A 54,452-nucleotide genomic window follows, 5' to 3' on the forward strand; every position below is an offset into this window, starting at 1 on the left:
GACCCGGGCCCGCCCCGCCCCTCCCCGCCCCGGACGGCTCCCCCCGGCGTGCCCGCGACGGCTCGCCGCACCCTTGAAAGGTTCCCCCATGCCCTCCTCCCACCACCCCCCTGGACCCCGGACCGGCCCGGCCCGCTGGGTCCGCGGCCTCGGTTCCGCCGCCGCCGGACTGTGCGTGGCCGCGAGCGTGCTCTTCGCCGCGCCGACCGCGCACGCCGCCCCACAGGCGCCCCAGGCCCAGCCCGCCGAACCGGCGGCCGACACCGACTGCCGCCCCGACGGCCTCCACCAGACCCCGGGCGTGGACGTCCCCTACTGCGACGTCTACGACGCCGACGGGCGCGAGCAGCTGCCCAACGGCCTCGACCGGCGTGTGATCGGCTACTTCACGAGCTGGCGCAACGGCGCCAACGACCAGCCGACCTACCTCGTCGACGACATCCCCTGGGACCGGATCTCGCACATCAACTACGCCTTCGGGCACGTCGACGGCGACAACCGGCTCTCGGTCGGCCCGGACGGACCGGACAACCCGGCGACCGGCATGACCTGGGACCGCCCCGGCCTGGAGCCCGATCCCGAGTTCCCCTACGACGGCCACTTCAACCAGCTCAACAAGTTCAAGAAGGACCACCCCGGGGTCCGCACCCTGGTGGCCGTGGGCGGCTGGGCCGAGACGGGCGGCTACTTCGACCCTGACGGCGAGCGGGTGGACTCCGGCGGTTTCTACTCGATGACCACCACGTCCACGGGGGTGAACCACGAGGGGATCGAGACCTTCGCCGACTCGGCCGTGGAGTTCGTGCGCGAGTACGGGTTCGACGGCCTCGACATCGACTACGAGTACGCCACGTCCAACAACGGCGCCGGCAGCCCCGACGACTACTGGATCTCCGACGAGCGCCGCGGACACCTCTGGGCGGGCTACGAGGAGCTGATGCGCGTGCTGCGCGAGAAGCTCGACACGGCCTCCGCCGAGGACGGCACCTACTACCAGCTGACCGCCGCGGTCCCCTCCTCCGGCTGGCTGCTGCGCGGCCAGGAGGTCCACCAGGTCGTGCGGTACCTGGACTTCGTCAACATGATGACCTACGACCTGCACGGCACGTGGAACCACTTCGTGGGGCACAACGGCGCGCTCTACGACAGCGGACTCGACCCCGAGCTCGCGGACGTCTACGGCGCCTACGACGGCATCGGCTACCTGAACGCCGACTGGGCCCACCACTACTTCCGCGGCGCGATGCAGGCCGGCCGGATCAACCTCGGGCTGCCGTTCTACACGCGGGGCTGGAAGGACGTCGAGGGCGGCGAGAACGGGCTCTGGGGCACGGCGGCGCTGCCCGACCAGGACCAGTGCCAGCCCGGCACCGGCCTCACCGTGCCCTGCGGCGACGGGGCGGACGGCATCGACAACCTCTGGCACGACAGCGACCCCGTGACCGGCGGCGCCATCGCGGCCGGCGCGAACCCGATCTGGCACGTGCTCAACCTGGAGGACGGTGTCGTCGGCGACTACGCGGCCGACTACGGCGTGGACGACGAACTCGTGGGCACCTACGAGCGCCACTGGGACGAGACGACCCGCAACGAGTGGTGGTGGAACTCGACGACGAACACGTTCCTGTCGGGCGACGCGGACCGGACCACCGCCGCCAAGGCGGACTACGTGGCCGACACCGGGCTCGGCGGCGTCATGATCTGGGAGATGGTCGGCGACTACGCCTACGACGCCGACGCGGGCCAGTACGTCATGGGCGACACCCTCATCACGAGCCTCCACGAGCGGCTGAGCGACGCGGGCCCCTACGGGGCGGCCAAGGCCGAGACCCCCGCGCCGGAGCAGGTCCTGGACGTGGACGTGGACTTCGGCGGTTTCGCCCTGGGCGACAACAACTACCCGATCACCCCGGACGTGACGATCACCAACAACTCGTCCGGAGACATCCCCGGCGGCTCGACGATCACGTTCGACTACGGCACCTCGGCCCCCGGCGACATGAGCGACCAGTCCGGCATGGGGCTGAGCCACGTACAGGTGGGGCACGACCGGGGCGACAACGTCGGCGGCCTGGACGGCGACTTCCACCGGGTGGAGCTGACCGTCCCGAGCTGGCAGAGCATCCCGGCCGGGGGTTCGCTGGACTTCACGCTCAGCTACCGCCTCCCGATCGCCCAGCCCTCGAACTTCCGGATCGGGGTCGGCGGCACGGAGTACGCCATCACCTACGACGCCCCGCGCGAGGGCACGCTGGTCGACGCCCCCGACACCGGAGACGGCGGAGGGGACGGCGGCGGAGGCGGCGACCCCGTGGACTGCGACGCACCCGCGTGGGTCGCGGGCACCACCTACACCCAGGGCGACACCGTGACGCACGGCGGCGCGGCCTACCGGGCCCAGTGGTGGACGCAGGACGAGCCCGGCACCACCGGTGAGTGGGGCGCCTGGGAGCACCTGGGGACCTGCTGATCCCCTGGGTACCGCGGGGGCGGTGTGCCGGAGCCCGGCGCACCGCCCCCGTCGCCGTCCGCGCGACACGGACGGCCGGACGCGCTCAGACCAGGGGCAGGGAGGGCCGCAGCACGCTGGCGGCGACGCCGTCGCTGGCCTCGGCCACGCGGCGACGCTCCTCGGCCACCTCTCCGTAGAGGGTCGTGCGCTGGCGCAGGGGGCGCCCCGTCGGCTCGACCAGGGCCCGGATGTCGGTGATCGTCTTGAACGACCCCTGCCCCGAACCCGCCATCCGGCTGATGGTCTCCTCCATCAGGGTGCCGCCCACGTCGTTGACCCCGCCGCGCAGCAGCTGACGGCAGGTGTCCTCGGCCAGCTTGACCCAGGAGCACTGGATGTTGTCGATGTGCCCGTGCAGCAGCAGCCGGGCCAGGGCGTGCACCGCCCGGTTCTCCCGCACCGTCGGGCCCGTGCGCGCCAGCCCGGCGAGGTAGATCGGCGCGTTGGTGTGCACGAACGGCAGCGGCACGAACTCGGTGAAGCCCCGCCGCCCGTTGCGTTCCACCGAGCGCTCCTGGAGCGAGCGCAGCAGCTTGATGTGCGACACCCAGTGCCGCGGCGAGTCGACGTGCCCGTACATCATCGTCGACGTCGTCGGGATCCCCAGGTCGTGGGCGGCCGTGATGACCTCGATCCACTCGCGGGCGGGCAGCTTGCCCTTGGTGAGCACCCAGCGGACCTCGTCGTCGAGGATCTCCGCGGCCGTGCCCGGGATGGAGCCGAGACCGGCCTCGCGGGCGCGGGTCAGCCACTCGCGGATCGGCAGGTTGGTCCGGGAGGCGCCGTTGACGACCTCCATCGGGCTGAACGCGTGGACGTGCATGTCCGGGACGCGCTCGCGGACCGCCCCGGCGATGTCGAAGTAGGCCGTCCCGGGCAGGTCCGGGTGGATGCCGCCCTGCATGCACACCTCGGTGGCCCCGGCCTTCCACGCCTCCTCGGCGCGGTCGGCGACCTGGTCCAGGGAGAGGGTGTAGGCGTCGGCGTCCGTGCGGCGCTGGGCGAAGGCGCAGAACCGGCAGCCGGTGTAGCAGACGTTGGTGAAGTTGATGTTCCTGGTGACCACGAACGTGACGTCGTCGCCGACCACGTCCGAGCGCACGCGGTCGGCCAGGCCGGTGAGGGCCTCCAGTTCGGGGCCGTCGGCGTGCAGCAGCGCGAGCGCCTCGTCGTCGCTCAGACCCGCGGGGTCGGCCTCCGCGCGGCGCAGGGCCGCCGCGATGTCCGGGTCGAAGCGGCGGGGCACCGCGCCCTCGCGGTCCACACCCGCCCGCAGTTCGTCCCAGTCGCCGTAGACGGCGTCGAAGTCGCCGCGCCGGTCGCCGGTGCGCCCCTCGGTGTCGATGCCGGTGTGCAGGTCGGTGCGGCCGGAGTCGACCAGTACCGCCTCGGGCTCCTGCCAGGGCCGCCCCACCAGGGGCGCGTCCTCCACCGCGAGTCCGGTCTCGGGGTCGGCCAGGGCCGCCACGTGCGCCGCCACGCGCGGGTCCAGCCACGGCTCGCCCGCCCGCACGTACTCGGGGTAGGCGGTGAGGCGCTCGCGCAGGGTGAACCCCTGGGCGGCGGTGCGCTCGGCCAGGTCGTCGATCTGCGGCCAGGGGCGCTCGGGGTTGACGTGGTCGGCGGTCAGCGGGGAGACGCCGCCCCAGTCGTCGATGCCCGCGCGGAGCATCAGCGCGTACTCGTCCACGCCGCCGGCCTCGGCTCCGATGAGGTTGGGCGGGGCCTGGATGTGGGCCTTGGGCCCCATCACCAGGCGGGTGACGGCGATGGCCGCGGCCATCCCCTCCCGCTCGGCGTCGGGGCGGTGCATCATCGCGGTCCCGGGCTTGGCCCGGAAGTTCTGCACGATGACCTCCTGGATGCCGCCGTAGCGGCGGGCCACGCCCCGGATCGCGAAGATCGACTCGGCGCGGTCGGCGACGGTCTCGCCGATACCGAGGAGGATGCCGGTCGTGAAGGGGACGTTGGAGCGGCCCGCGTCCTCCAGGGCGCGCAGCCGCACGGCCGGGTCCTTGTCGGGGCTGCCGTAGTGGGCCTGGCCCCTCTCCGTGAACAGCCGCTCGGAGGTGGTCTCCAGCATCATGCCCATCGACGGCGAGACCGGCTTGAGCCGCTGGAAGTCGGACCAGGTCAGCACACCCGGGTTGAGGTGCGGCAGGAGGCCGGTCTCCTCCAGGACCATGATCGCCATGGCCCGGACGTAGGACAGGGTGTCGTCGTAGCCGTGCGCGTCCAGCCACTCGGCGGCCTGGCTCCACCGGTCCTCGGGGCGGTCCCCGAGCGTGATGAGGACCTCCTTGCAGCCCATCTCCGCGCCCCGCCGCGCGATCTCCAGGACCTCGTCCGGGGACATGTAGGGGGCGTCCAGGCGGCCGGGCACCGTCGCGAACGTGCAGTAGTGGCAGCGGTCGCGGCAGAGCCGGGTCAACGGGACGAACACCTTGCGGCTGTAGGTGATGACGCCGGGGCGGCCGGCGGCCTCCAGTCCGGCGTCGCGCACGCGGCCGGCGTGGTCCAGGAGCGTCTCCAGGTCCTCGCCCCGGGCGTGCAGGAGCACTTCGGCCTCGGTGACGTCCAGTGTCTTGCCGTCCCGGGCGCGGGCGAGGGCCCTGCGCATCGCGGACGCTGTCGGGGAGGAGCCGGGGGCCGGGTCGTTCGCACCACTCATAACGGCCCACCCTACGCGCCCCGGTTCTCGGGCCGACGACGGCATGCGGTGGTGCGTCCGATGGCCCCATGATCGCCCCCCCGCGCGGGGCCGGTCGGTCGAAGGACGCACCCCGGACTCGACGGCATGATCGCCACACCGGGGGGCCGGGTTTCGGTCGAAGGGCACACCCCGAGCCCGACGGCAAGATCGCCCCCCGCGCGGGGCCGGGCTCGGGCGAAGGGCACACCCCGAGCCCGAGGGCGTGATCGCCCCATGCGGGGCCCGGGCGGCGGCCGGAGCCGGGGCGCGTGGTGGGCCGGGGTGTGCCCGTGGACGCCGCGCGGCGGGTGAGGATCCGCGGAGGATGCCCTAGTGTGGCCGCGTGCTGAGTCGGCTCCGCGGTAACCGGTGGGTGCGCCTGGCCCTGCTCGCGGTGGTGTTCGCGTGCGCCGGGTGGGCGCTGCGCGCGCACTGGACGCAGGCGCGCGAGGCGGTGGCCGCCCTGCCCCTGTGGGCACTGCCCGCGGCGGTCCTGGCGGGGATGGCGGGGCTGACCGCCCAGATGCTCGCCTGGCGTTCGCTGTTGGGCGGGCTCGGCTCGCCGCTGCCGGTGCCGGTCGCGGCCCGGATCATGTTCGTCGGCCAGCTCGGCAAGTACCTCCCGGGGTCGGTGTGGGCGTTCGTCGCCCAGGTCGAACTCGCGCGCGACCGCGAGGTCCCGCGGGCGCGCGGTGCCGCCGCCACCCTGCTGGCGGTGGCCGTCACCGTCGCGGTGGGGCTGGCCGTGGCCGCGGTGGCCCTGCCCCTGGCCTCCGACGGGGCCGCGCGCCGCTGGTGGTGGGTGCTGGCCGCGGCCCCGCTCCTGCTGGCGTGCCTGCACCCGCGCGTGCTGGGGTTCGGCGTCCGCACGGCGGCCCGGCCCTTCCGGCGCTTCCGTGAGGTGGCCGAGGCGGGCCCGCCCGAGGTGCGCGGGCGCTCGGTGGCCGCCGCGGTGGGCTGGACCGTGCTGGCGTGGGCTCCGCTGGGGGCGCACGCGTGGCTGCTGACCTGGGCGGTGGGCGGGAATCCGGTCGCGTCGGTCGGCCCGGCCGTGGGCGGGTACGCGCTGGCCTGGACGCTCGGGCTGCTGGTGGTGTTCGCCCCCGCCGGGCTGGGCGTGCGCGAGGCGGTGCTGGTGGTAGCCCTGGCCCCGGTCGTGGACGCGGGGGCGGCGCTCGTCGTCGCGGTGCTCTCGCGCCTGGTGATGACCGTGGCGGACATCGCCTGGGCCGGACTGTCGGTGCTGCTGTCACCGACCGCCGCCGTGGCTCCGGGGAACCAGGGCCAGGACCAGGACCCCGTCCCCTGACGCGGCTCCGCTGCCGCCCCCGCCTCCGTGCCGGATCCTCCGCCCGCGCGTGACGGGTCGGTGCACACGGCCGGTAGGCGCGTCGGCGGCTCCGAGGGCCGGCCCCGGCCGTGGTCCGCCGGATCCCGCGTTCAGGCCTTGAGGAGCCGGTCGGCGTAGGCCCGCCAGTACGGGGCCGGGTCCACCGGCCGCACGCCCGCGCGCAGCCGTTCGGCCTCCCCCGGGGCGTACAGGGCGGTGAGGGCGCGGGCCAGGTCGGCTGCGTCGCCGGGGGCGCACAGCAGCCCGTCGACGCCCTCGCGCACGTGGTCGGCGAGCGTCCCGGCGCGCGTGGCCACGACGGGGACGCCGTGTTCGTGGGCCAGCCAGACGTTCTGGGTCGCGGTGGCCGTCCGGTAGGGCAGGACGACGGCGTCGGCGGAGGCGAACAGCGCGGGCAGCTCCGAGGCCGGCACGTAGCCGTCGCGCAGCCGCACGCGGTCGGCGACGCCGAGGTCGCGCGCCAGGGCCGCCAGGTCGTCGGTACCGCCCCAGAACTCGCCCGCCACCGTGAGCGCGACGTCGTCGGGCGCGCCGTCGGCGAGGGCCCGCAGCAGGAGGTCGACGCCCTTGTACGGCCGGACGATGCCGAGGAAGAGCAGGTGTCGGCGCTCGCCCGCGGGCCCCTGGACGGGTCCGCCGGTGTCGGGCAGGTGCGGGGGCAGCGGGGCCGTGACCGGGCGCGGCCGGTCGGGGCCCATCAGCCCCTCGGCCAGGTGCGCCTGCTCCGGTGAATGGGTGAGGACGCCGTCCACGCGGCGCAGCAGCGCGCGGCTCAGGGACACGTCCACGGCGCGGCGCTCGTGCGGCAGCACGTTGTGGCACAGGGCGATGACCTGCGTGCCGGTGTCGAGCGAGCGCACACCGGCGAGGATGGCGAGGTAGGCGGGCACCTGCACCGGCGAGAACACGGTGAGCACGACCGTGTCGGCCTCGCGGGCCAGGCGGCGGCCGGTCCGCCACCAGCCGTCCGGGCGGTACCAGGCCAGCTCGTGCCGCGTCCCGGGGTGGGGCGTGCCCTCCGCCTCGTCCACGGTCTGCCGCCCCGGGTAGAGCGCCGCCGGGTACTGGGCGCGCCAGGACTCGATCGCGACCTCGTGGCCGAGGGCGCTGAGCCGGTGGGCGAGCTCGGTCGTGTGCCGGGCACCGCCGCCCTTGTACGGGTGGGCGGGGCCCACGAGCGTGACGCGCGCCGGCCGGGCCGGAGATCTGGGGCCGTCCGCCGGGGCTCTCGGCGCGTCCCGGTGCTCAGCGCCCGCGTCGGACTCGGTCCGGCGGCGGTCGGGCCGCGTCACGCGCTCTCCCGGGACCGCACGATGAGGTCGGCCAGCAGCGCGATGGCGGCGATGATCAGCCCCGTCATGAGGATCATGACGGTGTTGTTGGGGATGTAGAGCGGGTGGCGCACCTGGTCGAAGACGAACTTGCCCGCGCCCAGGCCCAGTAGCACCAGTGACGGCGGCATGAGCACCTTGAGCGGGTTGAAGTACATGACCATGCGCAGCACCTGGAGGATGTACCGGTAGGCGTCCCTGACGAAGTGGAACTTGGAGGTCCCCGCCCGCTTGGCGTACTCGATGGGCACGTACTTGACCGGGTGCTGGTTGGACAGGAACGCCAGGGTGATCGTGGTGACGCAGGAGAACCCGGGCGGCAGCAGGCGCAGGTAGGGGCGGGCCACGTCGCGCCGGAACACGCGCAGGCCGGAGTTGAGGTCGGGGATGCGGGTGTTGGTGAGGCTCTCGGCGATCTTGCGGATGGCCCACTTGGCCGGGACCCGCAGTGCCTTGTGCGTGCCCATCTCCTGGGTGCGCGCGCCCACGACCTGGTCGACGCCGGGTTCGTCGTCCAGGATGGAGACGAGTTCGGGGATGCGCTCGTTCGGGTAGCTCATGTCGGCGTCAGTCCACACGACGTACTCGCCGCGCGCCCGCTGGCTGCCGATCCGCCGGACCGTGCCCGAGCCGCCGTTGTGGCCGAAGGCGATGACGCGCATGTGCGGGTAGAGCGCCTCGGCGTCCCGCAGGCGGGCGAGGGTGTCGTCGGTGGAGGCGTCGTCCACCGCGAGCAGCTCGTAGGTGTGCTCCGAGGCGTCCATGGCCGCGCAGATGCGCTTGACCTCGTCGACGACGTGCTCCTCCTCGTTGAAGCACGGCAGGACGATGGTGACGCGCACGGGGGCGTCCGGTTCCTGGGCTGAGGCGTCGCCGCCGGCCTCGCTCATGCGCTCTTCTTACCTCACTCGACGGGGATCACGACGACCCACACACTGCCACGGAAGGTCCAGTGGCCGGTCGGGGGCTCCATGAGGGTACTCGGATCCATGGCGGCGGTCACGTCGAAGGGTCGCTGGAGCGGGGCGTCCCGCCCGGCGAGCGCCTGCAGCGGTTCGTACTGCGAGGCGGCGAGCACGGCGTCACGGCCGCGGGAGTGGATCTGCTCCACGACCCGCTGCGCCGCCTCTGGCGTGGGATCGGTCAGTTCCGCGGTGGGGACGCCGCACACGTTGCGCAGCAGCGGCATGTACCCGCCCGCCAGGCCGGAGTCGACCACGACGACCGAGGAGTCCGGCGGGATCGCGTCGCACAAACGGTGGGTGGCCTCGACCGTTCCCACGTCCTGGCGGTAGCCCATGACGCCGTGCGCGGTGGCCGCGGTCGGAACGACCATCACGCCCACGGCCAGCGCGGCCACGACGGCGGGGAGCGCCTGGACCGTGGCGGGCCGGTCGCGGACGTCCTCGACGGCGGCGCAGTAGCGCGTCAGCCAGGCGGCGAACCAGACGGCGAGCAGCACGAACGCCGGGATGACCAGGACGATCAGCCGCCGGCTCGCCCAGGGGTGGTCCGGGGTGATGGCGGGCCGCAGCAGGGTCGTGGCGACCGTCCACAGCAGCACCATCAGGGGCAGCACCCACTGCGGGTCGCGGCGCTGGACCACGCGGCGCAGCAGCAGGGCCACGCCCAGGGAGGCGAACAGGACGGTGCCCAGGCCCACGTACCAGCCCACCCAGTACAGGCTCATGTCGTAGTAGGTCCGGCTGCCCTCGACCGCCAGCCCCTCGCGCTCCTGCACGTAGGCGACCCAGTGGTCGGTGAAGTCGCTGCCGTGCCCGTAGTCGGGCCACAGCAGGGGGCGGATCGCGAAACCGACCATGACCAGCAGGGACAGGACCGCGACGGCCGTCGGCAACCACCGCACGCGCTCCACCCGCGGCACCCCGAACCGCCACAGGGCGGCCGTGGCGACGACCGTGACGGCGACGACGGCACCGGAGATGAGCAGCAGCGGGTCGAGGGAGTCCTCCAGGTACTCCAGGTAGGGGCGGGAGAGCCCGAAGCCCGCGTACAGGCCCAGGCCGACACCGACGGCGAGCCCGCCCAGCAGGGGCAGCGCCTGGCCGCGCCGGGCGAGCAGCAGCAGGCCGACGAAGCCCACGACCGGCAGCAGGTCGCGCAGCACGTCGATGCGCACCACCAGCCCGAGTCCGAAGGAGAGCCCGGCCGCCGCGGCCAGGGCGTGCGCGGCCGACCACCGGTCGGTCAGCGCGGTGCGCCGGGCCAGCGCGTCGTAGGCCAGGACCAGGCCGCCGAGCAGGAGGATCTGGGTGACGGGCTCGCTGTAGGTGAAGCGGCTGACCCACTGCTGGGGCAGGCACACCGCCAGGACCAGCGCCGCGGGCGGAGCCCAGAGGGGGCCGACGAGGCGGGCCGCGAGCCCGCCGAAGGTGAGCACGCCCAGCGCGCCCAGCACCGGGGTGGTGACGAGCATTCCGGTGAGCCCGCCGAGCCAGTAGCCGACCGAGGTCAGCAGCGGGGCGCCGGCCATGAACTGGGGCCAGATGACGTCGTCGCGCTGGTACTGGGCCAGGCTCTGGTAGCCCAGCGCCGGATCGTCCCCGGCGATGAGGTCGCGCTGCTGCGGGATCGGCAGGTGGCCGTTCTCCGCGATCCACGCCGTGTACATGGCGTAGGAGGCGGGGTCGCGGCGGATCACCAGCGTCTCGGCGTGGTAGGCGATCTGCACGACGGCGAAGGCCACGGCGATCGTGAGCAGGAGCACGAGCGCGACCACGGACCACACGTCGTCGTCCGCGCCCCTCGCCCCGGGGTGCCGGGGGCCGGGCTCGGGGATCAGCCGCGGGACCAGCGCGCAGGCGGCGACCACGGCGGGCACGCCGACGATCCCCGCGGCGACCGGCGTGAACGCGCCCAGGGCCAGCAGCGGGAACGTGACCAGGAGCCAGGCGGAGACGGCGATCGCCGGCAGCGCCGTGACGCGGGCGAGGAGGAGTCGGCCGGGGGGCATGCGCATGGGGCAACTCTGGCAGCTCCGCCATCGGAGTGCACACCCCGGCCCGACGGTGCCCTGAGCCGGACCGGGAGCCGCGTCGGGAGCCGGGACGGAAGCCGGACCGCGGGCGTCGCGCGGGCGGAGGTGAGCGTTCGCGGATCACGATCTAGGGTGACGGTATGTCCGAAACTCCAGCGCAGCTGTGGCGCGCCCTCGTCTCCGCCGAACCGGCGCGGCCGTTCGTCACGTCCTACGACGCCTCCGGTGCCCGGGTCGAGCTCTCCCGCGCGACCTTCGACAACTGGGTCTCCAAGACCGCCAACATGCTCGTGGACGGGTTCGGCGCGCAACCCGGCGACAGCACCGTCCTCGCGCTCCCCGTGCACTGGCAGTCCCTGGTGTGGGCGGTCTCCTGCTGGTCGGTGGGCACCGTGGTGACCCCCTCGCCCCGGGACACCGTCGGACGGGGCGCCCACGTCGTGGTGGCCGACGCCGACCGGCTGGAGGAGGCCGCGGACACCGGCGCCGACGAGGTCGTCGGCACCTCCCTGCACCCCCTGGGCCTGCCCCTGGCGTCGGTCCCGCCGATGGTGCACGACTACTCCGTGGAGGTGCGCGGGCACGGCGACCACTTCGCGGCCTACCCCATCGACCCCGGGGCGCCCGCGCTGGAGGCCGACCGCGCGTACACCGGCGCGGAACTGGCCGCCGTGGGCCGCGACCGCGCCGCGCGGTGGGGCCTGAACGGCGAGGACCGGATCGCCGTACTGCTGGCCCCCGACGCCCCGCTGTCCGCGCTCGGCCCGTCCCTGGACCTGTTCCTGGCCGCCCTCGCCTCCGGCGCGCCGCTCATCCTCACCCCGCCCGGGGCGGACGACCAGGCCGGGCGGCTGCGGATGGAGAAGGCCACCGCCGTGACCGCCCCCGAGGGGGACGAACCGGACTTCGCGGGCCTTCGCCGGCTCTGATACAACGACCCGATGGACGTGAACGGTCTCATCGGCCCCGCCATCGTGGCGCTCTTCCTCGGGTTCAGCCTCTACCAGGGCGTCCGGGGCGTGCTGGCGACACTGAGGCGCCGCAGGGAGCAGCAGGAGCTGGACGGTTCGGGCGTGCGCGCGCACGGGCACGTGAGCGCGGTGCACCCGCTCGAACGCAGCCCCCACGGCCACACCGTCACCGTGACGGTGCGGGGCGCGGACGGTTCCCGCTGGGACGCCGTCGACTCCAGTGGTCTGGGCGGCTACGTCGTCCGTGAGGGCACGCCGGTCGAGCTGGTCCACTCCCCCTCCGATCCCGGCCTGGTCCGGGTGGAGCGTGCCGCCCACCCCGACCCCGCCCGCGGCGGCTACGCGGTGCGCCCGGACCGGCGTCCGGGCGGGCCCCCGCTGTGGCGGCCCCTGCTGCCCCTGCTGGGCGTGATCGTCATCGGCGGCGTCATCCTGCTGGCCCTCGCCGGCGGCGGGGCGCGGGACCTGGTCGGCCTCGTCCCCCTGCTGTTCGTCGTCCTGGGCCCCTGCCTGGTCGTGGGCGGCGTCGTGGCCATGGTGCGCGGCCGGAGCAGGACCCGGCGGCACACCGCCGAGGTGTACGGCACCATCACCGACACCTGGCGCCAGGTCCAGCGCCGCCGCGGCCAGAACGGGACCAGGACCAGCATCACCCACCCCTTCACGGTGCACTTCCGGGCCGCCGACGGGCGTGAGGTCCACCGCCGCTACGAGACGTCCACCCGGTCCTTCCGGCCGGGTCTCCAACAGAGGGTGCTGGTCCGGCACGATCCCGAGCACCCGGCGGAGTTCAGCGTGGCCGACCTGGCCATGGGGGGCCTGTTCCCGGGCCTGGCGCTGGTGTTCATCGGCGCGGTCTTCACCATCGTGGGAGGGGTCGTGAGCGTCCTCTTCGCCGGCTCCGGCCTCTGAGGGCCGGGGGCGCCGCCGCCGGCCCGCCCCCGCGCACACGGCGCGGCCGCACCTCGGGCACCGGTGCGGCTGCCGTGGAAGGGCCTCGGACGGACCCCTGGGGCGTCCGGGGCGCACTGAGGCGTCCGGGGGCGCCCGGGGGGCTCAGGACTCGCGGTAGTAGGCGTCCAGCGCCCGCCCCTCACGCGCCTCCTCGTCGTAGGTGTAGACCTCGCGGCCCTCGACGAACACCCGCAGCGCGCGGCTCATCACGTCCAGCGGGTCGCCGGACCAGATGACGACGTCGCCGTCCAGCCCGGGCCTGAGGGCGCCCACCCGGTCGGCGATGCCCATGATCTCCGCCGGGTGGACCGTGAGGGCCCGGATCGCCGACTCCGGGGCCATGCCCTCCTTCACGCACAGGGTGGCCTGGTGGACCAGGAACTCGATGGGGACGACGGGGTGGTCGGTGGTCAGCGCGACCTTGACGCCCGCGCGGTCGAGGATCCCGGGGTTGGCGAGGGTCTTGTTCTTGACCTCGACCTTGGAGCGGCCGACCATCAGCGGCCCGGTGATGACCGGGATGCCGCGTGCGGCGATCTCGTCCGCCAGCAGGTGTCCCTCGGTGCAGTGGTTGATGATCAGCCGGTAGCCGAACTCGTCCGCCAGGCGCATGGCCGTGTGGATGTCGTCGGCGCGGTGGGTGTGCTGGCACCACGGCAGCTCGCCGTCCAGGACCCGGACCAGCACCTCCAGGGTGTTGTCGCGGTCGAAGGGGTTGCCCTCGGCGAGGGCGTGGTCCCGCTTGGCCTTGTAGTCCTGGGCCTTGGTGAACGCGTCCCGGATGACCGCCGCGACGCCCTGCCGGGTCGAGGGGATCTGGTCCTTCTTGCCGTACACGCGCTTGGGGTTCTCCCCGAGCGCGCTCTTGACGCTCGCCGGGTGCCGGATGAGCCGGTCCTCCATGCTCCGGCCCCAGCACTTGATCGCCACGGTCTGCCCGCCGATCGGGTTTCCCGACCCGGGCTTGACCACGGAGCTGGTGACGCCGCCGGACAGGGCATCGACGAACCCGCGGTCGGCGGGGTTGATGGCGTCCAGCGCGCGCATGCGGGCACCGTTGGGGTCGGTCATCTCGTTGGTGTCGTCGCCCGCCCAGCCGACGCCCTCCTCGTCGATGCCGATGTGCCCGTGCGCCTCGACGAAGCCGGGCAGGACCCATTGGCCCGCGGCGTCGACGACCTCGGCTCCCTCGGGGACGGTGACGTCGCCGTCCCGGCCGACGGCCCGAATCCGTCCGTCGGAGATGAGCACGGTCCCGCCGTCGATGGGGTCGCCGTCGACGGGGACGACGTATCCGGATCTGATCGCGATATCCATGGCGGGCAACCTAGCCCATCATGGGGCGACCGCCCAAGGGCGGGCGGACGGCGCACCCGGGCCGCTCGTGGACGTTCGGCCCGCGAACGCTTCGGCCCGTGCGGTTCAGCCCGTGCAGTGTGGCCTGCGTGGCTCGGCCCGTGTGATTTGGCCCGTGCGGTTCGGCCGCGTGGCTCGACGCCCGTGCGCTTCGGCCCGTGCGGTTCAGCCCATGCACGGCTCGGTCCGCGTGCGCTTCAGCCCCTACGGTTCAGCCCGCGGGCCAGCGCGCGGTCAGCAGCTCCGAGCGCGGGGTCAGCTCCACGCTGACGTCCTCGATGGCCTCGCGCACCATGGCGCAGCGTCCGACCTGCTCGGGGTCGCCGGTGAGCTCCCCGCCCTGGGCGGCGAAGGCGTAGACCATGCTGGGCCGGTCGGCGAACTCCATCATCCGGAACGCGCCGCCCAGGCCGGGGTGGTGCGCGGTCTGCTCGGGGATGACGGCCAGCGTGACGATGCCCGCCTCGATGAGGTCGGCGAGGAAGTCGCGCTGGGCGTTGAGCACCTCGGCCCCGCCCTGCGGGCGCTGGAGCGCGGACTCGTTGAGCACGACCCGGAGCGTGGGGCCTTCCGGCCCGGTCATCGCGGCGCGGTGGGCCATCTCCTCCTCCACCATCGCCTCGATCTCCTCGTGGGAGAGGTCGGCGTGGCGCGGCCGCAGGACCGCGCTGGAGTACTCGCGGGTGCGCAGGAAGACCGGGACGGCCATGGGCTGGTGCTCCCAGAGCTGGGCGGCGTGCACACCCAGCTCGCGCATGTCGCCGAACTCGTTGGGAAAGGCCTCGGCCTGGAGGGTGATCGCCCAGGCGTCGACGAGCCGGTGCTCGGTGCCCAGGACCGTGTCCACCCGCTCGACCAGCGAGCGCGCGGGACGGCAGTAGGCGTCCTCCACGTCGCGGAGCTTGTCGTCGGTCACGCCGACGTTGGCGGCGAGTTCGGCGCGTGAGAGCCCCTTGTCGGACCGGGCGCGCAGAATCCGCGCGCCGAAGGGGAGCCACATCGCAGACGGCAACGCAGTGTTCACTCCCGTATCCTCTCCGGTCGCCTGTGTCGGGGAGCCGTGTCGTACCCTCGGTGCGACACCCCAACCCCTTGGTAGGACCCTCTCCCGGGCCGGGTGGACGGGTCAAGCGACCCGGCGGGTGCGGCGATCCGTGATAAGTCAGTACAAAGTCCGACCATGCCCTCCGCCGTGCGGGCGCGAACCCGAAAGGTCCCGTTGGCCTACCTCGCCCTGCTCCTGACCGTGGCGTCGCTGACCTTCTGGGTCTACGTCCTGTTCGACGTGATCGGCTCCGACTCCGGTGCCGTCCGCCTGCTGCCCAAGCCCGCGTGGGCGGTGGTCGTCCTGCTGCTGCCCAAGGTCGGGGCGCTGCTGTGGTTCGTGTTCGGGCGTCCGCGCCGGGGCGCGGTGGCGGCGGCCGTACCGCCGGGCCCTCCCCCGGCCTTCCCCGAGTACGAGCATCCCAACCGTGCGCGGGGAGCGACCCCGCGGGACGACGAGGAGTTCCTGCGCCGGTGCCGAGAGCGCGCCGAGGACCAGCGCCGCCGGGCCCGCCGGGCCCAGGAGGAGCGCGAGCGCGAGGCGCGCCGGAGCGAACCGCCGGGCCGACACGAGGGAGCGGAGAACCGGTGGAACGAGCCGGAGGGCCATGGGGACGGGCCCGGAGGCCGCGGGACCGACGAGGACCCCCAGGCGCCGTCGGCCCCCGTCGACTGAGCCCAGTACGCTGTGTGCCGCCCAGCCGCGAACCTCACCCCGGAAGTGAACCGATGAACCGCTTGACCCTGACGGCGTCGGCCCTTGTCGCCTGCACGGCCCTGTTCGCCACCACCGCGTGCGGCGGCCAGACCGAGGGGGGTCCGAACCAGGACGCCACCGAGAACGCGGAGGACGCCCCGGAGCAGACCGCCGACGCCACGGACGGCGAGGGCGGCCCCGCCGACATCGACGTGTCCGACGTGGAGGGCGCCACGCTGCACACCAGCGAGGGCGACATCGAACTCGTCCTGCTGCCGGAGGAGGCCCCGCTGACGGTGGCCAACTTCGTCGGCCTCGCCGAGGGCGAGGGCGTCCCCAACCCGGAGACCGGCAACGAGGAGTTCTACGACGGCGTCATCTTCCACCGCGTGATCGACGACTTCATGGTCCAGACCGGGGATCCCCTCGGCACCGGCCAGGGCGGTCCCGGCTACCAGTTCGAGGACGAGACCGACAACGGGCAGACCTTCGCCGAGCCGGGCATGCTGGCGATGGCCAACTCCGGCCCCGACACCAACGGCTCGCAGTTCTTCATCACGGTGGCGCCCACCGAGCACCTCGACGGCGACCACACCATCTTCGGACACGTCGCGAACGACGAGTCGCAGGAGGTCGTGGACTCGATCGCCCAGGTGGAGACCGACCCGTCCACCGCCCGGCCGCTCGACGACATCGTCATCGAGTCGGTGTCGGTGCAGCGCGCGGAGTAGCTGCGCTCCGCGGCGGCGGGGCGGAGAGCCCCGCCCGGCGCGGTCCCTCCGGCTTCGGCCACGCCCCCGGCCCGCAGAACACCGGCGGGCCCGAACCGGCCCTCCCGGGGCGAGGGCAGGCCGAACGGCCTCCGTTCAGTCCTCCGGGGGCCTGGGGAGTGTTCTTCTGGAGGCTTTCGGGTGAGCCCGGAATGCCGCAAAAAACACGACCTAGCGGGGGGTGCGGCGTTTGGCCCGTGCGGCGCGGGCCCGCTCGACGGCGGGTCCGATCGCCGCGACCAGCGCGTCGACGTCCTCCGGTGTGGACGTGCGCCCCAGCGACAGCCGCAGACTGCTCAGCGCGGTGTCCGGGTCGGCCCCCATCGCCAGCAGGACGTGGCTGGGCTGGGCCACCCCCGCCGAGCAGGCCGAGCCGGTCGAGCAGGAGATACCGCGCGCGTCCAGCAGCATCAGGAGGGCGTCGCCCTCGCAGCCGGGGAAGGACAGGTGCGAGATCCCCGGCAGGCGCCGGTCGCGGTCACCGTTGACCACGGCGTCCGCGACCGCGTCGCGGACCCCCGCCTCCAGTGCGTCGCGCAGGTCGGCCAGGTGCTTGGCGTGCTCCTCGCGCTCGTCGACGGCCAGGCCGACCGCGGTGGCCAGCCCGCGCAGCAGCGGCGGGGACAGCGTGCCGGAGCGGATGTCGCGTTCCTGGCCGCCGCCGTGCAGGACGGGCACGGGCCCGAGCCCGCGCGCGACCAGCAGGGCGCCGGCGCCCACGGGGCCGCCGAGCTTGTGCCCGCTGACCGTGAGAGCGCTCACCCCGCTCGCGGCGAAGTCGACGGGCTCGACGCCGACCGCCTGGACGGCGTCGGTGTGGAAGGGCACCCCGTACTCGGCCGCCACCGCGGCGAGCTCGGCGACCGGCTGGACCGTCCCCACCTCGTTGTTGGCCCACATGACGGACACGAGCGCGACGGTCTCGGGCGCGGCGGCCAGGGCCTCGCGCAGCGTCCCCGGGCTCACCCGGCCGAGCTCGTCCACCGGCAGTGCCTCGTACACCGCGCCCTGGTGGTCGGCCATCCAGCGGGCCGGGTCCAGGGCGGCGTGGTGCTCCACGGCGCTCACCAGGATGCGCCGCCGCCGGGGGTCCTCGGCGTTGCGCGCCCAGTACAGCCCCTTGATCGCGATGTTGTCGGACTCGGTGCCCCCACCGGTGAAGACGACCTCGTGCGGGGTCGAGCCGAGCGCGTCGGCGACGCGTTCACGCGCCTCCTCGACCGTGCGCCGGGCCCCGCGCCCGTGGGCGTGCAGGGAGGACGGGTTGCCGAGAGCGCCGAGTTCGGCCGCGACGTCGGCGACGACCTCGGGGCGGACCTCGGTCGTGGCTGCGTGATCCAGATACACCATGGCGTTGCCAAGGATACGTCCGCCGCGCGCCGCCCACGGACCGCGGCCGCTCCCACCGCGCGGGCGCCCGCCACCGATAACCTGAGGGCATGCCTGAGTCCTCGTCCTCGCAGCCCGCCGCTTCCACCGCTCCCGCCGCGGGGCACTGGCCCGCGCCCACCGCGGACGGCCCGGTGCGCGCCCGACTGACCCTGCCCGGCTCCAAGTCGGTGACCAACCGCGCCCTGATCCTGGCCGCCCTCTCCGAGACCCCGTGCCTGGTCCGCCGCCCCCTGGCCAGCCGGGACAGCGAGCTGATGGTGGGCGCCCTGCGCGCCCTGGGCGTGGGCATCACGGCGGCCGGGCCGGCCGGCGAGGACCTGTCCGTCACGCCCGCGCCCCTGCGCGGACCGGCGTCGGTGGACGTCGGCAACGCGGGGACGGTCATGCGGTTCGTGCCCCCGCTGGCGGCTCTGGCCTCCGGGGACGTGCACTTCGACGGCGACCCGCGGGCCCGAGAGCGGCCGGTGGACGAACTGCTCAACGCCCTGCGCGCGCTGGGCGCCGACATCGACGACGACGGCCGCGGCGCGCTGCCGCTGACCATCCACGGCACCGGCGCGGTCCCCGGCGGCGACGTGGTCCTGGACGCCTCGGGCTCCTCCCAGTTCGTGTCCGCGCTGCTGCTCAGCGGCGCCCGGTTCACCAAGGGCGTGCACGTGCGGCACGAGGGGCCGCCGGTGCCGTCGCGTCCGCACCTGGACATGACCGTGGAGATGCTGCGCGCCGCGGGCGTGGCGGTCACCGCCGGGGACGACTGGTGGCGGGTCGAGCCGGGCCCGGTGCGCGCCTCGGCCATCACGGTGGAGCCGGACCTGTCCAACGCGGCCCCGTTCCTGGCCGCCGCACTGGTCACCGGCGGCGAGGTGACCATTCAGGGCTGGCCGGAGCACACCACCCAGCCGGGTGACGAGCTGCGCTCCCTGTTCACGCGCATGGGCGGCGAGGTCTCGCGTTCGGGCGACGACCTGACCCTGCGCGGCACCGGGACCGTCCTCGGCCTGACCGCCGACCTGCGCGCGGTCGGCGAGCTGACGCCCACCATCGCGGCGGTGGCCGCACTGGCCACCACGCCCTCGCGGCTGACGGGCATCGCCCACCTGCGCCGGCACGAGACCGATCGCATCGCGGCCCTGGCCGCGGAGATCAACCGCCTGGGCGGCGACGCGGAGGAGCTGCCGGACGGCCTGGTGATCCGCCCGCGTCCGCTGCGCGGCGGGGTGTTCCACTCCTACGACGACCACCGGATGGCCACCTCGGGCGCGGTGATCGGGCTCGCGGTGCCCGGAGTGGAGGTGGAGAACATCGCCACCACGCGCAAGACCCTGCCCGACTTCCCGGGCCTGTGGGCGGAGGCCCTGGCATGAGCCGCACGCGGGGCGGGGGGCGCCATCTGGACGAGGACGACATCCGGGTGCGCGCCCGGGGCGGCTCCCGGCCCCGGACCCGGAACCGGCCCAAGCACGAGAACGCGGTGGCCGGCCTGGTGACCAACGTGGACCGCGGCCGGTACCGGTGCCTGGTCGACGGTGTGGCCGTGGTCGCGATGAAGGCGCGTGAGCTGGGCCGCGGCTCCATCGTGGTGGGCGACCGCGTGGACCTGGTCGGCGACCTGTCCGGGCGCCCCGACACCCTGGCCCGCGTGGTGCGGGTCCAGGAACGGCGCTCCGTGCTGCGCCGCACCGCCGACGACACCGACCCCGTCGAGCGCGTCATCGTCGCCAACGCCGACCAGATGGCGATCGTGTGCGCCCTGGCCGACCCCGAGCCGCAGCCCCGGTTCGTCGACCGCTGCCTGGTCGCCGCCTACGACGCGGGCCTGGACCCGCTGCTGTGCCTCACCAAGGCCGACCTGGCCGCCCCGGACGAGCTCGTGCGCGTCTACGAGCCGCTGGGGGTGCCCTTCGAGGTGCTCAGCCCGGACGGCGAGCCCGACGGGCTGCGGGCGCGTCTGGCGGGGCGCACGTCGGTGTTCGTGGGGTCCTCGGGCGTGGGCAAGTCCACGCTGGTGAACCGGCTGATCCCGGGCACCGACCGCGCCGTCGGCCACGTCAACGCGGTCACCGGCCGCGGCCGCCACACCTCCACCTCGGCCGTGGCGCTGCCCTTCGAGGGCGGCTGGCTCATCGACACCCCGGGCGTGCGCAGCTTCGGCCTGGCGCACATCGACCCGGAGGACTTCGTCGCGGGCTTCCCCGACATCGCCGACGTCGCCGCGGACTGCCCGCCGGGCTGTACGCACCAGGAGGACGAGCCCGACTGCGCCATCGGGGCGGCGCTGGAGCAGGGCCGGCTGGATCCCGACCGCGTGGCCTCGCTGCGCCGCCTGCTCGCCAGCCGTGAGGGCGACCTGGACGACCAGCCCTAGGTCGTGTTCCTCGCGGAGCGCTGAGGCTCACAGGTCGACGGTGCCGCCGCAGCGCCAGTAGCGGGTGCGGTCGTGTTCCAGGAAGCCCTCGTCGAGCAGTCCGCGGCGCAGGACCGCCAGGTCGGAGCTGAACCGCGACAGCACCCGGTTCAGCTCCGGCTCGGTGTAGCGGACGCCGGGGTCGAGTGCGCGGGCGACGTGGTCGAGGACGATGAGGCGGTCGCCGCGCCGGACCGGGATCTGCGTGATCCTGCCCCGCGGCAGGTACGCGCGCACCACGCGTTCGTGTTCGTCCACCGCGTCCTCCTCTCCTCAGCCGGTGCGCAGCATCCCGTGCACGACGGTCTCGACCCGGTGCGCCGCCTGGTCCGGGTCGATGGGCTGCAGCGCGTAGGAGACGGTGAGGCGCACCGAGACGTCGGCGACCGAGTCGGCCACCCGGGCGCCCACGCCGGGGCAGCGGTCCTCCAGCATCGCGGCGATGCGCTCGCCGACCACGTCGATGAGCGGCGCGGACCTGGTGGTCAGCACGGGCAGCAGGTCGCGGTCACCGGTGACGACCGCGTGCAGGAGCGGGTTGTCGCGGGCGGCCAGGAGGATGAGGCGGGTCGACCGGCTCACGGCGTGCGCCGGGTCGGCCTCCTCGGCGGCGAGCAGTCCGACGACGTCGTCCAGGAGCGCGTTGACCTCGCGCACGACGATCGCCTGGAGGAGGCCCTCCTTGCTGCCGAACACGTTGTAGAGGGTCTGCCTGGACACCTGGGCGGCCGCGGCGATGTCGGCCATCCGCCGCTCGGCCCAGGCACCGGCGACGACCTCGGCGCAGGCGGCGTCCATCAGCCGTTCCCGGGCCGTCCCGCGGTTCGCGCTCACCGTCTCCATGTCTCCATCCTCGCATCCTGGACGATGTCCGATTTCGTGTGCGCAGGGTCCCCGCGAACTCACATTCTGGTTACGGGGGGCGCCGCTTTGAGCATGTTCGTGCCGGGGCAGGTACCGTTACCGGCCATGGCCTCCTTTGACGATGATCTGCGGCTGGCACACGTGCTCGCCGACGCTGCCGACGACATCGCGATCAAGCGCTTCCGGGCGCTGGATCTGGTGGTCGACACCAAGCCCGACCTGACCCCGGTGACCGAGGCCGACCGGCTGGTCGAGGAGACGCTGCGGGGCGTGCTCTCCCGCGCCCGCCCGCGGGACGCGGTCGTCGGCGAGGAGTACGGCCGCACCGGCAACAGCAACCGGGTGTGGGTCATCGACCCCATCGACGGCACCAAGAACTACGTGCGCGGGGTCCCGGTGTGGGCCACGCTGATCGCCCTGCTGGAGGGCGACCGCCCGGTCGTGGGCGTGGTGTCGGCCCCCGCGCTGCACCGCCGGTGGTGGGCGTCCCAGGGCGGCGGCGCCTGGCAGGGCCGCAGCCTGTCCAAGGCGTCGCGCTGCCAGGTGTCGAAGGTGTCCACCCTGTCGGACGCCTCGCTGAGCTACTCGTCGCTGACCGGCTGGGAGGACCAGGGCCGGCTGGACTCGTTCCTCGGCCTCACCCGTTCGGTGTGGCGCACCCGCGCCTACGGCGACTTCTGGTCGCACGTGATGGTCGCGGAAGGCGTCGTGGACATCTCCGCCGAGCCGGAGCTGTCCCTGTGGGACGCCGCGCCGCTGCCGATCATCCTGGAGGAGGCCGGCGGGCGGGCCACCAACCTGCGCGGTGAGGGCTTCGAGGACGGCGGCCCGCTGGTGTGCAGCAACGGCTCCCTGCACGACCAGGCCCTGACCTGGCTCAACGGCGGTCCGACGCCCCTGCGCCGGGCCTGAGCGCTCACCCGCCGAAGGCCGCGAGCACCCGTTCGGGTGTGAGGCCGTAGCGGTCGATGGTGTATCTGTGCGGCGAGGGGCGCCGGTCCCGCCGGGTGTAGTCGGTGGTCCGGCGGCGGCTGAGGTCGTCGAACTCCTCGCCCAGCCCCGTCCACACGCGCTCGGCGACCCCCACCGGATCCGCGGTCAGCTCGTCGTAGGGCAGGTCGACGAACGTGCCGGGCGCACTCGCGGCACGGACCCGCTCGGCCCGCGCCATGCTCCGCGTCCAGATCCCCAGCCACTCCTCACCGATCCAGTGCGGGTCGACCCGGTCCAGGTGCAGGGCCATCCCCGCCTCCACCAGGCTGCCCCACGACGCCGTCGCCCGGACCGGGTCGCGGTCGGTGAGCACGACGGTGGCGTCGGGGAAGACCCTGAGCAGCGCGTCCAGGCTGCCCAGGTGCAGCGGCGACTTGAGCACCCACCGGCGGGGCGCGCCGCGGCCCGCGGCCGACGCCGGAGGGCGGCGGCCCGCGGCGGTCGCGTGGTCCAGCTGCATCGCCTGGAGCGCGGCCTTGAGGAACTCGTAGTCCGGGGTGGTGTCCCGCTCCTCCATCCAGGCGCGGTACTCCGGGACGGGGATCCGCACGTGGTGGGCCATGCTGTGCGGCAGCAGGAACACGCACTCCTCGGGTTCGAGCGGGTGCATGGGGTGGATCGACTGCCAGCGCGGCGCCATGGCGTTCAGGAAGCGGATCACCGACCGCGCCGAGGCGAGGCGTTCGCGCCTGTCGCGCACGCGCTCGCCCTCCCGGCCGCTGGGCGGGACGGGGTCGAGCAGTTCCCACAGCGCGGGCGCGCGGGTGCGGGCGTGCTGTGCGAGCAGTCCGTGCGCGAAGGTCGTGCCGGTCCTGGGCAGGCCGGTGATGAAGACCGGGCGGTCCACGACCTGGTCGGCGACCTCGGGGCGGGCCTCGAACAGGTGCAGCAGGCGCAGCCGCGTCTCCAGCCGGCGCTCCACCTCGTTCTGGACCGACAGGCGGCCCAGCGGGGTGACCCCGGGGGCGCTCAGCCAGGCGTCGCTCAGGAAGCGCATCCGGGACCGGAACTCCCGGTCCCGCGGCCAGGGCAGTCCGCTGCGGTCGGCCGCCGCCCGCTCGGCGGCCTCGAACGCCCGCGCGGGGTCGCGGAAGCGGGACCTCGTGGCGGGCGTCAGCAGCGTGTTGGCCGGAGCGACCCACCAGGCCGGGCGTGCGTTCACGAAAGCCCCTTCGTTGACGGACATCCGGCGCCAACGTACCGGAATCCGGCACCGCGGCACAGGCGGAGGAGCGGCGCCTGTGGACAACCGACCCCCGCCCCGTCGGCACTTTGCGCGTACGCTTCATCACTTACAGTAGTAACGTGACTTCCGTGCTGATTCCCGCTCCACTCCGAGCCGCGCTCTGCGGTGCCCTCGTGCTGATGGCCGCCGGATGCGCCACCGGCCACGGGCACACGACCGAGGAGCTCGGCGAGATGATCGCCGAGACCGTGCGCACCACCGGCGGCGTCCCCGCGCTGGGGGTGCCCGACACCGCCTTCGACCCGGCGAAGTTCCTGTGCGATCCGGCCGTGGACGACTCCGGTGCCGGAACCTGGCGCACCGAGGCCCCGCGCGAGGAGACCGGCCCGGACGAGGCGGTCGAACTCGGCCTGCTGTCCGCCGAGGACGCCGGGGCCGGCCCCGGAACCGACGCCGGGACCGCCACCGTGGCCGCCACCGTCATCGGGCCGGACGGCGCCGCCGCCACCGCCGAGACCGACCTGGCCGCCGACGGATGGGCCCGCCTCACCTACCCCGGCGACTTCGGTGCCGAGTCCGCCCCGGGCGTCCACACGGTCGTGTGGACCGACGCCGAAGCGAGCACACCGCTGGCCTGCGACGGCTTCACGGTCGGGTGACCACGCGGATAGCGGCGCGAGAAAACCCCTCCCACACATGAACCGGAACCGCCTTCCCCAGCGATGGAACTGATGGAAACCCCGCCTCTGGCGGGCCGTCCGGCGCCGCCTCCGGCGCCGGTTCTCAGACATCACGGAAGGGGCCGAATGCTGCGCTCCCTCACAGCCGGGATCGTGCTGGCCTTCGCCGGAACACGGGCCAACGTCGCCCGCACCATCCTGTCCTGCGCCGGCATCGTCGTCGGTGTCGGCGCACTGGTCCTCGTGGTCACCGCCGGGGACTTCGGCCAGCGGTTCGCGGTCGCCTACGGGGAGGCCAACGCGGGTCTTCCCGCGACCTTCCAGGTCACGGTGCACGGCGAGATCGCCGACCGGGAGGCGTTCGAGGACGACCTGCGCCGCGCCGGCGGCCAGGACGTCTCCGTCTACCAGTGGCCGTCCGAAACGCCCCTCATCCGGTCGGGCGACGCCGTCCTGCCGGACGTGGAGTTCCGCGGCGTGGACGTGGCGATGGGCGACATCAGGCGGATGAACATGGCCCAGGGCCGCTGGTTCACCGACGCCGACGCCGAGTCCCTGGTGCCGGTCCTGGTCGTCAACCAGGAACTCGCCGACGCCCTCGGCGACGTCACCGAGGTGCAGATCGGATCGGGGGAGTGGACCGACGTCCGCGTGGTCGGCATCGTGGAGAGCACCACGCTGGACTTCTCCTGGCAGAGCGCCTATCTGCTGCACTCGCCCGCGACGGAGGAGATGCTCTTCGAGGGCGAGGACGTCCAGAACGAGTACCAGGTCCGCGTCGACCCCGACGATCCGGCCGCCATCGACCCCACCGGACAGGAGTTCACCCAGCGGCTCTCGTCGGCGGCCTGGCGCTGGAGCGGTGGCGGCCCGGAGCCGACGGTCGACGCCTGGCGCTTCGACGAGAGCGAGATGCTCGGCAGCGCCGTGAGCTACCTGTCCTGGGGCCTGGGCGGCATCGCGGTCATCACCCTCACCACCGGCCTGCTCGGCGTCCTCAACGTCGGGCTGGTCACCGTCCGCGAGCGCCGACGGGAACTCGCCACCTACCGGGCCCTGGGCGCGAGCCGCTCCACGCTGTTCGTGGCCGTGGTCATGGAGTCCGTCGTGGTGTCGCTGGTGGCGGGTCTCGTGGCCGTCCTGGGCTGCTGGGCGATCGTCCTGGCGGCCGCCGCGGTCATGGACGGCCTGGTCTCGCTGCCGGCCGGCGTCACCCTGTCCATGCCCGCGTCGGGCGTCCTCGTCGGACTGGGCAGCGCGGCGTTCGTCGGACTGCTCGCCGGAATCATCCCCGCGATACGGGCGCTGCGCGCCTCCGTGGTCGCCGGGCTGCGGGAATAGGAGAAATCGTGAAGAAGTGGATCATCACCGGGGTGGCGCTGGTCGCCGTCGCCGGACTCGTCGCCGCCGGATTCCTCCTGTTGCCGCGCCTGGTCGGCGGCGGCTCGGGCGAGGACATGGACTTCGGACAGGGCGCCCTCGACATCGGCGGCGCCCCCGTCGAGGTGGAACTGGGCGAGATCAGCTCCCTGCTGGTCCTGGACGCCACCGTGCGCGCCGAGGCCGGCGAGGACGTCGAGGCCCGCAACGGGGGCACGGTCACGCGCGTGTGGGTGACCGACGGCTCCCTCGTGGACAGCGGCGCCCCGATCCTCAACGTGGCGGTGCCGGACACGGCCGACGCAGACGGTGGGGACGACGACGGCGGCGGGGGCGGCGGGACCCGCGAGGTCAGCCTCTACGCGCCGGCGGAGGGCCGGGTGTCCGGGCTGGACGACATCCAGGTCGGCGACGTCCTGGAGCCCGGGACGGTCGCGGCCAACGTGGCCCCGGACGAGTTCCGGGCCGTGGCCTCCGTCCCGGCCAACGACCTCTACCGGTTCTACGAGGACCCGCACGACATCATGCTGGAGATCACCGAGGGACCGCCCGCCGCCGAGTGCGAGTTCCTGTCCCTGGGCCCGGCCGAGGAGGGCACGGGCGGCGGTGAGGGCGAGGAGATCGCCGGCGAGGGCGGCGGCACCGGCGGCGGCTCCACCGAGCTGGCCTGCCGCGTCCCCTCCGACCTCCGGGTCTTCGAGGGCGTCACCGGCAAGATGTCCATCGCCACCGGCGGGGCGCAGAACGTCATGGTCATCCCGGTGACCGCGGTGCGCGGCACCAGCGAGAGCGGCGAGGTGATCGTGGTCGCCTCCGACGGCACCGAGGAGGTGCGCGAGGTCGAACTGGGCGTCTCCGACGGCACGTCGGTCGAGGTCGTCTCCGGGCTGAGCGTCGGCGACCAGGTGCTCGACCCGATCCCGCTCGACCCCCGCTTCGACGTACCCGGCGCGGTCGCGCCCGAGGACGAGTTCATGGACGAGGAGTACATGGAGTTCGAAGGCGAGGTGGTGGAGTAGTGGCCGCCTCCCCCGCCGGGTTCCCCGCGCCCGTGCCCGCGCCGCCCGGGCGCGAGCCGCTGCTGCGGGTGGAGCACCTCACCCGGCACTTCACGGTGTCCGGGACGCGGATCGACGTCCTGCACGACTGCACGTTCCAGGTGACGCGCGGCGAGGTCGTGGCCATCGTCGGCCAGTCCGGTTCCGGCAAGTCCACGCTGCTCAACCTGCTCGGGCTGCTCGACCGGCCCAGCGGCGGGACCTACGTGTTCGACGGCGTGGACACCACCCGGCTGGGCGAGGGGCGCCGCTCCCGCCTCAGGGGCGAGGGCGTCGGCTTCGTGTTCCAGCAGTTCCACCTGCTGGAGCGGCGCACGGCGCTGGCGAACGTGTGCGTGCCCCTGGTGCTGGCCGGTGTGCCGCTGCTGACCCGGCGGTCCCGCGCCCGCGCGCTCCTGGAGGACGTGGGGCTGGGGCACCGGCTGCACTCGCAGCCGCACCAGCTCTCCGGCGGTGAGCAGCAGCGTGTGGCGCTGGCGCGCGCCCTGAGCCGGGAACCCGCGCTCATCCTCGCCGACGAGCCCACGGGCGCCCTGGACGCCGCCAGCAGCACGATGATCATGGACCAGCTCCTGGAGCAGGCCCGCCTGCGCGACGCGGCGGTGGTCGTGGTGACCCACGACCCCAAGGTCGCCGAACGGGCCGACCACGTCGTGGAACTGGTCGAGGGCCGCACCCTCTGACAGGAAGGGGCGGGCCCGGAAACACCGGGCCCGCCCCTTTCGCCATTCACCGGCCGGAAATGGTCGGCACAACGAAAAACACCGGGTGGATTTCTCCACCCGGTGTTTCCTTGGTAGCGGGGACAGGATTTGAACCTGCGACCTCTGGGTTATGAGCCCAGCGAGCTACCGAACTGCTCCACCCCGCGTCGTGATCCCTATTCTAGGGCCTTTCACCCTCGGTGGCAAATCGCTTTTCCGAAGAACACGATTCCGGGATCCACCGGCGATCCGACCTTTCGGCCTGATCTTCACCCAGTCTAACAGGGCGTGAACCCCGTTCTGACCGTTCCGGCGCCGCAGCGCCGGTAAAAGCACCGGACCCGGGATTTCTCCCGGGTCCGTTCTTCGTAGCGGGGACAGGATTTGAACCTGCGACCTCTGGGTTATGAGCCCAGCGAGCTACCGAACTGCTCCACCCCGCGTCGTTGTGTTCTCAGAGTAGCGTGCCTGGGCGCGGAACCCAAATCGACGCGGGGAGACCTGGCGCACGCGAACGGGGCGGGACCCGAAGGCCCCGCCCCGCCGCGTGAACGCACGCTCGGGCGCTACTCGTTCATCGACTCCTCGATGGCTTCGAGGGCCTCGCGCAGGCGCTCGTCCGCCTCCTCCTGCGACTCCTGGCTGTCCTCCCAGGCCTCCACGGCCTCGTCGAGGGCGTCGGTGAGGTCCTGGTTCGGGGACTCCTCACCGGAGCCGCCCTCGGCCGGCTCCTCCTCCGAGGGCTCCGCGTCGCCCTCCTCCAGGGGCGCCTCACCCTCCTCGAAGAGGTTGTTCAGGGCCTCCTGGAGGTTGCTGCCGATGGCCACCTCCTCACCGAAGCCGACCATCACCTGCTGCAGCAGCGGGAAGGAGGCGGCTCCGCCGCCACCCGCCTGCACGTACAGCGGCTCAACGTAGAGCAGGCCCTCCGCGAACGGCAGGGTGAGCAGGTTGCCCCGGGTCACCTCGGCGTTGGACTGCTCCAGCGGGAGCAGGACCTCGCGGACGGCCGCGTCGGCGTCGAAGGCGTTCTGCACCTGCCCGGGACCGAAGATCACCGTGCTGCGCGGCAGCTCCAGCAGCCGCAGCTGGCCGTAGCTCTCCGACTGCGGGTTGCTGTTCACCGCCATGAACGCCGCGATGTTCTCACGGCCGCGCGGGACGAAGGTGCTCGTCAGCGAGAAGTTCGGCTCCTCCTCGCCCGGGTACCGGATCGTCTGCCGGTAGGGCGGCTCCGGGGCCTCGGTCTCGTTGGTGGGGTCGGTCGGCACGGACCAGAAGTCCTGGCCGCCGTAGTAGGACGACGCGTCCGTGACGTGGTACTCGCGCATGATCTCGCGCTGCACCTTGAACAGGTCGTCCGGGTAGCGGACGTGGTCGAGGAGGTCCTCGCTCATCTCGTCCCGGTCCGTCATGATGCCCGGGAACGCGCCCATCCACGTCTGGAGGACGGGGTCCTCCTCGTCCCACGCGTACAGGGTCACCGTGCCGTCGTGGGCGTCGACGGTCGCCTTCACCGAGTTGCGGATGTAGTTGACCTCGTTGCCGGGCAGTGCCCCGACCTGCTGCGCCGAACCGTCGGTGAAGCTGTCGGTCACCGCCTGGGTGAAGTCGATCCGGTTCGCGTACGGGTAGCCGTCGGACGTGGTGTAGGCGTCCACGATCCACACGACCTTGCCGTCGACCACGGCCGGGTACGGGCTGCTGTCGGTGGTGAGGAACGGCGCGACCTTCTCGACGCGCTCCACCGGGTCGCGCTCGTAGATGATCCGCGAGTCGCTGGAGATCGCGCTGTTGAGCAGGATGTTCGGTTCCTGGTACTTGATGGCGTACAGGATCCGGTCGAAGAAGCTGCTCAGCTGGACGCCGCCGTCGCCGGCGTAGTTGTTGTAGGCCTGCGAGGTGCTCCCCTCGCCGCCCTCTTCGCCGTCCTCGGCCGGGGACTCCTCCGCGGCCGGCGACTCCTCGGCGGCCGGGGCCTCCTCGTCCTCGGCCTCGCCGGGCGCCCGCGCCTCGTCGGCGGAGGGGCTGGGCGAGGCGTCCACCGCGTCGTCCAGGGTGGGCACGTCCTCGGTGTCCTCCTCGGCGTCGAGCGGGTAGTCGTACTCCTGCTCGGCCTCGACGATGACGTAGTCGGCGCCCTCGCGGCCGTAGTAGATCCGCGGCTCGTACTCGCCCACGACGTCGCTCAGCTCACCGCGCGGCGGGATGTTGTACTCCGTGAAGACCGGACGGCCCTCGGCGTCGATGAGGTTGCCCGCGGCGGCCACCATGCCGTAGCCGTGCGTGTAGATCAGGTGCCGGTTCAGCCAGTTGTCCTGGTCGTCCGGGGGCCCGTCGAGCTCGCGGACGGCGACGATCGTGTCGATGAGGTTGCCCTCGGCGTCCGGGTAGCGGTCGACCTCCAGCACGTCGGGGAACTGGTAGAACCCGCGGACCTGCTGCATCTGCTGGAAGGTCTGCGACACGACCGAGGGGTCGGCCAGGCGGACGCTGGGGATGTCGTCGGCGGCGGCCGACAGCTCCTGCGGCGTCAGCTCCGTGGTCGCGTCGTAGGTCTCGACCTCGGCGTCGGCGATGTCGTACGCGTCGCGCGTGGACTCGATGTTGCGCTCGATGTACGGGCTCTCCAGGCGCTGCTCGTTCGGGCCGACCTGGAAGCGCTGGACGATCTCCGGGTAGGCCACGCCCACCAGCACCGCGGACAGCACCAGCAGTCCGAGGCTGGCCATGGGGACCATGGTGTTCTTGAAGTAGATGTTGGCGAAGAACAGCACCGCGCAGATCACGGAGATGACCGTGAGGATCACCAGGGCGGTCGAGACCGCGTTCACGTCGGTGTACGAGGCACCGAACGTGTAGCCGCGCTCGGAGAAGACCAGTCCGTAGCGGTCCAGCCAGTACGATCCGGCGCGCAGCAGCACGAAGACGCCCAGCAGCACCGACAGGTGCACCCGGGCGGCGGGGGTGGCGCGCTGGCCGGAGTCGTTCTGCAGGCGGACACCGCCGTACAGGTAGTGCACGACGACCGCGGCGATGAACGCCAGGATCACGGCGGCGTAGAGGTAGCCGAGCAGGATCCGCAGGAACGGGTAGACGAAGGCGAAGAACGCGACGTCCATACCGAACTCGGGGTCGGCCACGCCGAAGTCGACGGAGTTGACGAACTGCAGGTAGGAGCGCCAGTCACCGCCGGCCGCGGCTCCCGCCAGCAGGGCGAGGGCGCCGACCGTGATCCAGAAGAAGAGCTTGCGGTGGGGGTCGATGGACTGCCGGTAGCGGTCCAGCCCCTGCTGCTCCAGGCTCATGGGGCGCACCCCGGGCCGGGAGCGGTAGGCGAAGAAGATGCTGGCGCCGACGATGATGCCCATGACCAGCGCCGCGACGGCGAAGAGCAGGACTCGGGTCCACAGCTGGGTCAGGAAGACCGTGGAGAATCCGACGGCGTTGAACCACTTGTAGTCGGTCCAGAAGTTCGCGGCGAACATCAGCGCCGCGATGATGACGACCACGGTCGCCGCGACTGGCGCGAGCAACCTTGATCGGCGAGGCATACGCGCAGGTGGTGCGCCGGGCGATCGGAAGCTCACGCCTCCCCCTCGTTCTGGCTTGGTAGGTGCGTTCGGTGCGCGTGGGGCGCCTTCATCAGTGAGAACTTATGCGGTGTCCGCCGGGTTCCCGAAATCACCCCGCACCGGGTGACAAGGCGGCATCGGTGGTGTATCGGAGACGTATCCATCCGTCGGCTGACCATGTGAGCGACCCTACTGGCCGGGAAGGGGGGGCGGCGAGGTTCGCTCATGGGCCACTATGGGAACGTGTCGAACATTCGCGAAGCCGTCATGGACCTCGAACGCCACGCAGCCGAACAGGGCTGGGACCGGCCGCTGGGGCTGTACGCCCTGGTGCCCACCGCCGACCTGTTGAAGGCGGAGCCGGCGCTGGCGAACCTGCTGGGGATCGACTCCCCCACCGACCCGGGCGAGCTGACCCCGGTGGAGCAGGACCCGCTGCCCCAGGACGTCCCCCTGGAGGAGGCGCTCGGACGCATCCTCTGGCCGGAGGGCGTGGCCGGGTGCGCCCTGGTCATGGAGCGCCTGGCGGTGAAGGGCTCCGACGAGACCCTCGCCGCGGGCGAGGACCCCGCCGCCTCCGGTCGCGAGACCGAGGAGATCCGCATGGTGGCGGGCGTGATGCGGGACGGGTCGCGGCACTGCGCGATGCGCATGCGCAGCCACGACTCCGAGTCGGAGGTGCTCAACGGCGCCGACCTGATCCCGGCCCTGACCTCCGCGCTCGCCCTCACCCTGGACCTGGACGAGTCGCCCGGGTCCTGAACTCACTCCTGGCAGCGGGGCAGCTCGCCCTCTCCGGTGCGGATGGTCTCCAGGGCGTCGACCGCGTCGGTGAGGGTCTCCACCCGCACCACGTCGAGTTCGTCGTAGGCGGCCGACTGGAAGACCTGTGAGCAGCTCTCGGCGGCGACGAGGAAGTAGTCGGCCCCGTCCCGCCGTGCGCTCACCATCTTCTGGGGGATCCCGCTGATGCCGCCGATCTGGCCGGCGGAGGTGATGGTGCCCGAGCCGGCGACGTTCGCGCCGCCGGTGAGGCTCTCCTCGGTGAGGCGGTCCATGATGCCGAGCGAGAACATCATGCCGGCGCTGGGGCCGCCGATGTCGCCGACGGAGATCTCCACCTCGACCGGGAAGTCCATGTCGTCGGCGATGAGCACGCCGACGGCGGCGCCGTTGTCGCCCTGGTGGGTCTCCATCTCCACGTCGACGGTCTCGCCGTCCCGGTCCAGCGTCAGCTCCACCGGTTCCCCCGGCTCCCGCGAGCTCACCCACTCCACGACGGCGGCGCTGCCCACCAGCTCCTCGTCGCCCGAGGCGGTGGTGGGAACGGTGCGGCCGTCGACCGCGACGATGACGTCGCCCGTCTCGACGACACCGTGCGCCGGCATGTCCTCCACGGTGTCGGCCACCTGCGGGACGGCGTCGTAGGCGATGCCGAGCTGACTGAGCGCGGCGGCCGTCGCGTCGGTCTGGGAGTCGTTCATCTGTACCGTCTGGCGCTCGCTGACCTCCTCCGGCGACCGGCCCGCCGGGAACAGCAGCTCCTCGGGCAGGACCGCCTGCGTGGGCGAGAGCCAGGCGGTGACCAGCGTGAAGAAGTTGAGCCGGTGGTCGGGTCCGCCCGCGTACTGGACGGTCACCATGGAGAGCGCGCCGTCATCGTGCTCGTAGCTCTCGGCGCCCTCGACGGTGATGACGGGTTCGCCGCGCAGCTCCCCGACCGTGTTGACCGTGACGCCGGGCGCGGCCACGAGGTAGGGCAGGGGAAGCAGCAGACCAGCGGCCCCGGTCCCCACCAGGAGGATGAGCGCGACAACGAGGGTCATGACACGACGAACCATGATGCACACCTTATGGCCGTCGGCGGGTTCGGGGCGCTTCACGCCGGAAGGGATCGGGGCGCTTCACGCCGGGTCCTTCGTCGTCGCTACTGCCTGGCTCGCAAGCTCGCTGGCGGCAGAGACTCCTCCTGCAGGCACCGGCGCGCCCCTCACTGCAGGCACCGGCGCGCCCCTCACCCCTGTGCTTTCTTTGGGCCGCCGCTCGTTCCTCGCTTCGGCCCGACCAACCCCCCAGTGGTCCCCAAGAGCGCATCGCTCACGTCCAACCCCCCAGCGGTGCCGGTGGCCCCGCCTGTACCCGCCCAACCCCCTGTGCCTCAAGGCCAGCGGGTGGAAGCCGCACGACCCGGCCCACCTCGACCCCAAGGGGTGAGACGTGGCCGTTCAGCCCGCCCTCAACCCCAGGGGGTTGAAGGTGGCCGTTCAACCCGCGGAACCCCAGGGGGTGAGAGGTGGCCGTTCAGGTGGCGGGTGTGCAGGGGGGTTCGCGAGGGGCGCGCCAGTGTTCTGCAGGAGGAGACGGGGCCGCCGCGAGGAACGAGCAAGGCAAGTCGACGACGAAGAACGCTGGCTACTCGGCGCCCTACTCGGCGCCCCGAGCACGGGCCAAAGCGAGGAACGAGCGGAGGCCCCAGAAAACACAGAGCGGAGGCCCCAGAAAACACAGAGCGGAGGCCCCCAGAAAACACAGAGCGGAGGCCCCCAGAAAACACAGCACGGAGGCCCAAAGAAAGCACAGTTAAGGAGCGCCCACCCACTCGTCGGCGCCGTCCTCGAAGGACTGGTGCTTCCAGATGGGCACCTGGGCCTTGAGGTCGTCGATGAGGCGGCGGCAGGCCTCGAACGCCTCCTGGCGGTGCGCGGCCGCGGCCGCCACGACCACCGCCCGGTCACCGATCTCCAACGAGCCGACGCGGTGCACCGCGGCCATGCGCAGGACCGGGCGGCCGGGGGCGGAGGTGTCGCTGAGCACCTTCTCCATGATGACGCGCAACTGCGCCTCCACGGTGGGGTGCGCCGAGTAGGCGAGCGCGGCCACGTCACGGCCGTGGTCGTGGTCGCGCACGGTCCCGATGAACACGGCGGTGCCGCCCGCGCGCTCGTCGGTCACGGCGTCGAGGACCTCGTCCACGGACAGCGGGGTCTCGCGTACGGCTGCAATGGTGATCTCTTCCACACCATGACCGTATCAACCTGGGGTTCCCCAGGGCGAGACCAGCCCGGTGGCGGTCCGGTTCAGCCGCCCTTGCGGCGGCGCAGGTGGCGGATGGCCGCGGCGGTGCCGATGGCGGCCGCGGCGGCGCCGGCCGCGCCCGCGGCGGTGATGGTGACCTCCTTGCGGCCGAGGCTGCGGCCCACGAGCGCGTGCTTGCCGCTCTTGGAGGCCATCAGCACCTCCAGGGCCTCGCCGTTGTCGTAGCCCGGCTTCCACCCGGCCTCGCGCAGCGAGCCGCAGTCCACCACGCAGGGGTAGACGAGGAACTTCAGCTCGCCCTCGGCGGCCGGGGTGATCCGGGCCTGGTGGAGGCGGCGGATCGCACCGAAGGCCAGGTTGGCGGGGACCTCGAAGTGCTTCATCCCCGTGACGGCCTCGACCTCCTCCTGGGTCAGCGAGCCCTCGCTGGCGACCGCGAGGGCGCCGTCGGGGCCGTCGACCCCGTGCAGGGCGCAGAAGGCCAGCGCGCTGGCGAGGTCGTCCTCGTGGCAGAACTGCCAGTGCTGGCGGTGGCCCTTGACGGTGAGCAGGCGCGGCGCGGAGAAGTGGCGGCTGAACAGGGTGTCGAGGTCCGGTCCGACCAGCGGCGCGGGGCGCACGACGGTCACCGCGAGGCTGGGGTGGGCGCGCCGGGCGCGTTCGGCCAGCGCCTCGACCTCGGCGAAGTCCCCCATCAGGCCCTCGCTGTTGTCCGACACGCGCGGGGCGTCCTCCCGGAGGGGGACGGGCGAGTCCGGCGCGGCGCCGTAGACCATCGTGCTGGTGACCAGGATGACGCGCGGGATCCCCGAGGCCGCCGCCGCGGTCAGGACGGTCTGCGCCGCCCGGATGTTGTGCGCGCGCCGGTCGGCCGGCCGCGTGTCGGGCGAGCGGTCGTCGGCGGTGTGCACGAGGACGTCCACCCCGCCGAGCCGGGAGACCAGCCCCGGGTCGCACACGTCGGCGATCCGCCACGTGACCCCGCGCAGGTCGGCGAACTCGTCGTCGATGGCCACGATCTCCCTCGGGGCCGTGGAACCATCCGGAGTGGCCAGGCGTTGCACGAGGAGCCGACCCATGCCGGAGGCGGCACCGGTGACCGCCACGACCACGCCGCCTCCATCGGTGGGGCTGTGCTCTGGGCGAACCTGGCTGCTTTCGGTATTCACTCCGGGCGACTCCCAGCTAACGTGACAGTGGAGACCAAACCTAACCCTGCCTGAGGTCTGATTGTGAGCGACCTGCCTTTCGGTTTCAGCATGCCGAACGATCCCGATGACGAGTCCGGACGCCACTCTGGCGGCTCCGGCTCGGGTGCCGGCAGCGGCCGCCCGGGCGGGGGAGACTCCGGAATGCCGGACGGTTTCCCGTTCGGCGACCCGCAGCAGATGGCCAACATGCTGCGCCAGTTCGCCGACATGATGTCGGCGCAGCCCAGCCCCGGCGGCGGTGGCGGCGAAGCGCCGTCCTCCACGTCCGGGATCAACTGGGACATGGCCAAGAACATCGCGCGGCACACGGTGTCCCAGCACGGCGACCCGAGTATCCCGCCCCACGACTACGCCAAGGTCGAGGAGGCGCTGCGCCTCGCCGACCTGTGGCTCGACCAGGCTACCGACCTGCCGTCGGGCGTCCACACCGCTCAGGCCTGGAGCCGGTCGGAGTGGATCGAGAAGACGATGGACTCCTGGGCGCAGCTGTGCGACCCGCTGACGTCCAAGACGGTCCAGGCCATGGGGCAGAACCTGCCCGAGGAGATGCAGTCCGTGGCCGGTCCGCTGCTGGGCATGGTCCAGCAGATGGGCGGCATGATGGTCGGACAGCAGGCCGGCCAGGCCATCGGCGAACTGGCCCGCGAGGTGACCGGTACCACCGACATCGGCCTGCCGCTGGCCGGTGAGGGCAACGCGGCCCTGCTGCCGCCGGGCGTGGCCCGGTTCAGCGAGGGCCTGGAGATCCCCGACGACGAGGTGCGCCTCTACCTCGCGGCCCGCGAGGCGGCCGTCCACCGGCTGTACTCGCACGTGCCGTGGCTGCGCTCGCACGTGTCCCGGCTCGTGGAGGAGTACGCCGCCGGGATGTCGTTCGACGTCAGCGGCCTGGAGGACAAGCTCGGCGGGATCGATCTCACCAATCCCGAGGCGCTCCAGGAGGCGCTGTCGGGCGGTGTGGGCGGCGAGAGCCTGTTCCAGCCGGAGGACACCCCGCAGCAGAAGGCCGCCCTGGGCCGCCTGGAGACCGCCCTGGCCCTGATCGAGGGCTGGGTGGCCACCGTGGTGACCGCCGCGGTCGCCGACCGGCTGCCCCAGGCCGACGCGCTGGCGGAGACCACCCGGCGCCGCCGGGCCACCGGCGGTCCGGCCGAGCACACCTTCGCGGCTCTGGTGGGGCTGGAACTGCGGCCGCGCCGCCTGCGCGAGGCCTCCGCGCTGTGGAGCGCGCTGGAGCGCGAGCGCGGGGTCGAGGGACGCGACGCCGTGTGGCAGCACCCCGACCTGATGCCGACCGGGGCCGACCTGGACGACCCGGAGGCCTTCGTGCGCGGTGGGGAGTTCGGCGGGGCCGACTTCGACATCTCGACGCTGACCGACGACAAGCCGGGCGAGACCCCGAAGGACGGGCCCGACGACGACGGGGAGACGGGCACCGGCCGCGGAGAGGACGCCTGAGTGTCGCTGCACGCCGACGCCCGGGCCGTCCTGGACGCCTGGACCGCGCCCGACGCCCGGCAGGAGCGGCTGCGCCTGGCGTACCTGGCCCATCTGGACGAGCACGCCGACGCGATGTGGCGCACCTGCCGCCCCGGCCACGTGACGGCCAGTTCCGCGGTCATCTCCGCCGACGGCTCGCGGGTGGCGCTCACCCTGCACCGCTCGCTCGGGATGTGGCTGCAGACCGGGGGGCACTGCGAGGCCGACGACGCGAGCCTGGCGGCGGCGGCCCTGCGCGAGGCGGAGGAGGAGACCGGGATCCGCGGCCTGGAGCTGCTCCCCGAACCGGTGTCGCTGGACAGCCACGCCGTGCCGTGCGGTGGCGGGAGCGTCCACTTCGACGTGCGGTACGCGGTGCTGGCCCCGGCCGACGCCGTCCTGGTGCGCGACCCCGACGAGTCCACCGATCTCGGCTGGTTCCCGGTGGACGCGGTACCCGACCCGTCCGACGACGCCTGCCGTGACCTGGTCAGGGAGGCCGCTGCGGCCGTGGCCGACCACCGGGCCCGCGCGGGCCGCGGCGGGTAGGGACCCGCGGCGCCGACCGATCGGCGACCAGCCGTCGACGGTCAGCGGCGGTGTCCGGGCAGTCCGCGGTGCCGATCGTGGATCGGCCGAACACGGCCGAGCCGTCCCCGCGCGTGGCGGCGGTCAGCTCCCCCGGACGTCGGTGTCGCCGCCTTCGAGCGCGATCTCACCGTCGTCGAGCCGCTCGTCGGCGCCCTCGCCGCCGTGGCCGCACGGCTCCGTGCGGGTGGCGGCGCTGTAGCCCTCCAGGTAGCCGCGGGCGCGGTCCGCCTTGGGGTACCGGTGCACCAGGGCCCAGAACGCGCGCCCGTGGTCGGCGTGGAACAGGTGGGCGAGTTCGTGGATGAGGACGTAGTCGACCACCCACGCGGGCATCCCCATGAGCCGGCGGGAGATGCGGATGGTACGGGTGTCGGGTGTGCACGAGCCCCAGCGCGTGTTCTGGTTGTCCACCCAGCGGACGCTGTCCGGCAGCTCCGTGCCGCCGAGGTAGCGCCGGGCGAGCTCGACGGCGCGCTCCTGGAGCTCGGTGTCTCCGGAGTGGCGGCCGCCCTCCCGGGCTTCGAGCCGTTGCAGCATCCGTCCCACCCATCGCTTTTCCTCAGCGCGGGAGAACGTGGCGGGCACGAGGACGACCGTGGTGTCCCCGTCCCTGTAAGCCGACACCGTGCGTCGGCGGCGAGGACTGCGTCGTACCTCGATTTTGGTGTTCGAGGGCACGAACTTTACGGTAGCCGAGCGGAGAGCTTTCGCACAGATGTCCGGCGCCGGGTATGTCACGGCTTCCACCGGTTGCCCGTCCGGCGCCGCGCGGCCGAGAATCCCTGCCCTGTCGACCATTCGTCCCTGACCAGCGCCGTCTCGGGTCCGTGAGACAGGCCACACGACGGTGTTCGGCAGATCCTATTACACCGTTTGGTTATGAAAGTGAGACCGGACGGTGACCCCCGAAGGGCCCCGCCCGGTCGTCCGACGCCTCAGCTCCGGCGGGCACGATCACACCTCAACAGAGGCGCGACCACGCTATTTCCATGAGCCCCTCTTCCAGGCGACGCTCCGCGCGCTGGCTCGCGCGCAGCCGCCGCGCTCCGAGCCTGCGCTCCTCGCGCTCGCGCTCGCTCGGTTCGACGGACCGGTCGGTGTCGGACATGCGGATCAGTTCCTGCAGCATCATCGTGGTTCCTTCGGTGGTGGTGTCGGGAGGGTGGGCTGGGGGTCAGGTCAGGCCGCGACCGGCGCGGGGTTCTTCCGGGGACGACCGCGCGGGCGCTTGCGCGCCACGACCTGGCCGGCGACGAGCAGCTGCCCGCCCCAGACGCCCCACGGCTCCTTGCGGTCCAGCGCGTCCGCCAGGCACTGCTCACGCACGGGGCAGGCTCCGCAGACGGCCTTGGCCGCCTCGACGTCGGCGGGGGCCTCGGCGAAGAACAGGTCGGGCTCGGTACGGCAGGGAACGTTGGTGTCGCCCAGCCAGGGCGTCTCCAGGACCGACGCAAGCATCGGTGCCCTCCAAGATCTTTGATCGTTTCGTACAACGCGGTCGGTGATGTCAGTCACCGGAACCGGTCCGGTGAGGGACCTGGACCTGCGATGCCGCCGTCCTCTCCCGCGTCCCTGGGGGACGGAGAACGGACGGAGATACAAAGAAGGCCGCGGCCCCTGAATCGGGGTCCGCGGCCACGGTCGAAACTCTCGGCCTGTCCTGCTCTAGGCCGGAATCCTCCGTGGACACTCCCCCGGTGCGCCGTAACGGCGCGGGGTAGCTTCAGCTTCAGCGTGATCCGCCAGGGATTCGCCGGTGGGGGCGAAGCCGCTGCCAGCGCGCACACCACTGCCCTTGCCGGTGCCGATGAGCGCGGACAGGAGGTTCTGGCACTCTCGTGGAGAGCCCAGGTGTCCGTGCCCGCCGATGACTCCGGCGGCGCTGGCGATGGTGCCGACCCCAGCGGTGGCGTCCGCGCGACCGCGCATGGCGGTGCCCGTCTCAGCGGTCAGGGACCACGGACGCGACGGCATGGTGAAGCCGTTGGTCAACGAGAAGTTCGTCATCAGATCAGGCACCTCCTTCGGGTCGGGCGACAGGGTCTTGCACCTGTGCCAGTGGCGTTCATGGCGACGATGTACACACTATGGGTTCGCCGCGAAAATCAGCAACCTATTTTTGACCTGCGAGAACGTCCGCATCCGGCCACGAGTTCGCGGGAATCTTCCGGCGTCGGCGAGTGTTGCCGCGCCTTCGCGCGCCCGCTCAGCTCCAGCCCTCGGCGTCGATCACGCGGATCATCCCCTCCTGCACGACCGAGCACACGAGCTCGCCGTCGCGGGTGTAGACCAGGCCGCGCGCCAGGCCGCGCGCGCCCTGGGCGGTGGGCGTCTCCTGGGCGTAGAGCAGCCACTCGTCGGCGCGGAACGGGCGGTGGAACCACATCGCGTGGTCGAGGCTGGCCATGGAGATGCCGGCGAACGAGCGGCCGTGCCGGAGCAGGACGGTGTCGAGCAGCGTCATGTCCGAGGCGTAGGTCATCAGGCACACCTGGGTGAGGCGGTCGTCGGGCAGCTTGCCGTCGACCTTCAGCCACACCGGGTTGGTGGCGGTGCGCAGCCGCGGGTCCCGTTCGGCCTCGAAGGAGAGCGGACCCGTGGGGCGCAGCTCGATCGGATGCCAGGTGACGAACCCGGGCAGCTTCCCGAACGCCTCCTGGAGCCGCTCGCGCGTGCTCGGCAGGTCCTCGGGCGGCGGCACGTCCGGCATGGGGATCTGGTGGTCCAGGCCCGGCTCCTCCTTGTGGAAGGACGCCGACAACGTGAATATCGGCTTGCCGTGCTGGACCGCCACCACCCGTCTGGTGGTGAACGACCGGCCGTCGCGGACCCGGTCGACCTCGTAGACGATCGGCACCGACGGGTCGCCCGGCCGGATGAAGTAGGCGTGCAGGGAGTGGACGTAGCGGTCCTGCGGCGCGGTGCGCCCCGCGGCGACCAGGGCCTGGCCCGCGACCAGTCCGCCGAACACCCGCTGGGGCCCCTCCTCCGGGCTCGAACCCCGGAAGATGTTGACCTCGATGCGCTCCAGGTCCAGCACTTCGAGCAGGTCGTCCAGGGACTGCCCCCGGCCCTGCCCCTCGGCGATCTCACTCATCCGTCGACACCTCCACGTCCGCTCCGGGCGCCGCGCCGTCCGCGACGACGTCGGCCGCCTCCGCGCCCGCCACCAGCGCGAGCACCGCCTCACCGTAGCGGTCCAGCTTCACGGCCCCGACCCCGGACACCGCCGACAGCTGGGCGACGCTGCTCGGCTCCTGCTCGGCGATGGCCTGGAGGGTGGCGTCCGTGAAGATCACGTACGCGGGCACCTTCTGTTCCTGGGCGCTGGTGCGCCGCCAGTCGCGCAGCCGCTCCAACAGCGCCTCATCGTAGCTGGAGGGGCAGTCCAGGCAGCGGCCCAGCTTGCGCTCGGCCGCGTCGGACAGGGAGGTGCCGCAGACCCGGCAGCGGCTGACGCCGCCCTTGCGCCGCTCGGCGCGGCGGGAGGAGGTGGCGGGCGAGGCCGGGCGCAGGCCGTCCAGGAAGCGGGAGGGCTTGCGGGTGCGGCGCCCGCCCGGCGACCGCGCCAGCGACCAGGACATGGACAGGCTCTCTCGCGCGCGGGTCACCCCGACGTAGAACAGCCGGCGCTCCTCCTCCACCTGCTCGTCGGTCTCGGCGTAGATGATCGGCATCATGCCCTCGGTGAGGCCGACCAGGAAGACGGCGTCCCACTCCAGGCCCTTGGCCGAGTGCAGCGAGGCGATGGTCACGCCCTCGAAGCCGGGCGCGTGCTCGGTGGCCATGCGGGTGTCGAGCTCGTCGACGAAGTCGGCCATGGTGGCCGGACGGCCGCGGGCCCCCGCGGTGGCGGCCATGTCCTCGGCGAGCTGGGCCAGCGCCGAGAGCGACTCCCACCGCTCGCGGGCCTGGCGGCCCTCGGGGGCGGCCTCGGTCAGCCCGAGCGGCCCCAGGAGCTGGCGGACGGTGGAGACCAGGGGCTCGGCCTCCTCCCCCGCCACCTCGTGCCGGGCGCCGCGCAGGGTGTGGACGGCCTTCTTGATCTCGGGGCGCTCGAAGAAGCGCGCGGTGCCGCGCACGGTGAACGGCACGCCCTCGTCGGAGAGCGCCTGCTCGTAGGCGGCCGACTGGGAGTTGGTGCGCACCAGCACCGCGATCTCGCCCGCGGGCGTGCCGCCCTCCAGCATCACGGCGATCTGCCGGGCGACCCCGGTGGCCTCGGCGGGCTCGTCGTCGTACTCCTTGTACATGGGGTCGGGCCCGTCGGGGCGCTGGGCCCGCAGGGTCAGGTGCTTGGCGGAGGTGGTGCCGCGGGCCTGGGCGATGACGTGGTTGGCCACCCGCACGACCTGGGGGGTGGAGCGGTAGTCGCGCACGAGCTCCACCACGGTGGCGTGGGGGTAGCGGGCCCCGAACCCGGTGAGGTATCCGGGGGTGGCGCCCGCGAAGGAGTAGATGGTCTGGCTGGGGTCGCCCACCACGCACAGGTCGTCGCGGTCGCCCAGCCAGGCGTCCAGGAGCAGCTTCTGGAGCGGGTTGACGTCCTGGAACTCGTCGACGACGAAGTAGCGGTACTGGTCGCGCACGCGCTGGGCGATCGCGGGGTACTCGGTGATCATGCCCGCGGTGAGTTCCAGCATGGACTCGAAGTCGAGCAGGTTGTGCTCGCGGCGCAGTTCCTCGTAGGCCTCGAAGACCCGGGCGACCTCGGCCGCGGGCAGCGGCGTCTGGCGTCCCTGCTTGGCGGTCGTGCGCTCGTAGTCGGTGGGCCGCACCTGGGTGACCTTGGCCCACTCGATCTCGCTCGCGAGGTCGCGCAGCCCCGTGCGGTCGGGCTGCACTCCGACCGAGTTGGCCGCGCGCGCGACCGCCTGGATCTTGCTCTCGATGAGGGTGGGCTGCGGGCCGCCGACCACCTGCGGCCAGAAGAAGGAGAGCTGGCGCAGCGCGGCGGAGTGGAACGTGCGGGCCTGGACCCGCGGGGCGCCCAGTCCGCGCAGCCGGCCGCGCATCTCCCCCGCGGCCCGTGCGGTGAAGGTCACCGCCAGGATCTGCTGCTCGGAGACGACCCCGCTCGCGACCGCGTGGGCGATGCGGTGGGTGATAGCGCGCGTCTTGCCCGTGCCCGCTCCGGCGAGGATGCACACGGGGCCGCGCAGTGCGCGCGCCGCCTGGGTCTGCTCCGGGTCCAGTCCCTCCAGGACGCGGTCGGGGTCCATGGTGCTCCTGTGTGGTCGGGGCGTGCTGATGGGCGGCGGCCCGCACCGGCCGCGGGCCTGCGTCGGGGGCCGTGGCCCCGCCTGCCGTCCGGGCGGTGGCGGGCGACGGGTAGGGACAGTCTCTCAAGTATCGGGTGTCACGGGGAACGAACCCGACCACCGCCCGAACCCGTGGATGAACCTTGCACCATCGGTAAAACAGAACCAGTCGGGCTTGTGACGCGTCACACGGAGTGTCTCGCGGTCATGGGAAGCGCTTCGGGCCACGTGGTGTTGACATGTGGGACCAAGTGATTCCCATGACCGTAGACAGGATGACGTGAGCGAGATGACGACGACGGCCACCGAACAGTTCACGATGTACACCACTCCCTGGTGCGGCTACTGCAAGCGGCTCAAGAGCCAGCTGGCCCGCGAGGGGATCACCGGACGTGAGGTGAACATCGAGGAGCACCCGGAGTCCGCCGAGTTCGTGATGAAGGTCAACGGAGGGAACCAAACGGTTCCCACGGTGGTCTTCTCTGACGGAGCGGCGATGACCAACCCGTCGCTCGCTCAGGTGAAGAAGAAGCTGGCCGAGTTGGCGTAGGACGGAACTCGGGCCTCCCGGGCACCCCAGGTGCGAGGGAGGCCCCGGCCGCGGAGGGACCGCGGCCGAGCGGACCCCCACGCCCGCCCGGTCGGCGCACAGGACGATCACGACGGGGAGTGTTGAGTTGGGGGACGACATGAGGTCTCATGACATGGCGGTCGCCGGCGGGGCGGACGTCGGCGTGGTCCGGCGCACGCCGACCGGCTGGCGTGTCGGCGGCGGACAGGAGGTCCCCGACCTGGTGAGCGCGATGGTCCTCGCGGACCTGCTCACCAGCGAGGCGGGCGTACCGCAGCCGCGCGCACAGGCCCCCGGACGCGCGCCCGAGGACGCGTCCGAGGTGGAACGGCTGCGGCACACCATCGCGCAGCTGGAGCACGCGCTGCACTCGCGCGTGGTGGTGGAACAGGCGATCGGGGTGCTGGCCGAGCGGCACACGATGGCCCCGAGGGAGGCCTTCGAGCGGCTGCGCTCGTCCGCCCGGTCCCGCGGGCGCAAGGTCGCCGACCTGGCCCGCGACGTGGTGGAGAGCAGCACGAGCCCCCTGACGGCGCTGCCCGACGAACTCAACGGCACCACGCCGAACTAGGACGTGTATGGCGGACACACGCCCTAGTCCGCGCCCCTCGACCACCGTGCCCCCTGCCCCCGGCCGCCCGCGGGACTCCCCCGGTCACCACCCGCCGGGGAGCTCCCCGCCGTACCAGTGCTCGATGAGGGTCCGGGCGATGGAGACGCGCCCCGGGAGCAGGACCTCCTCGGCCCGGAGCGCGTCCCACAGCTCGGGGCGGGTGAACCAGCGCGTGACGCCGATCTCGTCGTCGGTGCGCTCGGTCTCGCCCACGGCGCGCGCGGTGTAGCCCATCATCAGGCTGCGCGGGAACGGCCAGGGCTGGGAGGACAGGTACCTCGGCTCCTCCACCACCACGCCCGCCTCCTCGGCGACCTCGCGGACCACGGCCTGCTCCAGCGACTCGCCCGCGTCGACGAAGCCCGCTAGGACGGAGAAGCGGCGCGCGTCCCACTTGGGGTTGTTGCCCAGCAGCATCTCCTCGCGGCCGTCGCGGTCGCGGTGCACCAGCATGATCACGGCCGGGTCCATCCGGGGGTACTGCTCGGTGCCCTCCTCCTCGCACACGCGCACGTGTCCGGCCGCCGCCATGGCGGTGCGGGCGCCGCAGCGCGGACAGAACCCGTGCGTGGCGTTCCAGTTGGCCAGGGCGATCGCCCGGGTGAGCAGTCCGGTGTCGCGGTCGTCCAGGACCGCGCCGACCTCGCGCAGGGAGGCGGGTTTCGCGTCCGGGCCCGAGACGAGTTCGGTGGGGGCGCGCACCGCGAAGTAGGCCCGCCCGTCCTCCACGCCGAGCAGGTAGCGCTCGCCCTCCGGCGCCTCGCGGGGCGTGGAGAGGACCAGTTCGGGCCGCTCACCGGTCGAGACCAGGGCCCGGGACTGCTTGGCCATGAGCGCCTGCCACCCGTGGTGGCCGGGATCGCCGCTCTCCAGGACCAGGACGCGCGAGGCCGGATCGGCCCAGGCCTTGTCCAGCCAGTTCTCGTCGAGTCGGCGGTGGCCTGCGGGGTCGATGGTGGAGCGGGACAGTGCGGGGATCGCGTCGGCGTCCATGGAACCTTCCAGAACTCGGGCGGCCGGAACGGCCAGGCCTTACTCCTACCTTTCTACGACGTCGCGGTGTCGCTCGGGACCTTTGCCCGTTCCCCGCTTCGGCCCGTGTCCGGCCTTCCTTCCCGGCGCCCTCGCGAGCTCGGCCGCGCACGCGGGGCGCTCCTCGGCGGTGAAGCCTCGACGGCCCGTGTGGCTGGACGGACCACGTCGTGCCCTGGGTCAGGGGCGGGGCTGGGCGGCGAGCTCCTGCCACAGGTAGGCGGCGCTCTCGGCGCCCTTGAGCAGCAGGGGGACCTCGACCTTCTCGTTCGGGGCGTGGATGCGGTCCTCGTCGAGGCCGACGGCGACGAACACCAGCGGGGCGTCGAGGGCCTCGGCGATGTCGGCCTCGGGGCCGCTGCCGCCCTCGCGGGTGTAGAGCACGCGGGTGCCGAAGGCGCGCTCCATGGCCGAACGCGCCGCCTTGACCGCGCCCGAGGACAGGTCGGAGGCGCAGGCGCGCACACCGGGGCCGCCGAACTCCAGCTCGGCCCGCAGGCCCGCGGGGGTGTTGGCCTCGACGTAGGCGCGCACGCGGTCCTGGACGTGCAGGGGCTCCTGGCCGGGGACCAGCCGGAAGCTGACCTTGGCGTGGGCGGAGCGGGGCACGATGGTCTTGCCTCCGGCGCCGGTGTGGCCGCCCCACATGCCGTTGATCTCGGCGGTCGGGCGCAGCCAGACGCGCTCCAGGGTGCTGTATCCGGCCTCGCCCCAGGGGGCGGTGGAGGCGGCCGTGCGGAGCCACTCCCGCTCGTCGAAGGGCAGCTCGGCGATGAGCGCGCGCTCCTCCGCGCCCGCCTCGACGACCCCGTCGTAGAAGCCGGGGACCGCGACGCGGTTGTCCGCGTCGTGCAGCCCGGACAGCAGGTCGCTCATGGCCTTGAGCGGGTTGGGGACGGCACCGCCGAAGGAGCCGCTGTGCAGGTCCATCGTGGGGCCGAAGAGGCTGATCTCGACGTCGGTGACGCCGCGCATGCCCACGCACATGGAGGGGGTGTCGGCGGCCCACATGGTGGTGTCGGAGATGACGGCGACGTCGCAGTCCAGCCGGTCCCGCCGGTCGCGCAGCAGCTCGGCGAAGTGCACCGAGCCGGACTCCTCCTCGCCCTCGACCAGGAGCTTGACGGTGACGGGCGGGGCGTCGGCGCCGGAGGCGGCCAGGGCGGCGCGCACGCCCAGCGCGTGGAAGAGGACCTGCCCCTTGTCGTCGGAGGCCCCGCGCGCGTACAGGGAGGTCCCGATCTCGGTGGGGACGAAGGGCTCGGTGTGCCAGGCCTCGACGGGGTCGACCGGCTGGACGTCGTGGTGCCCGTAGACGAGCACGGTGGGCGCGCCGGGGTCGGCGGCGGGCCACTCGGCGAACACGGCGGGCAGGCCCGGGGTCTCCCAGACCTCGACCGTGGGGAAGCCGGTGGCGACGAGGTGGTCGGCCAGCCACCGGGCCGACCGGCGCACGTCGTCGTGGTGCCGGGGGTCGGCGGAGATCGAGGGGATCTCCAGCCAGGCCTTGAGGGAGGAGAGGAACTCGTCCCGGTGGTCCTCGATGTAGGCGCGCGCGTCCATCTGCCGTCCTCGTCTAGACATCCGTGTCGGATTCGAGACTAGAACCTGGACGAACCACCACGAACCCCGCCCCGGTCCGCGTCCACGTCGGTGTGGACCGACGGGGAACCATTCCGGCTGCGGGAGACTCGAATGTGCACGGGGCGGGAACGACCCGCCCGACGATCGAGAGGAACCCCCGTGGGCTCTGCTCCCTCAGCCGCCATCGCCGAGCGGTTCGGCCGGCTCTTCGACACGCTCGACTCCGACAACGACAAGACGATCACCTGGGACGACTACAAGCGCCTGGTCGACCGCTACGTCTCCGGGTACTCGCTGGACGAGAACGACCGCCGCATGCAGGCGATCCAGACCTCGTACCACATGCTGTGGCTGGAGCTGCTGCGGCACTCGTCGGCGTTCGAGGCGGGCCTGGACCGGGAGACGTTCGTCAGCGCGCTGCACGCCGCCTCGGAGGACCGGAGCCGGTTCAACATGACCGAGGGCGTGGCCGAGGCCGCCTTCGACCTCCTGGACGCCGACGACGACGGCACGATCAGCGAGGCCGAGTACGTCGAGTACGCGGAGGTGCTGGGCGTGGCCGTCGACACCGCGTGGGACCGGTTCAAGGTCCTGGACACCGACGGCGACGGGTTCATCAGCCGCGAGGAGTTCGTCCTCTCGGCCCGGGAGTTCCTCTTCGGCGACGACACCGACTCGGCCGGCGGGTTCGTCTTCGGCCTGATCTGAGCCCCCCGAACCGGCCCCCGCGGGCTCAGCCGGGCTCGGGCACGGAGGCGATGAGCGCGGCCAGGCCGTCGGCGTCGAGCAGGTCCGCCGGGCGCACGGTCTCCCCGGCGCCGACGTAGTGGAAGGCCGCGCGCACGTCCTCCAGGCCGACCTCGGCCAGGTCCGACCAGGCCAGCCGGTAGGCGGCCAGCTGGACGCCCACCGCCCTGCGCTCGGCGTCGTTGCCGGGCGGGCGCCCGGTCTTCCAGTCGACGACGTCGTAGGTGCCGGTCCCGGCGTCGTGGAAGACCGCGTCCATCCGGCCGCGGATGAGGCGGTCGCCGATGACCGTCTCGAAGGGCACCTCCACCTCGACGGGGGTCCGCGCGCCCCACTCGCTCTCCTCGAAGCGCCGTTGCAGCTCGGCGAGGTCCTCGTCCTCTCCGGCGGTCTCGTCGGCGGCTCCGGGGAGCTCGTCGAGGAGCGTGGCCTCGTGGCCGAAGCGCCGCTCCAGCCACGTGTGGAAGGCGGTGCCCCGGCGGGTGTGCGGGGCCGGGGGGCGCGGCAGCGGGCGCCGGATCTGTCGGGCGAGGGCCTCCGGGTCGCGCGCCAGCCACACCATCGACGACACCGACAGGTGCGCGGGCAGCTCGACCTGGACCGGCCCCTCCCCGGGCCCCGACGCCTCCTGGTGGCGGTGCGCCAGCAACAGCTCGGTGTCGCGTTCCCAGCCCTGGAGGCGGCGGCGCAGCCCGGGCGGGGCCGGCGCCCTCTCCCGCGACTCCCCGGCCAGCATGGCGGCCCGGGCGCGCTCCACCAGGGCGGCGCCCGCGGCGATCTGCGCGCGGCGGGCCGCGCGCGGATCGGGTGCCGGGCCGCCCGTCCCGTCGGGGTCGGCGGCGGGCGCGTCCGCCGCGGTGTGCTCCACCGGCGGCCACACCGCGGTGTCGTCCTCCTCCTCGTGCGGGTTGGTCGCCTCGGGGTCCGGCGGCGGGTCCCAGCGCGCCACGGTGCCGGAACCGCTCTCACACGCCTGCCTGACCTCCTCCAGGAACTCGGAGGGGCCGCGCGGGGCGGTGCCGGTGCGGCCCCACCAGTGCCCGGTGCACACCAGGGCGAACGAGGCGCGGGTGACGGCGACGTAGGCCAGCCGCCGCTCCTCCATGAGGTGGCGCGCCTCCTCCTCCGCCTTGAACGCCGCGATGTCGTCCTTGCCGACCCCCCGCAGGACCGGCAGGCTCGCGCGGTCGCCCCGCAGCGGATAGGGCAGCAGGCGGTCGGCCTTGACCCAGGCGAACGAGTCGCGGGCCTTGGCGGGGAACAGCGGCGCCGACCGGCCCGCGCTCACCCCCGGCACCACGACGACCGGCCACTGGAGCCCCTTGGCCCCGTGCATCGTCATGAGCTTGACGCTGTCGGAGCCGCCCACGCGCTCGCCCGGTGCCAGTCCGCTCTCGTTCTCCTCGGCCGCGTTGAGGTAGCTGAGGAAGCTGCCGAGCGTGGGGTCCTCGCTGTTGCCGACGAACCGGACGGCGTGGTCGACGAACGCGTCCAGGTCGGCCCGCGCCGAGAGCGGGTCGCGCCCCGAGCGCGCCCCCACCTCGATGTCCAGGCCCAGCATCCGCTCGATCTCGGTGACCAGGTCGGGCAGCGGCTGGCCGACGAGCTTGCGCAGGGCGCGCAGCTCCTCGGACAGCAGTCCCAGGCGCTCGTAGGCGGTCGGGGAGTAGTTCTCGGCGGGTCCGGGGTCGTCCACGGCGTCGACGAGGCTGCCGCTCTCGGCGGTCAGGTCCAGGACGGTCCGGCGCAGCAGGTCCGCACCGGCGTCGTCGCCGGCGCCGTCCTCCCCGGCTCCCCCCGGTCGCCCGCCGTCGCCCGTGCGAGTCGCTTCGCGCGAGAACGGGCCGCCCCCCTCGGCGGACGCCTCCGGCGCGCTCGTCCCGGTGAGGTCGCGGCGGGTGTGCCGGGCCAGTTCCGCGGCTCGGGAGCCCAGGGCGGCCAGGTCGCGCGGCCCCAGCCGCCACCGGGGCCCGGTCAGCAGGCGGGCCAGCTCGTTGCCCGCGGAGGCGTCGTGGACCACGCGCAGGGTGGCGATGATGTCGCGGACCTCGGGGACGAGCATGAGGCCGCCCAGCCCCACGACCTCCACCGGGATGTCGAGGGCCTCCAGGGCCTCGCGCAGCGGCGGGAACTGCGCCCGTTTGCGGCACAGGATCGCGATGTCGCCGGGGCTGGTGCCGCCGTCCTCCGCGCCGCCGGACTCGCCCTCGGGCCAGGCGAGGAAGTCCGGCGCGGTGTGGGCGCTGCCGGGCTCGCCGGGTTCGGCGCGCACGAGGCTGTACACCTGCTGGGCGATCCAGGCGGCCTCCTCGGTCTCGGTGTGGAAGAGCGCGGTGACCGTGGTGCCCCGGCCGCGCCGGGCGGGACCGGGGTGCAGGACGGGCACGTCGCGGGCCTCGGCCCGCAGCGGCTCGGCGATGCGGGCGGCGACCCCGAGGATCCGCTCGCCGTTGCGGAAGCTCGTGGACAGGCGGCGGACCGGCGCGGGGCGGCCGGGGCCGACCGGGAAGTCGGTGGGGAAGCGGGTGAGGTTCGCCGCGATGGCGCCGCGCCATCCGTAGATCGACTGGCAGGGGTCGCCGACCGCCGTGACCGCGTGGCCGTCGCCGAACAGCGACCGGAGCAGGACCAGCTGGGCGTGGCTGGTGTCCTGGTACTCGTCCAGGAGCACGACGCGGTACCGGCCGCGCTCGATGAGCCCGACCTCGGGGTGGTGTTCGGCGATGCGCGCGGCCAGCGCCATCTGGTCGCCGAAGTCCATCGCCTCGCGCACGTGCTTGGCGTGGTTGTAGCGCTCCACCAGCGGCAGGAGCTGCTCGCGGCGCCGCTGGGCGTCGACGAGGTCGCGGGTGGCCGCCGTGGGCCTCTTCGGCAGCGCGTCCACGCCCGCCTGGATCCACCTGCCCACGCCCCGCACCTGGTCGGTGGTGGTGAGGTGGTCGGCGATCTCGCCCGACAGGTGGAGCACCCGCTGGATGACGGTGTCGGCCCCCACGGTGATGAGGTCCATGGGCCCGTCGTACTCGCCCACCACCCTGGCGGCGAGCTGCCACGACTGGCCCTCGCTGAGCAGGCGGGCGGTGGGCTCGACGGCCTCGCGCAGGGCGTGGTCGGCGACGATGCGCCCGGCGTAGGCGTTGTACGTGGACACCGTGGGCTCGCCGTCCAGCAGCTCCTCGGGGAACTGCTCGGTGGCGCGCAGCTGCTCCAGGCGCCTGCGGACGCGTTCGGCGAGCTCGGCGGTCGCCTTGCGGGTGAAGGTCAGGCCGAGCACGTGTTCGGGGCGCACCAGCCCGTTGGCGACCAGCCAGACCACGCGCGAGGCCATCGTCTCGCTCTTGCCGGAGCCGGCGCCGGCGATGACCACGCCGGGTTCCAGGGGCGCGGAGATCACCTCGGCCTGCTCCGCGGTCGGTTCGGGCTGTCCGAGCAGGCGGGCCAGCTCGGGCGGGGAGAAGCGTGGCACGGGCGGCCGTTCGGCGGCCTCCTCGGTTTCAGACATGTCGGCCCTCGTCCTGGACCGGGCAGCAGGCGCGCACGGCGCACGACCTGCAGCCCTTGTTGCGGGTGGCGGTGAAGCGCGAGCCTCCCATACCGGTGGCGACCTCGCGCACCAGGTCCTCGGCCCACCCGGGGTCGGGGTCCTCACCCAGGGGCGGCTGCGGCTGTTCCCGCACCCTGTTGGTGAAGGCCGCCCCGCCGACCTGGACGAGCGAGGCGCCGCCGGGCTCGGTGAGGCCGAGCTTGGCGAAGGCGCCCTTGAGCACGGCCATCTGGTAGACCCCGAGCTGGGGGTGGCGGGCCAGGTCGTCGGCCTTGCCGGCGCCGGTCTTGATGTCGACGACCACGGCGCGGCCCTGGTCGTCGCGTTCGAGGCGGTCGACGCGGCCGGTGATCTCGATCCCGCCGACGTCGACCTTGAAGCCCTCTTCGGTCACGACGAGTTCGCGTTCGTTGGCGGCGTCCCACGCGACGAGCTTGCGGACCATCTCGTCGGCCCGCTCGCGCTGCTTGTCGGCCTGCCAGGGGCCGCCGAAGTCCAGGTCGGACCAGATCTCGTCCATGCGCGCCCCGATCTCGTCGGCGCCGCTGCCCTGCGCGACGAGCACGGCCACGGCGTGCACGACCGTGCCCAGGGCGGAGGCGGAGTCGCCGGAGGAGGCGCCCGCGGCGCGCTCCAGCAGCCAGCGCAGCTGGCAGTTGGTGAAGCTGTCCACCTGGGAGGGGGAGACCCGGATCGTGTCGTCTTCGCCCGCCAGGGGCCCCTCGTCGCTGAAGGGGGTCAGCGCGTACCACTCGGAGGGGTCGGCGCCGCGTACGCCCTCCTCGGCCAGGCGCGCCAGGTGGGCGGCGGCGGCCTCGCGCAGGGGTTCGGGCGCGGAGGGGTCGGTGACCACCGAGCGCAGGTCGGCCACGAGCGCGGGCAGGGAGAGCCAGCGGCGGCCGGTGTTGACCGGTTCGGGGCCGCCCGTGCCCATCTCCGCCAGGAAGCGGGAGGGGCGCTCGTCGGTGTCCTCGCCGCCCACGGCGGTGACCACGAGGGTGCGGCGGGCCCGGGTGAGGGCCACGTAGAACAGTCGGCGCTCCTCGTCCAGGAGCTTGGAGGCGAGGGCCGCGCCGGAGGAGTCGGCGGCGTGCACGTCGGCGTCCACGAGTTCCTCGACGCCGAGCAGGGAGCCCCGCAGCCGCAGGTCGGGCCACTCCCCCTCCTGGACCCCGGCGACGACGACCAGGCCCCACTCCAGCCCCTTGGAGCGGTGCGCGGTGAGGATGCGCACGGCCTCGCCCTCGGGCGCGCGCTCGGCGAGGCTGTCGCCGGGGATCTCCTGGGCGGCCAGGTCCTCCAGGAATCCGGCGGGGGCGCCGGGGGGCAGGCGGTCGCAGTAGCGCGCCGCGCTCTCGAAGAGCGCGACCACGGCGTCGAGGTCGCGGTCGGCGGCGGCGCCGCGGCGGCCCCCGGCCAGGCTGGCGCGCAGCAGGCGGTCGGACAGCCCGCTGTCGCGCCACAGCTCCCACAGGACCTGTTCGGCGTCGGCCCCCCGGGCGGCGAGGGTGCGCACGGTGCGCAGCGCGGTGGCGACCCGGGTGGCGGGCGCGGCGACCTCGGGATCGACCAGGGCCAGCTCGCGTGGGTCGTTGAGGGCGTCCACGAGCAGCTGGGCGGAGGGGCGGTAGCCGCCGTCGCCCTCGCTGGCCCGGTCCAGGTCCAGACGGCGCAGGGCGCGCAGCAGGCGGCGCAGCCGCACGGAGTCGGCCTCACCGAAGGGGCTGGTGAGCAGCTCGCGGGCGGCCTCGTCGTCGAGCCGGTCGGGGGCGAGCCCGTAGCGGATGAGGGCGAGCAGGGGCCGCACGATGGGCTCGGCGGCCACCGGGAGGTCATCGGAGCCCACGACCACCGGGACCGAGGCGGCGGTGAGGGCGCGCCGCAGGACCGGCAGCTGGCGGGCGGAGGAGCGCACCAGGACGGCCATGTCCGACCACGGCACGCCGTCCACCAGGTGGGCGCGGCGCAGGGTGTCGGCGATGACCGCCGCCTCCTGGGTGGCGCTCTCCGCCAGCATGACGCGCACCTCGCCCTCGGGAACGCCGTCGGCCGGTGCCAGGTCGCGGTGCTCGTTGACGTGGCCTCCCGGTGAGGGGACGGCCGGCAGGCGCCGGGTCAGGGCACGGGAGGCGGCCAGCAGCCCGGCGCCGCTGCGGCGGCAGGTGCGCAGGGCCACCACCGGCGCGGGGGTGCGCCGCCGGGTGGGGAAGCGGTGCGGGAAGTCGAGGATGTTGCCGACCTCGGCGCCGCGGAAGGCGTAGATGGACTGGTCGGGGTCGCCGACGGCGATGAGGTCACGGCCGTCCCCGGCCAGCGCGCGCAGGAGTTCCTCCTGGGCGGGGTCGGTGTCCTGGTACTCGTCGACGAACACGGTCTCGTGGGCGGCGCGCTCGCGGGCCCGCACGTGGGGGTCGGCGAGCATGTTCGCGGCGACCCGGACGAGCTCGGCGTAGTTGAGCGTGGGCACGGGCGCGATGTCGAACCGCCCGGTGTAGCGGTCCAGGAACCCGGCGGCCGCCGTCCAGTCGTCGCGGTCGCGCTCGCGGCCGAGCCGGTCGAGCTCGGCGGGGCCGAGGCCGCGCTCCTGGGCGCGCATGAGGAAGTCCCGCAGCTCCTCGGCGAAGCCGCGGGTCTCCAGGGCCGGGCGCAGGCGCTCGGGCCACTCCCCGGCGCCGTCGCCGAACTCCCCGGTGAGGAGTTCGCGCACCTCCATCAGCTGCTCGGGGCCGGACAGCAGCCGGGGCGGCAGGTCGCCCATCCGCTGGAACTCACGGCGGATGAGGGCGTAGGCGTAGCTGTGGAAGGTCAGGGCGAGCGGTTCGCGCGTGGTGCGGCGCAGGCGGGCGGTGATGCGCTCGCGCAGTTCCTGGGCGGCCTTGCGGCTGAAGGTCAGCACGAGGATCCGCGAGGGGTCGACGCCGCGCCGGTCCACGCGGTCCACGACCGCCTCGACGATCGTGGTGGTCTTGCCGGTCCCGGGACCGGCCAGCACCAGGAGCGGACCGCCCTCGTGGTCGACCACGCGCTGCTGGTTGACGTCCAGCACCGGTGGCGGCTGCACCTGGTGGGCGCGCCGGACGAGTCGGTACCTGGGATGTTCCACGCCCCCAGTTCACCAGAGGGCGGCGACCATCCCGGACGCACCGGGAGCGCGCCGGGTGCTCCTCAGCCCCGGGAGTGCCCGTCCCACCGGGCCCGGCGCATGTCCACGCGGTCACTGCCGGGGCGCATCGGCGTGCCCTCGGCGGCGTAGTGGGACAGCGCCCGGACCTCGTGCCCGGCCGCCGGCCGACCGTCGGAGCGCACCACCCGCCACCAGGGAACTCCCCCGCCCCAGGTGGACATCACGGTGCCGACCTGGCGCGGTCCCCCGCGCCCCACGTACTCGGCGATGTCGCCATAGCTCATCACGCGCCCGGACGGGATGTCCTCGACCACGGCGAGGACCTCGTCGGAGTACTCGTCCGGCCCGGCCTCCGGGTCCGTGCGCTCGGCTGCGTTCGTCACAGCCCGCACCCTATCGACCCCTGCCCCTGTGGTCCCGCTCACCGGCATCACAGGGGCCCATGGTTGGCTGCCCCCTTAGCGGACTCCCGAGAGGTTCAAGGTGAGCACGACCGCTCACCGCGACCCCAGGGGGCCGATCCGGGCCAAAGCGAGGAACGAGCGGAGGCCCAAAGCAAGCACAGAGAGGGCGCCGACGGGTCCTGGAGTGGCTGGAGGTGCGCTCCCGAGGAACGAGGGCGTGCACCGGAAGGACCGAAGGCCCCATCTCAAAGGCGCCCGGGCCAAAGCGAGGAACGAGCGGAGGCCCAAAGCAAGCACAGCGAGGGCGCCGACGGGTCCTGGAGCGGCTGGAGGTGCACTCCCG

The 54,452-nt window shown here is 73.3% G+C and carries 44 protein-coding genes and 2 tRNA genes; 19 read left to right on the plus strand and 27 right to left on the minus strand.

Annotation, left to right across the window (positions count from 1 at the left end; all coding sequences use genetic code 11):
• Positions 1–88 precede the first annotated feature (88 nt).
• Positions 89–2,470 carry a chitinase C-terminal domain-containing protein gene (locus ADL05_RS21845; protein WP_231640859.1) on the plus strand — a complete coding sequence of 794 codons (2,382 nt, stop codon included), beginning with the start codon at positions 89–91 and terminating at the stop codon, positions 2,468–2,470.
• Positions 2,471–2,555: 85 nt separating this feature from the next.
• Here the strand turns inward: ADL05_RS21845 and ADL05_RS21850 are convergent, their stop codons facing one another.
• Positions 2,556–5,183 (minus strand): bifunctional FO biosynthesis protein CofGH, encoded by a 2,628-nt coding sequence (locus ADL05_RS21850; RefSeq protein ID WP_082376737.1) that lies wholly within the window; start codon positions 5,181–5,183, stop codon positions 2,556–2,558.
• 364 nt (positions 5,184–5,547) lie between these two features.
• Here ADL05_RS21850 and ADL05_RS21855 point away from each other — a divergent pair, with 364 nt between their 5' ends.
• The gene (locus ADL05_RS21855) at positions 5,548–6,513 is read left to right on the plus strand and encodes a lysylphosphatidylglycerol synthase domain-containing protein (protein ID WP_053618873.1); all 966 of its coding nucleotides are present in this window, start codon (positions 5,548–5,550) and stop codon (positions 6,511–6,513) included.
• A 131-nt stretch (positions 6,514–6,644) separates the two neighbouring features.
• Here ADL05_RS21855 and ADL05_RS21860 read toward each other — a convergent pair whose 3' ends face one another.
• From ADL05_RS21860 to ADL05_RS21870, 3 genes are all read right to left on the minus strand, one after another.
• Positions 6,645–7,730 carry a glycosyltransferase family 4 protein gene (locus ADL05_RS21860; protein WP_053618911.1) on the minus strand — a complete coding sequence of 362 codons (1,086 nt, stop codon included), beginning with the start codon at positions 7,728–7,730 and terminating at the stop codon, positions 6,645–6,647.
• A 113-nt stretch (positions 7,731–7,843) separates the two neighbouring features.
• A complete protein-coding gene (locus ADL05_RS21865; protein WP_053618874.1) occupies positions 7,844–8,776 on the minus strand; it encodes a glycosyltransferase family 2 protein in 933 nt (310 codons plus the stop codon).
• 14 nt (positions 8,777–8,790) lie between these two features.
• Positions 8,791–10,866: a hypothetical protein gene (locus tag ADL05_RS21870; RefSeq protein WP_053618875.1), complete on the minus strand. Its 2,076-nt coding sequence runs from the start codon at positions 10,864–10,866 to the stop codon at positions 8,791–8,793.
• 158 nt (positions 10,867–11,024) lie between these two features.
• Between ADL05_RS21870 and ADL05_RS21875 the strand changes: the two genes are divergently transcribed.
• Both ADL05_RS21875 and ADL05_RS21880 read left to right on the plus strand, forming a co-directional pair.
• Positions 11,025–11,813: a TIGR03089 family protein gene (locus ADL05_RS21875; RefSeq protein WP_053618876.1), complete on the plus strand. Its 789-nt coding sequence runs from the start codon at positions 11,025–11,027 to the stop codon at positions 11,811–11,813.
• Positions 11,814–11,825: 12 nt separating this feature from the next.
• Entirely contained in the window at positions 11,826–12,767 is a 942-nt protein-coding gene (locus ADL05_RS21880) for a DUF3592 domain-containing protein (RefSeq protein WP_053618877.1), read from the plus strand.
• Positions 12,768–12,911: 144 nt separating this feature from the next.
• Here the strand turns inward: ADL05_RS21880 and ADL05_RS21885 are convergent, their stop codons facing one another.
• Together ADL05_RS21885 and ADL05_RS21890 are read right to left on the minus strand one after the other, a co-directional pair.
• Positions 12,912–14,126, minus strand: coding sequence for an amidohydrolase (locus ADL05_RS21885; protein ID WP_053618878.1), 1,215 nt, complete (start codon positions 14,124–14,126; stop codon positions 12,912–12,914).
• 250 nt (positions 14,127–14,376) lie between these two features.
• Positions 14,377–15,189: a Scr1 family TA system antitoxin-like transcriptional regulator gene (locus tag ADL05_RS21890; protein ID WP_053618879.1), complete on the minus strand. Its 813-nt coding sequence runs from the start codon at positions 15,187–15,189 to the stop codon at positions 14,377–14,379.
• A 156-nt stretch (positions 15,190–15,345) separates the two neighbouring features.
• Here ADL05_RS21890 and ADL05_RS21895 point away from each other — a divergent pair, with 156 nt between their 5' ends.
• Together ADL05_RS21895 and ADL05_RS21900 are read left to right on the plus strand one after the other, a co-directional pair.
• The gene (locus tag ADL05_RS21895) at positions 15,346–15,885 is read left to right on the plus strand and encodes a PLD nuclease N-terminal domain-containing protein (RefSeq protein ID WP_369800988.1); all 540 of its coding nucleotides are present in this window, start codon (positions 15,346–15,348) and stop codon (positions 15,883–15,885) included.
• Between the two features lie 53 nt (positions 15,886–15,938).
• Entirely contained in the window at positions 15,939–16,637 is a 699-nt protein-coding gene (locus ADL05_RS21900) for a peptidylprolyl isomerase (protein ID WP_053618881.1), read from the plus strand.
• A gap of 210 nt (positions 16,638–16,847) precedes the next feature.
• Here the strand turns inward: ADL05_RS21900 and ADL05_RS21905 are convergent, their stop codons facing one another.
• On the minus strand, positions 16,848–18,026 hold the full coding sequence (locus ADL05_RS21905) for a cysteine desulfurase family protein (protein ID WP_053618882.1): 1,179 nt from the start codon (positions 18,024–18,026) through the stop codon (positions 16,848–16,850).
• A gap of 89 nt (positions 18,027–18,115) precedes the next feature.
• Between ADL05_RS21905 and aroA the strand changes: the two genes are divergently transcribed.
• A complete protein-coding gene (gene aroA, locus ADL05_RS21910) occupies positions 18,116–19,432 on the plus strand; it encodes a 3-phosphoshikimate 1-carboxyvinyltransferase (protein ID WP_053618883.1) in 1,317 nt (438 codons plus the stop codon).
• On the plus strand, positions 19,429–20,433 hold the full coding sequence (gene rsgA / locus ADL05_RS21915; protein ID WP_053618884.1) for a ribosome small subunit-dependent GTPase A: 1,005 nt from the start codon (positions 19,429–19,431) through the stop codon (positions 20,431–20,433). The genes aroA and rsgA overlap by 4 nt, the downstream gene beginning before the upstream one ends.
• A gap of 27 nt (positions 20,434–20,460) precedes the next feature.
• On the opposite strand, the gene ADL05_RS21920 is transcribed toward rsgA, so the two are convergent.
• Entirely contained in the window at positions 20,461–20,730 is a 270-nt protein-coding gene (locus ADL05_RS21920) for a DUF2087 domain-containing protein (protein WP_053618885.1), read from the minus strand.
• A gap of 15 nt (positions 20,731–20,745) precedes the next feature.
• Entirely contained in the window at positions 20,746–21,315 is a 570-nt protein-coding gene (locus ADL05_RS21925) for a TetR family transcriptional regulator (protein ID WP_053618886.1), read from the minus strand.
• Positions 21,316–21,441: 126 nt separating this feature from the next.
• Here ADL05_RS21925 and hisN point away from each other — a divergent pair, with 126 nt between their 5' ends.
• Entirely contained in the window at positions 21,442–22,248 is an 807-nt protein-coding gene (hisN, locus tag ADL05_RS21930) for a histidinol-phosphatase (protein ID WP_053618887.1), read from the plus strand.
• A gap of 4 nt (positions 22,249–22,252) precedes the next feature.
• Here hisN and ADL05_RS21935 read toward each other — a convergent pair whose 3' ends face one another.
• The gene (locus tag ADL05_RS21935; RefSeq protein WP_231640860.1) at positions 22,253–23,491 is read right to left on the minus strand and encodes a sulfotransferase; all 1,239 of its coding nucleotides are present in this window, start codon (positions 23,489–23,491) and stop codon (positions 22,253–22,255) included.
• Positions 23,492–23,634: 143 nt separating this feature from the next.
• Between ADL05_RS21935 and ADL05_RS21940 the strand changes: the two genes are divergently transcribed.
• From ADL05_RS21940 to ADL05_RS21955, 4 genes are all read left to right on the plus strand, one after another.
• Positions 23,635–24,174, plus strand: a complete 540-nt coding sequence (locus tag ADL05_RS21940) for a hypothetical protein (RefSeq protein ID WP_369800989.1) — start codon at positions 23,635–23,637, stop codon at positions 24,172–24,174.
• A gap of 147 nt (positions 24,175–24,321) precedes the next feature.
• Positions 24,322–25,536 (plus strand): ABC transporter permease, encoded by a 1,215-nt coding sequence (locus tag ADL05_RS21945; protein WP_053618890.1) that lies wholly within the window; start codon positions 24,322–24,324, stop codon positions 25,534–25,536.
• Between the two features lie 8 nt (positions 25,537–25,544).
• Positions 25,545–26,594, plus strand: a complete 1,050-nt coding sequence (locus ADL05_RS21950) for an efflux RND transporter periplasmic adaptor subunit (protein WP_053618891.1) — start codon at positions 25,545–25,547, stop codon at positions 26,592–26,594.
• A complete protein-coding gene (locus tag ADL05_RS21955; protein WP_053618892.1) occupies positions 26,594–27,316 on the plus strand; it encodes an ABC transporter ATP-binding protein in 723 nt (240 codons plus the stop codon). The genes ADL05_RS21950 and ADL05_RS21955 overlap by 1 nt, the downstream gene beginning before the upstream one ends.
• Positions 27,317–27,427: 111 nt before the next feature.
• Here the strand turns inward: ADL05_RS21955 and ADL05_RS21960 are convergent.
• The 3 genes from ADL05_RS21960 to ADL05_RS21970 all read right to left on the minus strand — a co-directional run bounded on the left by ADL05_RS21960 (position 27,428) and on the right by ADL05_RS21970 (position 30,849).
• Positions 27,428–27,504: transfer RNA gene (locus tag ADL05_RS21960), tRNA-Met, on the minus strand.
• Between the two features lie 202 nt (positions 27,505–27,706).
• Positions 27,707–27,780, minus strand: a tRNA-Met gene (locus ADL05_RS21965).
• A 123-nt stretch (positions 27,781–27,903) separates the two neighbouring features.
• Entirely contained in the window at positions 27,904–30,849 is a 2,946-nt protein-coding gene (locus ADL05_RS21970; RefSeq protein ID WP_053618893.1) for a UPF0182 family protein, read from the minus strand.
• Positions 30,850–31,137: 288 nt separating this feature from the next.
• Here ADL05_RS21970 and ADL05_RS21975 point away from each other — a divergent pair, with 288 nt between their 5' ends.
• Positions 31,138–31,674: a PPA1309 family protein gene (locus ADL05_RS21975; protein WP_369800990.1), complete on the plus strand. Its 537-nt coding sequence runs from the start codon at positions 31,138–31,140 to the stop codon at positions 31,672–31,674.
• A 2-nt stretch (positions 31,675–31,676) separates the two neighbouring features.
• On the opposite strand, the gene ADL05_RS21980 is transcribed toward ADL05_RS21975, so the two are convergent.
• The 3 genes from ADL05_RS21980 to ADL05_RS21990 all read right to left on the minus strand — a co-directional run bounded on the left by ADL05_RS21980 (position 31,677) and on the right by ADL05_RS21990 (position 35,060).
• On the minus strand, positions 31,677–32,738 hold the full coding sequence (locus tag ADL05_RS21980) for a PDZ domain-containing protein (protein ID WP_053618895.1): 1,062 nt from the start codon (positions 32,736–32,738) through the stop codon (positions 31,677–31,679).
• A gap of 754 nt (positions 32,739–33,492) precedes the next feature.
• On the minus strand, positions 33,493–33,930 hold the full coding sequence (locus ADL05_RS21985) for a molybdenum cofactor biosynthesis protein MoaE (RefSeq protein WP_053618896.1): 438 nt from the start codon (positions 33,928–33,930) through the stop codon (positions 33,493–33,495).
• 59 nt (positions 33,931–33,989) lie between these two features.
• Positions 33,990–35,060 (minus strand): NAD-dependent epimerase/dehydratase family protein, encoded by a 1,071-nt coding sequence (locus ADL05_RS21990; protein ID WP_082376739.1) that lies wholly within the window; start codon positions 35,058–35,060, stop codon positions 33,990–33,992.
• A gap of 120 nt (positions 35,061–35,180) precedes the next feature.
• Here ADL05_RS21990 and ADL05_RS21995 point away from each other — a divergent pair, with 120 nt between their 5' ends.
• Both ADL05_RS21995 and ADL05_RS22000 read left to right on the plus strand, forming a co-directional pair.
• Positions 35,181–36,617: a zinc-dependent metalloprotease gene (locus ADL05_RS21995; protein WP_053618897.1), complete on the plus strand. Its 1,437-nt coding sequence runs from the start codon at positions 35,181–35,183 to the stop codon at positions 36,615–36,617.
• On the plus strand, positions 36,618–37,187 hold the full coding sequence (locus ADL05_RS22000) for an NUDIX domain-containing protein (protein ID WP_053618898.1): 570 nt from the start codon (positions 36,618–36,620) through the stop codon (positions 37,185–37,187). It begins immediately after the preceding gene.
• Between the two features lie 123 nt (positions 37,188–37,310).
• Here ADL05_RS22000 and ADL05_RS22005 read toward each other — a convergent pair whose 3' ends face one another.
• The 6 genes from ADL05_RS22005 to ADL05_RS22025 form a co-directional block, all read right to left on the minus strand.
• Positions 37,311–37,907 (minus strand): M48 family metallopeptidase, encoded by a 597-nt coding sequence (locus ADL05_RS22005; RefSeq protein WP_082376741.1) that lies wholly within the window; start codon positions 37,905–37,907, stop codon positions 37,311–37,313.
• Positions 37,908–38,190: 283 nt separating this feature from the next.
• Positions 38,191–38,358, minus strand: coding sequence for a hypothetical protein (locus ADL05_RS31230; protein ID WP_197285892.1), 168 nt, complete (start codon positions 38,356–38,358; stop codon positions 38,191–38,193).
• Positions 38,359–38,408: 50 nt separating this feature from the next.
• On the minus strand, positions 38,409–38,687 hold the full coding sequence (locus tag ADL05_RS22010; RefSeq protein WP_053618900.1) for a WhiB family transcriptional regulator: 279 nt from the start codon (positions 38,685–38,687) through the stop codon (positions 38,409–38,411).
• Positions 38,688–38,894: 207 nt separating this feature from the next.
• Positions 38,895–39,248: a hypothetical protein gene (locus ADL05_RS22015; RefSeq protein WP_156365966.1), complete on the minus strand. Its 354-nt coding sequence runs from the start codon at positions 39,246–39,248 to the stop codon at positions 38,895–38,897.
• Positions 39,249–39,435: 187 nt separating this feature from the next.
• Positions 39,436–40,326 (minus strand): acyl-CoA thioesterase II, encoded by an 891-nt coding sequence (gene tesB, locus ADL05_RS22020; protein WP_053618902.1) that lies wholly within the window; start codon positions 40,324–40,326, stop codon positions 39,436–39,438.
• A complete protein-coding gene (locus ADL05_RS22025; RefSeq protein ID WP_053618903.1) occupies positions 40,319–42,451 on the minus strand; it encodes an ATP-dependent DNA helicase UvrD2 in 2,133 nt (710 codons plus the stop codon). Before ADL05_RS22025 ends, tesB begins: the two co-directional genes overlap by 8 nt.
• A 328-nt stretch (positions 42,452–42,779) precedes the next feature.
• On the opposite strand from ADL05_RS22025, the gene ADL05_RS22030 reads away from it, so the two are divergent.
• Both ADL05_RS22030 and ADL05_RS22035 read left to right on the plus strand, forming a co-directional pair.
• The gene (locus ADL05_RS22030; RefSeq protein WP_053618913.1) at positions 42,780–43,040 is read left to right on the plus strand and encodes a mycoredoxin; all 261 of its coding nucleotides are present in this window, start codon (positions 42,780–42,782) and stop codon (positions 43,038–43,040) included.
• Positions 43,041–43,179: 139 nt separating this feature from the next.
• The gene (locus ADL05_RS22035; protein ID WP_053618914.1) at positions 43,180–43,632 is read left to right on the plus strand and encodes an ANTAR domain-containing protein; all 453 of its coding nucleotides are present in this window, start codon (positions 43,180–43,182) and stop codon (positions 43,630–43,632) included.
• An 84-nt stretch (positions 43,633–43,716) separates the two neighbouring features.
• Here ADL05_RS22035 and nudC read toward each other — a convergent pair whose 3' ends face one another.
• The gene (gene nudC, locus ADL05_RS22040; RefSeq protein WP_053618904.1) at positions 43,717–44,667 is read right to left on the minus strand and encodes an NAD(+) diphosphatase; all 951 of its coding nucleotides are present in this window, start codon (positions 44,665–44,667) and stop codon (positions 43,717–43,719) included.
• 219 nt (positions 44,668–44,886) lie between these two features.
• Positions 44,887–46,269, minus strand: a complete 1,383-nt coding sequence (locus tag ADL05_RS22045) for a dipeptidase (protein WP_053618905.1) — start codon at positions 46,267–46,269, stop codon at positions 44,887–44,889.
• A gap of 180 nt (positions 46,270–46,449) precedes the next feature.
• Here ADL05_RS22045 and ADL05_RS22050 point away from each other — a divergent pair, with 180 nt between their 5' ends.
• Positions 46,450–46,998, plus strand: coding sequence for an EF-hand domain-containing protein (locus tag ADL05_RS22050; protein ID WP_197285893.1), 549 nt, complete (start codon positions 46,450–46,452; stop codon positions 46,996–46,998).
• 25 nt (positions 46,999–47,023) lie between these two features.
• On the opposite strand, the gene ADL05_RS22055 is transcribed toward ADL05_RS22050, so the two are convergent.
• From ADL05_RS22055 to ADL05_RS22065, 3 genes are all read right to left on the minus strand, one after another.
• The gene (locus ADL05_RS22055) at positions 47,024–50,539 is read right to left on the minus strand and encodes an ATP-dependent helicase (RefSeq protein WP_053618907.1); all 3,516 of its coding nucleotides are present in this window, start codon (positions 50,537–50,539) and stop codon (positions 47,024–47,026) included.
• Positions 50,532–53,684, minus strand: a complete 3,153-nt coding sequence (locus ADL05_RS22060; protein WP_231640861.1) for an ATP-dependent DNA helicase — start codon at positions 53,682–53,684, stop codon at positions 50,532–50,534. The genes ADL05_RS22055 and ADL05_RS22060 overlap by 8 nt, the downstream gene beginning before the upstream one ends.
• Positions 53,685–53,746: 62 nt before the next feature.
• A complete protein-coding gene (locus ADL05_RS22065; RefSeq protein WP_053618909.1) occupies positions 53,747–54,088 on the minus strand; it encodes an MGMT family protein in 342 nt (113 codons plus the stop codon).
• Positions 54,089–54,452 lie beyond the last annotated feature (364 nt).

Origin of the sequence: Nocardiopsis sp. NRRL B-16309, assembly GCF_001279585.1 — a bacterium.
GTDB lineage: Bacteria > Actinomycetota > Actinomycetes > Streptosporangiales > Streptosporangiaceae > Nocardiopsis.

Bases quoted from the DNA above. Each gene is read 5' to 3' on its own strand.
- ADL05_RS21885 (WP_053618878.1), bottom strand. From the start codon at position 14,126: ATGGATATCGCGATCAGATCCGGATACGTCGTCCCCGTCGACGGCGAC.
- ADL05_RS21980 (WP_053618895.1), bottom strand. From the start codon at position 32,738: ATGACCCTCGTTGTCGCGCTCATCCTCCTGGTGGGGACCGGGGCCGCT.
- ADL05_RS22035 (WP_053618914.1), top strand. From the start codon at position 43,180: ATGAGGTCTCATGACATGGCGGTCGCCGGCGGGGCGGACGTCGGCGTG.
- ADL05_RS22055 (WP_053618907.1), bottom strand. From the start codon at position 50,539: ATGTCTGAAACCGAGGAGGCCGCCGAACGGCCGCCCGTGCCACGCTTC.
- ADL05_RS21975 (WP_369800990.1), top strand. From the start codon at position 31,138: ATGGGCCACTATGGGAACGTGTCGAACATTCGCGAAGCCGTCATGGAC.
- aroA (WP_053618883.1), top strand. From the start codon at position 18,116: ATGCCTGAGTCCTCGTCCTCGCAGCCCGCCGCTTCCACCGCTCCCGCC.
- tesB (WP_053618902.1), bottom strand. From the start codon at position 40,326: ATGAGTGAGATCGCCGAGGGGCAGGGCCGGGGGCAGTCCCTGGACGAC.
- ADL05_RS21875 (WP_053618876.1), top strand. From the start codon at position 11,025: ATGTCCGAAACTCCAGCGCAGCTGTGGCGCGCCCTCGTCTCCGCCGAA.
- ADL05_RS22030 (WP_053618913.1), top strand. From the start codon at position 42,780: ATGACGACGACGGCCACCGAACAGTTCACGATGTACACCACTCCCTGG.
- ADL05_RS22025 (WP_053618903.1), bottom strand. From the start codon at position 42,451: ATGGACCCCGACCGCGTCCTGGAGGGACTGGACCCGGAGCAGACCCAG.
- ADL05_RS21850 (WP_082376737.1), bottom strand. From the start codon at position 5,183: ATGAGTGGTGCGAACGACCCGGCCCCCGGCTCCTCCCCGACAGCGTCC.
- ADL05_RS21870 (WP_053618875.1), bottom strand. From the start codon at position 10,866: ATGCGCATGCCCCCCGGCCGACTCCTCCTCGCCCGCGTCACGGCGCTG.
- ADL05_RS31230 (WP_197285892.1), bottom strand. From the start codon at position 38,358: ATGCTGCAGGAACTGATCCGCATGTCCGACACCGACCGGTCCGTCGAA.
- ADL05_RS21900 (WP_053618881.1), top strand. From the start codon at position 15,939: ATGAACCGCTTGACCCTGACGGCGTCGGCCCTTGTCGCCTGCACGGCC.
- ADL05_RS21945 (WP_053618890.1), top strand. From the start codon at position 24,322: ATGCTGCGCTCCCTCACAGCCGGGATCGTGCTGGCCTTCGCCGGAACA.
- ADL05_RS21880 (WP_053618877.1), top strand. From the start codon at position 11,826: ATGGACGTGAACGGTCTCATCGGCCCCGCCATCGTGGCGCTCTTCCTC.
- ADL05_RS22010 (WP_053618900.1), bottom strand. From the start codon at position 38,687: ATGCTTGCGTCGGTCCTGGAGACGCCCTGGCTGGGCGACACCAACGTT.
- ADL05_RS21895 (WP_369800988.1), top strand. From the start codon at position 15,346: ATGCCCTCCGCCGTGCGGGCGCGAACCCGAAAGGTCCCGTTGGCCTAC.
- ADL05_RS21905 (WP_053618882.1), bottom strand. From the start codon at position 18,026: ATGGTGTATCTGGATCACGCAGCCACGACCGAGGTCCGCCCCGAGGTC.
- rsgA (WP_053618884.1), top strand. From the start codon at position 19,429: ATGAGCCGCACGCGGGGCGGGGGGCGCCATCTGGACGAGGACGACATC.
- ADL05_RS21865 (WP_053618874.1), bottom strand. From the start codon at position 8,776: ATGAGCGAGGCCGGCGGCGACGCCTCAGCCCAGGAACCGGACGCCCCC.
- ADL05_RS22045 (WP_053618905.1), bottom strand. From the start codon at position 46,269: ATGGACGCGCGCGCCTACATCGAGGACCACCGGGACGAGTTCCTCTCC.
- ADL05_RS21845 (WP_231640859.1), top strand. From the start codon at position 89: ATGCCCTCCTCCCACCACCCCCCTGGACCCCGGACCGGCCCGGCCCGC.
- nudC (WP_053618904.1), bottom strand. From the start codon at position 44,667: ATGGACGCCGACGCGATCCCCGCACTGTCCCGCTCCACCATCGACCCC.
- hisN (WP_053618887.1), top strand. From the start codon at position 21,442: ATGGCCTCCTTTGACGATGATCTGCGGCTGGCACACGTGCTCGCCGAC.
- ADL05_RS21925 (WP_053618886.1), bottom strand. From the start codon at position 21,315: ATGGAGACGGTGAGCGCGAACCGCGGGACGGCCCGGGAACGGCTGATG.